This is a genomic window from Mycoplasma ovis str. Michigan (assembly GCF_000508245.1).
In the GTDB taxonomy this organism is placed as follows: Bacteria; Bacillota_I; Bacilli_A; order Mycoplasmatales; family Mycoplasmoidaceae; genus Eperythrozoon_A; species Eperythrozoon_A ovis.
The window spans coordinates 403,700-461,370 of the sequence record NC_023062.1 but is presented as its reverse complement, the minus strand read 5'-3'; the positions used below and the strand labels follow the sequence as shown (position 1 = coordinate 461,370).

Genomic DNA, 57,671 nt, shown 5'->3' with positions numbered 1-57,671 from the left:
AGATAAAACCACTTGAATGAAAAGATCTTGATATAAGGGTGAGGATTTTAAAAATGAAACTACCGATACATCTCTAGAGGCAAAGGAAGTTGAAATTCAAGTGCCTAAAAAATATTACTTCAAATCTTCTTCAGGGGATCAGAAATTTGAATTTTCCGAGGATGAAGTAAAAGGGATTGTGAAAGTTGAAAAAGGAGGTGAAGGAGGTGTTATTCTTGGAAAGAACAATTCGGGGGGGGCAGATAAGATTACTGTTGGAAAGGATGATTTGTCAGTTGCCTATTGGATAAGGAGGAGGAACATGAATATTGTAAGAAGAGTTATTAAAGAACTATTAATTCAAGAAAAATTGGAAGATTTGGAATTGGGTGAACAAGAATATTCTTATTCTGATCTCGAGAATATTGTGAAAAAGAAATTTATTCTTGATAAATTTAGAGAATTTGATACAAAGTGCAGTGGAAATTTAATAGATGATTGAATATCTTTTGATCTAAGTTCTAGTTCAGAAGATGAGGAAGAAGAGGCGGAAGGAGAGGAGGATGATAGTGATGATGAGGGAGGAGGTGATTTCGAATTTGAAGAAGAAAAGTTTTGCAACAAATGAGCATATCCAAAAGTAGAGGGGATCGAAGAATCCGAGCTTAAGCTTACTGAGTTGGTATGAGCAGATCTCAAACAAGAAGTGGAAAAAGAACTAGATAAATTACGAAAAATCTTGAAGGAAGAAATGAAGACTTACTTGAATTCAAGCGACAAGAAGGGATTAAACATGTCACCTGAACAAGTTGAACAAATTAATCAAATTTGCGGAAAAGATTTCGAAGCATGTGAAAAAAAACCTAAAACAACAAAAGTTACTGAGTACAAACTAAAACAAGAACAACGCAAATCAATCAAGGAACAATTAGTTTCTTTGCCAGATAAATTTGGAGTTGTTGATTCTTGAAATCAGGAAAACAAGTTCGCTTTCCCTAAAGACCCTCAAAATAAGAAGTTAGTTCCCATTGTTTGAACTATTCAAGGTTTTTCACAAGGACAAAATCAAAAACCTTGACATAAATCTTTGAATTCCAATGAAGACAAAAAAGAAATTCAGAAAGAACACAAATCAATAAAAATTACAAAGATAAAGGACTTGAGAGAGAGTAAGAAAGTTTAATCTAAAACTTTCATCTTTAATAATTTGTTAATAATTAATGCACTATTTTCTCGTAGTGTGAAAATCAGATCTTAAAAATTAATTTTTTTCTGAATTTTTTTGTTTTTTCTGCAGGTAATTGCTTTTCTTCGGAATTTATAAATTTTTATTATTTCTAGAAATATTCTCTTTGGTTTTTATAGATAAACAACAAATAATGGTTGTTTAATACATTGAAATACTAATAATTTAAAGGTATTTAGTTATTTAGCTTTTAAATACAAAAAACAAATTAGTACTTAGGTTGAAATTTTCGGGGGGGGCATTAACACAGGGAAAAATTGCTGGTGGGTGTATATTATTTCTTGGTTTTACAGCTGGAACAGGTTTAACTTTTGCAGAAATTCAGAAAAGTTTAGTATCTAGCGCCTTAGCAAAACTTGGAGGATGAGTTGTTGGAGTTTTTAATTGAAACGGGTCTCCTCCTCCGCCAACCCCTTCTCAACCTATAGATCCTGTTCCCGCAATAACTCAAGCCTGATCAACAGTATCCGATGCATCAACAACAGTTTTTGGTGCCGTATCATCAGGATATCAATGAATTGTAAAAAGTGAAAATTCATTGTTTTTGGCTACTTTTTTAAAAAACTTTTGAGACTTTAGTTTTGTAAAAGATGTAGTTTTTAATTTACATCTGACTATTAGAGCGTGGTTGGGAGTGCTATTTGACTCAAATGCTTTATCTAAATTTTCTGAGGCTTTTCAAACATTTAACGTTCTCGCTCAGTTTCTTAGTAAGGATGATACTTTGAAAAATGGAGATAAAGATATGATTAACTGACTTTATTTGAGATTGATGGTTAACCCTAGGAGAACTATTAATGTTTTGAAAAGAGGATCAAAGAATGGACAACTAAAAGGTGAGGATGATTTGAAGTGCAATGGTGCAAAAAAGAAGAAAAAGAAAGAAAGAGGAGAAAATCTTCCACTAGGAATCTGTTTTATTTGTCAAAGTAAGAATCAGTTAATAGACCAAATTAAGACTTTTTTAAAGGAAGGGAAGATGCCTGAAGAAACAAAAAAACAAGAAAAATAATTAATCTAATGTTTCAATTCATCCCTTTTGCATCTTTAACAACTTATTAATAATTAACTCATTAGATTTTTGTAGCTCAAAAATAGGTTTGCAAATTTGGTTGAACCTGGAGATCAATTCAATTTTTTTTGGAATTTTTACTTGCAAGGATTTAAATTTTCGCAAATTTAAACCTATTGTTGCAGTTGAATTATTTACACTTTTTCAACTTCATTTATTTCAAATATCTTTAACAAGAAAATAGGAATAATATAAATATTTACCTTCTTTGTAGTCTAAGTGTCAGAAGTGACTGCTAATGTACAAATCTATAAGATTTATTCCCAATTTCGCTATGGATTTTTTCCCAACTCCCATAGCTACCATAAGTAAGCTATAAGAAGAAATTATTTTGGCCTTACACTTTTCTGCTCCAGCAATAGTTAATTGTTCTTCAGAATTTGAGACAAATTTAAATCCAGATTCAGTTACATCTTTAACTTTGATCCAAGGAGTTCCTCCCTCTTTGCAAAAATATTTTTTTTCTAATTCTTGGCTATATTTAGGAGGTTTTGAGCCTCCAGATATGGAAAATAATTCTTTAACACTTTTAATAACATAGTCTTTCTTAAAAGAATTACTAAAGAAAATGTAGTAGTAATTTTCCATTCATTTCTCTAATAATTCATTAATTTTTTTCTTTACATTTATCAACTTTTCAACTGCTTGATATTTGTAAACTCTTTTTTCTTGAATTACTAATTCCGGAACAGAAATAGGAATTTTTAAAAATTTTTTCCAAGAAAGACTATCTCTTACTCCCCCTCCGGCCAGAAAAACTGCTTGCTTATCTATTCTTGAATTTTTAAAGTAAATCATTAAAAATTCACTATTAAGGCCAGAATTATTTACTTTGAATACTCTGTAGTAAGGGCTTACTAAAGCAGGACTTGAATCTATATATAGACCGACAGGTAGCTTTCCATCCCTTCCTACCTGCAATAAGCTGGTTATAAAATCCCCATTTCTTACCACTTGAAAATTACTTAAATTAGTATTTTGGTTGAAACTTAGAGAAGGAATTATTTCCTTCTTTACTGTAACTCCAACTAATTTAGTGGTTACTAAATTTTTATTTGTCTCTTTGCATAAAGTTATGTAATTACCTATCGGAGCAACAACTTTTTTGGGTTTTATTGTGGCATTCACCCATTTCTATTGACTTATTCGAAACTTACTGACTAAATCTATTTAAAAATTTTTTATTTTTCTGTAGTTAAGTGATTATTTTTGTGAAAATTGAGGTAAAAACGTAATTATGTTTATTTTTCTATAAAACCGTTGAATAAATAAAAATTCAAAAATAATTTTTTAAAAAACTTTTTAAGTTCTATTTGGATCTAGTTCTATCCGTAAATTTTGAGCTTTTATTTATTTAAATCCAATAAGGTTAATGAGGCGAAAATTCAAATGATTTTTGGCTGCATTTCTATCTTCTTTTTCTCCTGCTGTCTATGTCTCAGGAGATCTTATTGATTCAGAAGGAATACTCAGTATTACTACTGAAGATATTGAAGATTGAATTCAAGTATACAATGACAACTTAACTTGGCCCAATGATTATAAAAATGACAATTCTGGAGCTTTTCTAGTAAAAACAATTGGATTAACAAACAACCCAAAAGGGATTGTTGTCAATAAGGGAACGCAATATTTAAAAAATCGTCAACTGGGAATTCAGGTAATTGGTAAAATACATCGTAATCGATGGCTAGGCAGGAGAGACATAGGGTCTCATGTCTCGCCATATGAAGTTGTTTTAACTTCAGTCTCCGAGGATGGCAAAACTATAAAACACGAGCGTTTAGATAAATGAGCCCAAAATATTCATGTAATTGAATGGGAGGGAGTTGGAAATGGCTCAGAACCCGCTGGTTCTGACGGGAACGAAAATTACAAAGGAGTTATGGCTGTAAGTTTTCTGCCTGATAATGAATTAAAGCATTTTGTGGATCAATTTGATGAATGAGACTCTATAAATGTTCAGGATATTGATGTTAGAGACATTCTTAAGAAGACTGTTAAGTTGGATCATGATTTCGGGAATATGACAGTTTCCGATATATCTGGAGGGGGAGCCCCATTTATGTCTTCAAGTGCTTGATACAAAACATCTAATTCTTTTGGACAAGTAAGTAACTCGGGACAAGAAAAAACATTCGCTCAAGAAGTATTAAGCAATACTGATTGAATGAAAAGGCATTGATATAAGGGTGAAGAATTAAGTAATGAAACTACTGATGAATCTTGAGAAACAAAAGAAGTAGAAATTCAAGTCCCAGAAAAATATTATGTTCAATCTTCTGGTGGGGGGGGCCAACAAGTTGAATTTTCGGAGGACGAAGTCAAAGGGATTGTGAAGGTTGAATCCGAAAGCGATGGAAGTGTAATTCTGGGAAAAAATGGTTCAGGGGAAAAGATTACTGTCGGAAAGAATGATTTATCAGTTACTTATTGAATCAATAGAAGAAACATGAATATTGTTAGAAGAGTTATCAAAGAATTATTAAAACAAGAAAAATTGGAAGATTTGCAGTTGAATCAGAAAGACTATTCTTATTCAGATCTTGAGAATATTGTGAAAAAGAAATTTATTCTTGATAAATTTAGGAAACTTGATTCAAAATGTAGCGGAAATTTGATAGATACAGATGAGTGAATAACTGTAACTCTTGATTCTGATTTAGCAGATGAGGAAGACGAAGAAGACAGTGAGGAGAGTGACGAGGACGGGGGGGGAGGCGAGGAGGAAGAAGATTTATTTGCCGAAGAAAAGTTTTGCGACGAATGGGAATATCCTAAGGTTAAGGGAACTGAAGATCCAGAACTTCTGCTTACTGAGCTTGTGTGGCAAAACCTTAAGACAGAAGTTGAATCAGAATTAACTAAATTACGAAAAATTTTGAAGGAAGAAATGAAGACTTACTTGAATTCATGAAGCAAAGGAGAATTAAATATGCCTGCCGAAACAGTTGAAAAAATTCACCAAATTTGTGGTAAAAATCTAGATGCATGCGAAATAAAACCCAAAACAACAAAAGTTACTGAATATAAGTTAAGCTCTGAACAATCCAAGCCAGAACAAAGAAAATCGATAAAGGATAAATTAATTTCTTTGCCAGATAAATTTGGAGTTGTTAAATCATGAAATTATGACAAGCAGCTCGTTAATCCCTTGGGTGCCCAGAATGGTCAATTAGTGCCAATTGTTTGAACTATTCAAGGTTTCTCACAAGGCAAAGAACAAAAGCCTTGAAGTAAATCTTGGAATTCGAATGACGAAAAAGAACTAAAGAAGGAAGAACATAAAAAAATAAAGATTACCAAGATAAAAGAGTGGAGATAAAGTAAAAAAAGTTAATCTAACGTTTCAATTCAGCATTTTTGTAATCTCAAACACTTAGAAATTATTTGTTCATTATTTTTTTGTAATTCAAAAATTGGATTACAAATTTGGTTGAATTTATCGATTAATTGTTGGGGGGGGAGTTTAACCTTGAAGTTCTTGAATCTTTTCAGATCAAATGAAACTCTATCTGTTGAACTATTAATTAAATTTTTTAAATGTCAAACATTTTCTTTGATTAAAAAATAGGAAAAGGTTAAGGGAATTGGAAAATGTTTTCTTTGTGGATTATTTCATAAAGCTCAAAGAGTTGAATTGACTGTTAGAGAACAAAATTAATTTTTACTTTTCCTAATTGAGGGGCATTGACGCCCCCCCCAATGAATAATAGGGTATAGGACGGAATGATTTGTGTTTTGCTTTTTCGCATGCCCTCTTCAGTCAAATACTCTTCCACATATCCCACAAATTTAGTGTTATATCTATTGATATCACTAACTGTTAAAGAAGGAATTCCGCCTTTTTTACAGAAATAAAGCTTTTCCAAATATTTATTAGATCTTGTAGGTCTGCCCCCATCTTACGATTTGAAATAAATTTCCAAAAGTTTCATTTGAAAATTCTTCTAAATTGTCAAACATTAAATGGAATAGACATTGCATGAAATCTTCAAGTTTCTCGTTTATTTTTTTCTTTAGTTGAATAGTTTTATCTAGAGTTTCGTATTTATTAACTACCTTTTTTTGAACCTCCAGCGGAGGTACTGAAATGGGAAGTTTTATGAAATCTTTTCAAGATAATTCGCCCCGAACTCCTCCAAAGCACATGTAAAGTAGCTGTAGATCTGTTGACTCTTTTTTAAAAATCAACATCAAGTATTCACTCGAGAGATTAGGGTTGTTGACTTCAAAAACGTGATATTGGGAAGAAACGACAGCTAACTCTTTTCTCTTGTAAAGCCCTACTGCCAATTTTCTCGTTTCTTCAATATCCATCAATCTAACCACAAATTGGTTATTAGAAATTAACAGGCATCAAGTTAAATTGGTATTTTTTCCAGAATAAAGAGAAACTATGATCTCCTTATCTGAACTAACACCAATTAATTTGGTGCTTTCTAAATTCCTATTTTTTTTGGAGACTAAAGAAATATACTGCCCAAGAGGAGAAAACCTTTTCAGCGAATTAACAGCTTTATCCATCTGGATATTTAATTGATTTTTTGTGTTACGGAAATATTATTCCTACTTAATAATTTTTGTTGAACTCTAGAAGGATAAAAGGAGAATGGGTTACTACTTGTTTTTAAAAATTTTTAGTACCTCAGATACATTAAACTGTTTTCTTCTGTTTGCGGTTCCATTATCTTTACTGTATATACTTGTTTTTCCTCATCTCCAAAAACACCATTTAGAACCCCTCCTCCCCATTTCCCAGTTATCTCCGGTTCAACAAAACTCTTACTTGTAAATTTCGTTATAGAAAGATCTCAATCATCTACATCTTGCGGAGTTTCGATAGTAATTGTTTCAGCTTTTACATTAATTTTGTCCCCCTCTTTCAAATCATTTCCTTGATTTTGTAAAAAAATAGTTGGAATTCACAAGTCTCATCTTGCTGTTATGACATCGTCACCCTTGCCACCATTATCACAAGATAATGAAGTGTATTTAGAGGATTCAGATGATTTGGAAGTTACTTTATCTGTTCCTGATTGCACTACACAATTTCCCAATTCTTCTTGTTTAGGTCTAAGCTGTTGCCTCGCCTCTTGTTCCTACTTCGCCAGCATCTGTAGAGCCGGTGTTAAGTGGTTTGGAGGGGGTGGCAATTGTGTCACCCAGACCTTGAGTAGATGCATCAGAACTTTGTGAAGTGCCGTAAGGAGATGAGTGGAAAGCAGTAGGAAGATTTAAAAAAGGAAGAACGCAACTCCCTCCTCCCAAAAGGAGTAAGGAGCTTCCTTTTAAAAGAAGATTCATTTAATGAATACTTTTTTCTTAATTAAATAGTACAACGGAGAAATTTGTTGAGTTCGTTCGGATCTTAGACATTTCTTAAGAGTCCCGTTCAAAAATCTTTAAATAAGTCGAATGAAAGCCACTAAAGTTTTGAAGAGAATGATAACGAAAATTCAAACAGTTTGTCAATGAAAGTCACCCTTGTCATTTATTTGTAGATTTTTGTCTTTTGGGCCTTTCTCAAATATTTTGTCTTGTTCTAAAGACATCTGTATATCGCATATTTATTGCGCTACAAACTGAACGAGAAAAATGAATCTCTCTCTCTCTCTCTCTCTCTCTCTTCTCTCTCTCTCTCTCTCTCTCTCTCTTTTCGCTAAACAAAGATTGTGAAAAAACCCAATAAACCTTTTTCAGAGACTTTGTAATCATCATCTCGTTTTCTCTAGGGCGAGATAAATACTTAACTTCAAATTGATTTTCTTTTGTGCAGTAGCAATTAAACCAAAGTTTCAACGATACATTTTTGTAATCTCAAACATTTAGTAATTATTTGTTCATTATTTTTTTGTAGTTCAAAAATTGGACTACAAATTTGGTTGAATTTGTCGATTAGGTGCTGGGGCGGAAGTTTGACTTTAAAGCTTTTGTAGTTCAAAAATTGGACTACAAATTTGGTTGAATTTGTCGATTAGGTGCTGGGGCGGAAGTTTGACTTTAAAGCTGGAATTTTGAAAGATGTAAAGGAAACTATATCAGTCGAATTGTTCAATAATCTCTTTAATTTTGTGGCATTTTCCCTAATCAAAAAGTAAATATAAGAAATAGGCAAATTGTGTTTGCCCCCCCCTCAATGACCCACAAATTGGGAGAAATAATTAATGTCTTGAGTTGATTGATTAATAAACGTCCACCTTGACGACCAGCCGTTCCAACAAATATCAATCCATTTTCGGGAATTAATTTAGCTTTGCATCTTTTAAATCCGGCTTCAGTCAATTGTTCAGAAGTTGAATTTAAAAACTTGCATTCAAAAATGTCTTTTGTTCTTAAAAAAGGTATTCCCCCTCGCTTACAAAAGTAGAGTTTTTCTAAATAAAAATTGGATTTAGGGGGCTGAGAGCCTTTCAAAACTTGAAACAAATTACCTAGAATTTCACTGGTGAATTCTTCCAAATTATCAAACAAAATATGATAGTGAGCTTTCATCCACTTTTCCAACAATTCGTTAATTTTTCTTTTGTTTTGTATTAACTGCTCGATTGTTTGATATTTGTAAACTATCTTTTTTTGTTCTTCTAATGCAGGAACTACAATAGGAAGTTTGATGAAATTATCTCAAGATAAAGTTCCTCTAATTCCCTTATCTGATCAAAAAACAGATTTTTTATCCATTGTTGAGTTTTTGAAATATATCATCAAATATTCACTATGTAAGTCAGAATTATTAACTCTAAACACGTAGTAACTGAAACTCACTATAGATAATTCTGAATCTGAATATAAACCTATCGGTAACCTTTTATCCCTGCCCACCCGCATTAAGCAAGTCACAAAATCCCCTTTTTCAACGATTAAACAATCTTCTAATCTTTGTTTTCCAGAACAATCTTTATAAATAATTTCCTTTTCTACTGTAACTCCCACTAACTTAGTGGTTTCTAAATTCTTGTTTTTTCTCTTGCAAATAGTAATGTAATTTCCAATAGGAGCAATAATTTCACCAGATTGAGCCATATTTTTGAATTAAATGTATTTAGCTCTCAAAATTCCCAGAAATATTTTCTTTATTAAGAGATATCTCCGCCCTTTAAGGACATTTGTGAAAATTTAAAAAGCTATTTTTGACTAAAATAATGAAAATCCCGCCCTTTAGTTTTTAATACTTCCTTTAAAAAATTATTAATAATCCCCCATTAAAAAATAAACAACGTTTAGTGGTTGTTTATAAAACATAAAGGTATTTAACTAGCTTTTAAGTACAAAAAACCAATTAATACTTAGCTTGAGATTCTTGGGGGGGGCATTAACAAGGTGGAAAATTGCTGGTGGATGTATAGTACTTCTGGGTGGTACTACTTTTACAGGCTTAGTTTGTACAGAAATTTATAAAGATGGAGTATCTAGTGCTTTAGCAAAACTAGGAGGTTGGGTTGTTCAAGTTTTTAATTGAGTTGGTTCTGCTTCTCCTCCTTCCGCGCCCTCTACTCCCCTAGATCCCATAACCCCGATTACGCAAGCTTGAGACAAAGTATCTGGATGAGCAACAATGATTGCCGGAGCCTTTCCAGAGGGTTATAAGTGAGTCAAAGAGAGTGACAATGCACAGTTTCTAGCCACTTTCCTGAAAAGCTTTTGAAATCTCAGTTTTGCAAAAAATGTAGTTTTTAATCTACATTTAACTATTAGAGCATGATTAGGAGTACTATTCGATTCAGACGCTTTGTCTAAATTTCCCGATGCCTTTCAAACATTTAAAGTTCTTGCAAAATTTCTTAGCAAAAAAGAAGTTGCCAAGAATGGGAATAAAGATATGATTAACTGACTCTATTTGAGACTTATGGTCAATCCTAGAAGAACCATTAATGTTTTGAAAAGAGGCTCCAAGAATGGAAGTGTAAACGATGAGAATCAATTGAAATGTAATGGCGCAACAGGAAGAAGAAAGAAGAAAAAAGAAAACACTCTTCCTTTAGGTGTTTGCTTCATCTGCAGAGAAAAAGACGAATTAATAGAACATATGAAAAAGTTTTTAACGGAAGGGTCTATGCCTCCAGCAACACCGAAAGAAACAAAGTAAACAATTCAATTTGTCTTTTTTTCTTAAAGTTCTTCTTTAAATTAATTCACTGATAAGTGGTTTTTTATGAATCCTCAGAATGTAAATGACAAATGTTCCAGTTCGGATTTATTTTGAAAAAGGCATTCATAGGAGAAAAGCAAAGAGAAAAGGGCTTAAATTTTAATTAATTTGCCAAAAAGTAATTGCGATAGTTCTAGTTTCAGACAAAACACTAAAAGAGCGACAACGAAATATTAATAGAGCGGAAGAAGAAATAATTCCTAGAGAGGTTGCTAAATTAAAAAGATTCCTAGATAATTAACTAGTAAAAATTAGAGATAATCAAAACTTATGAGTAATTTGGTAATTCTGTTTTAAATACTGAACTCTTACAGCTTTTAAATAGATTTTCTAGGAAAAGAAAGGAATCATATATCTCTTTCTATTCCCTTTCCATCTTTTTTGGTGTTTTTTGTTTTAGTCAAAACTAAATGATCGCCACCATATTCTTTTAACATTTCACCAGTAATCTCTCTTTCCATTTCCTCTTCATCTGAAAAGTGATGGTGTTCTGTATCAACAACATGCAAGCTGCCACCAATTCTTCCCCTTATTCATCTTTCCAAAACTTTGTCTTTTCTATGGAATCACAAATTCTTGATCTTGTTTTCCTCGACATAAGACATAAACTCATATCCATCATCAGTAACTACGTAGAATCATTCCTTGTCGTCAATGCTTCCAGATTCATCTAATAATTTTTGGCCCTTTTCCTTTACACCTAAGCTTATATAAGATTTTTTCTTTCTTCTTTTACTTACTTTTTTGTTTTCCGCGGAATCCAAATCAATTAAAGGTATTTCCAAAGTTGAATTAAGCTCCAATTGTAGATTTTTCACTGCATGCGTTTCAACTTTAGAAACAGATGACAAACCAACTATTCTGTCCATCATATGATTAATGTCAAACAGTTTATGCTCTTTTTCTAGCACTGCAACATTTTCTGAAATATCTGGGGATTTCAGATGATTTATGTGAGAAAGAGAAACTAGTAGATTATCTTGGTTATCAAACAATACAGCTATTTCATATTGATGTAAATGTGTAAATTCAGAAGTTAAAAAGCTTAAATTGGCCGATCCTAATATTGCAGAAAATGGGTTTTCATCTTTCAAGAACATATACAACTTTCCATGATATTTAAATGGATATATTAGTCTAATTTCACCTATTCCAGATGTTTGTCATTTCTGGTTTATCTTAAGAACCAATTCATGTAGACTTTTTGGAAACCCATTAAAAAAATACATACCTAAGATTAGACACACTTTTTTAATCCCTGATTCTGTAATCAGTCTGTCTAATTCAGTTAATGAAGCTACGGAAGCAAATCCTACAGAGATTTGTAAATTATCAGATTGCTTTATCTGTTCCCTGAAAGACTCTTCAATTGTTTTTTGATCTTCCTCATCCGGTAATGGAAGAATGTGAGAAAAAAGGACTTGCTCTGTCACTTTAATGCATCAATAAAAAGTTTGGTATGTCTAATAGTATATTACTTTTATTCAGTCTGAATATTGTACTATTTTTCATTGCGTTTGGTTTAAAAATTTCAGTTGCCCTCGAATCCAACTTATAGAACTCTATTTTCTATTAAGTAATATAAAGAATTTTCTAATTACTAAATGTGAAAACTTCTTACTTTGATACTTGTTTTGTGTTTGTTCAATTCTTCACTGAACTTAATCAAGTTCTCTTTCCACTTGTTAACAAATGTTTTTCTACTTGTTGTTTGTAAGAAGAGTTTTGCTTTTCAGCGCCTAATATCAAGTCATATTTAGGGGTCTTAATTTCTCCTAAAATTGTTTCTTCAGCTCTAAGAGGAGTAAACAAAGAATATTCTCCTTCCATAGCTCTAACTCCTAGAAGATTTCCATTTTCGTCCACAACCATAGAACCAGAAGCACCAGCTCCTAACTTGGTTCCTTGTGTATAGTAGAAGTGACCAAATTCGTTATATTTTTTACCTCCTCAGTTAAATTTGTATTTGTCTTCTTGAAAATGCTTAGCTGAAAGAAATCCTCTTACCTTATCTCTTGGAGAAATTCCGTATTTATTTTTTTGATCATTTGATAATACATCCCCTCTTTTATTTTTTCAGCTTCAATTATCTTTCTTAAAAAATATTGATTCTGTTCTCTTATCTGGATAACCTAAGCTATAGAAACGAGATGTATTTTCCTTTGTTTTATTAGGGTCTAAAGGACTACCAAATACATCTATTGCATCTTCAAAAGATCCCTCTTTATATTTGTCAGCAAAGTTGTTAGTCATTTTTTTAGCAATTTCTTCACTGTCAAAAGTAACTTCTATTACAGCGAAATCTTTGAAGTTATTCTCTTGTATATCAAATTTGGATTCCTTGTTAAACAGATTCAAAGCTGTTCAGAATAATTTAGGTTTTTTTATTTTCGCCTGAGAAACAATTTCTGAGTGTGGTTTTGACTTATCTTTGTCATTAACTTTTACAATACTTAATTCAAAATTTTTTTGTTGTACATGTTTACAACTCTTAGGAAGTTCTTGATCATAGTTATTGTTTTTCTTTCCATCAAATTTTCATCTATTTACTACATGTGCCGCGGTTGCAATGTATCAAACTGTTGGATAATGATCTTTCTGAGGAATTTGATAGTCCAAAATTCAACCTGTTCCGTAATTACAAGGAGTAACAAGTTTGAGAGTATAGTGATCTAATTTACTTGAAACGGGATTTATATGACTACTTCTTTCGTCGTCTTGTAAACGAGACTCTTCTAATGAATCCTGTTGCTCTAGTGTTGAATCGTCAGAATGTGATGAATTAACTTGTTGGGGGGGGCCGGAAAGATCACTTTGTAATGAAGTTGTACTTTCAGAAGATGACTGTGTTACTTGTTGTACTCCAAAAATCAGCCCTGAAAAGACTGGAGCTGAAGAAATTCCTCACTTCCAAATTTGCATAGAAATATTACTTACTCTTTAAAAATTTTTCAATGAATTTTAAATCAATATTCAAAAACCGCATGAACTCCAAAAACTCTAAATCAACCATTAATTAAATACTTAAAGGAATTTTGTTGAAAAAAACAAGAAACCATTTAGAAGTCCTCGACTACATATAAATGATTTATTAAGTTCTTTTTCGTACATTAATAATCCCACTATTCTTTTTTCTTAGTTTCTGGCATCTTCCCCTCTTTCAAGAAATCTGCCACTTCCTGCTTTAACTTTTTCTTATCTTTGCAAATAAAACAAGATCCCAATAGCTCTTTTCCTTTCTTCCCACCCTTGCCCGCTCCATTACATTCAAGTTTGATCTCGTCCTCCTGTTTTGCTCTTTTTGCCCCTCTCTTCAAGATAGTAATCATTTTTCTTGGGTTAATAAAGAATCTCAAGTAAAGTCAATTAATCATTTTCTGTTCACCATTCTTCTGGTGATCGTCTTGACTGAGAGCGACTGCCAGTGCAGCGAAGATCTTAAGTGCATCAGGAACTTTTGACAAAACATTGGAATCAAATAGCACTCCCAATCATGCCCTAATAGTTAGATGTAAATTAAAAACTACACTTTTGACAAAACTAAATTCTCCAAAGTTTTTAAAAAAAGTGGCCAAAAACTGTGCATTATCTTTCTTTTCAATTCATTGATATCCTTTTGCTGCAGCACCCAAGACTGTTGTTGATGCACCTGATACTACTGATCAAGCTTCAGTTATTGCTGGGATAGGATCTATAGGTTGTGATGAAGATTGTGAAGAAGAAGTTCCATTTCAATTAAAAATTTCAACAACCCAACCTCCTAGTTTTGCTAAAGCACTAGATACTCCATTTTTATAAATTTCTGTACAAACTAAGCCTGTAAAAGTAGTACCACCCAGAAGTACTACACACCCACCAGCAATTTTCCCCTTCGTTAATGCCCCCCCCGAAAACTTCAACTTAATTATTAATTAATTTGTTTTTTCTTGTTGTGTCGGAAACTAATTAATGCCCTTAGACCATTAGTTTTTCCATATTTTGTAAAAAGCCATTAATTGTTGCTTATTTTTAAAAAAGTAATTATTAATAATTTTTTAAAGGAAGGTATAAGTATTCAAGGGCAGGATTTTCATTATTTTGGTCAAAAATAGCTTTTTAAAGAGGATGAATAAATTAGGAGGTTATATTGAAAGAGTTAAAGGGGTAGCGATTTATAACAAAAACATACCAATTAAGGGATTAAGTATTGAAAAATGTTTTGTGGAAAGTCGCATTGTAAATTTATCCAACATTAAGAATAAATTACAAATTGTCAAAAGAGATCAGTTTTGTTACAAACCATCTACAGCAAGGAATGGAGATAAACTCTCCATCGCTCTCAACAGTCAACTAGATGCTATTCAAATTTCTAATACTTATGTAGTTTTCTACATAAAACAACCAGATAAATTAATAAATCATTATCTGGAATTGTGAATTAAAAGAATTGCATTCGATAAGCTTGCTAGATATCTCTCTACGGGGGGGGTAAGAGAAGAATTGACCTATGAAAGATTTTGTTCTATACCGATTGTAGTTCCTGCATTAGAAGAACAAAAAAAGATAGTCTACAAATATCAAACAATCGAGAAGTTAATACAAAACAAAAGAAAAATTAACGAATTACTTGAAGGGTGGATGAAATCTTATTACCATATTTTGTTCGACAATTTAGAAGAATTCACCAGTGAAATTCTAGGTAATTTGTTTCAAGTTTTGAAAGGCTCTCAGCCCCCTAAATCCAATTTTTATTTAGAAAAACTCTACTTTTGTAAGCAAGGGGGAATACCTTTTTTAAGAACAAAAGACATTTTTGAATGCAAGTTTTTAAATTCAACTTCTGAACAATTGACTGAAGCCGGATTTAAAAGATGCAAAGCTAAATTAATTCCCGAAAATGGATTGATATTTGTTGGAACGGCTGGTCGTCAAGGTGGGCGTTTATTAATCAATCAACTCAAGACATTAATTATTTCTCCCAATTTGTGGGTCATTGAGTGGGGGGGGCAAAAACAATTTGCCTATTTCTTATATTTACTTTTTGATTAGGGAAAATGTCACAAAATTAAAGAGATTATTGAACAATTCGACTGATATAGTTTCCTTTAATCTTTTAAAATTCCAAAGCTTTAAAGTCAAACTTCCGCCCCAGCACCTAATCGACAAATTCAACCAAATTTGTAGTCCAATTTTTGAACTACAAAAAAATAATGAACAAATAATTTCTAAGTGTTTGAGATTACAAAAATGCCGAATAGAGGACTTAGAATAGATTTACTTTTAGAGTTTTTAATTTTCAAATAAATCTTTTATTTTTTGCATAAAAAATAATGAATGATATATAATCAATTTTGGCGCCCAGAATGGCGCCGCCTTTATATTTTTTGCCAGTGTTGAGTTCGCTGGAATTCCTTAAATTTAACTAAAGAATAGGTTTTTTAAAAGTTATTAGTATTTTTATTTATTGTTCTGTCTTTAAGACTTGAAAGATTAATTGCTTACTAGACAAAAACAAATAGTTTAGTAGAAAATAAGTTTTAAAAGAATTCCTATAAAAAGTGTGTGCACGAAGAACATTAACTTATAGGCCCGAAAGAAGAAGAAGGACCAATCAGTCCTTTTAAGACTAACTTTCCCCTTTCTCCTAGTTACTCACAGCTAAAAAAATAACCAGATAAAAGTGGCTTTAAAGCCACTTTTTGACCTTAAATGCCCACTAAAAATTTCGAAGTTTATAACGATGTGATTTCACCCTTCCATGAGTTGACAACGTAATCTATCTTCCCCAGACATAGGAGTTATTACTTTACAAACATCCTGTGTATAAACATTATGAAAATATCTTCAACTACTAGGCCCTTCTTCCAAAGAAATCTTTGCCTTATTTGTATCTCCTAAAAGATCTAATTCAAGATATGCATTATTCTTTAATAGTCGAATCTGGGCTTGCCATCAATTTAAAGGGAGCAAAAGCTCCAGCCCCTTTGGCAATTACTCCAACTAAAACTTTTAATCAGAGAAACATGGTTTGTTGGATTTTAGACTACTAGGCACTAACCTACTTGAGAGTTAAAAATTAACTTCTTTCTGATAACTTAAGTTATATTTTTCGAGAAGTATAAATTACAAACTTGATTCAGTCATTCTTCTAAAACAATCCACTAGTTCTTCAACAATCACAACATCTGTGTTATCAAATGTTTCATTTGAAATATAAAAGTTGTATTTATCTATTAGGTTATATATATCCATTTTTAACTGAGATAATAAAGTGAATCTTTTGATTGGATCTCCTCATCCCTTTCTTTCATTTCAAAGTTCATTTAGATCTCTTGTGAAATCTAACAATTGTTTCTCTTCTAGTCCAAAACCAAAATTTTCATTAAATTCTTTCAGTTGATCAAAGAAGACTTGCTCTTCCTGAGTTCATCCTTTAATTTCATGCTCTTTCATTTTTCTGTAACCCTCATCAACTAACTCATCTCTTTTTTCATCAAGAGCTTTAAGTCTTTCTTCTAAATTAAATTCCTGCATAGCTTTTTTTCTTTCTTCCTCATCTTCAATAGCTTCTAACCTACCTTGAGCCTCATACAGAGATTCATATTCATCTTGCAATTTAGCCAATCTTTCTAAAAAGTTTCTCCCAAAACTTTTATGTATTTTCGCAAGAGCTTCTCCTAATTTTTTAGCTTTTCTTTGTTTGTCATCTCTGGTAACTTCTTTATTTTTATATTCTTGCTCGGAGGGGAAAGAAACATTTAAATAACCAAAAGAATGCTGGGACATTTCCCCAGAAAAAAATATGTTTTGCATATGTTCTGATATTTCTTGTTTAGTTTTTTCTGACATAGGAGTCCAGCTTTTTTTAATATGTCTTGATCAGTATTTGTAAATTAGCTTATAGAAAGCCCTTTCTTGACCTAATTCCTTACTTAATTCAACACTAGATCAACTGTCATATCAGTGAATGAATTCGAAATATAATTCACTAAATTTGTCTTGAAACTGTTTACCTTTTTCCCTTATGTAACTAACTACCATACCTGATTGATCATTTTCGTTGTGGATGCTTAAAAATGTTTTTCTATCAAAATCGTGAAACAGTTTATTCAACAACTCCAATTTATCTTTAGTTGCAGAGATGACTTCCTCCAAGGTACATCCACCTCTTTGACTACCCCCTACTTTGTTAATAGCATCTTTTCAGTATTTTTCAATAGGCCAATAAGAAACAACTAAACCATAGTTTTTTCTTAGATATTTCCTATTAACTCTGGATACAGCCTGAATAAGCGTTTTATCTTGAAATATTCTGTCTAGGTACATAGTGTCTAAACAAGGAGCATCAAATCCAGTTAATCACTTATCACTAACAATTGCTATCTTGAAATCAGAATCTTCCTTTTTGAACTCTCTAGCTAATTTTTTTTGGTACTCATCATTACCTATTAATTGGTACATTTCTTCCCCATCACTTTTGGCTCTTGTCATAACCAATTGAACCTTTGACATTCCCGCTTCATTTTCTTTAATTGTTCATTCTGGCCTTATTTCCCTGATCCTTCTTCAAACTTTATATCCAATATCTCTACCAACAGTAACTATCATTGCTTTTCCGCAAACAGTTTCACCAGAGTTAACTCTGGCTTCATAATGTTCAACAATATCATCAGTTATTTTTTCTATTCTGCTTTGAACATTACAAATAGCCTTTAGTTTTGTTCTTATTCTTTGATCCTCTTCAATGCATTCCTCACTAGTTCCCGTTTCCCTCGCTTCTCTGTATTTTTCTATAATTTTTAGCGCGATCTCATCTTGAAGCTTTAATCATCCTTTTTTAACTTCCAATTTAAGTTTCACAGTGAATCCATCACTGATGGATTCGTCCATCGTATATCGGTCAACTATTTCTCCGAATACATCCATAGTTTGATCTATGGGTGTAGCGGTGAAACCTACATAAGTTGCATTAGGTAAAGACTCGTGAAGTCTTTTAGCAAATGGACAAGTTTCTCCTCCCCCTTCTTTCAGCTCAACATCAAAATTATGGTTTGATCTATGAGCTTCATCGGAAATGCAAATAATATTGTTTCTTTCAGAAAGTATCTCACAACTTTCTTCAAATTTCTGTAGATTAGTTAAGAATACTCCCCCCTGTACTAATTTCTTTAAAGATGAAGTCAATTTTTGTCTAGAAGAAATATCTTCAATATTCTTGTCTCCAAGATAATTAGTAGAACTTTGAAATAATTTACATAATTGCTCACTAATCTCTACTCTGTCAGAGATTATGAGAATTGAAGGTGTGTTTAGAGACTCCGAATTAAGGAGTAGCCTAGAAAGGAATAACATAGTGTAGCTTTTACCACACCCTGTAGTTCCAAAATATATTCCTCCCTTTCCAGATCCTTTAGGTTTCAAGTTTTTCAAAATACTTGCAAACATCTTTGTAGCTCCAAAGAATTGAGGGTATCTACCAATAATCTTTTCTTTGGGATCGCTGTCTTTGAATCAAATAAAGTTCTCAATGTACTTAATAATTCTTTCTTTCGCAAAAAGTCCTTGTATTAAGACATCTAGTCTATCTTTTCCCTCCGAACTAACCTCATCTGAGATCTTTTTTCATTCCATGAAGTTTTCAAGAGATTCTCAGTTAACTCCATATTTGACATGATGAATTCCATCACATAGCACTGAGAAGGCATTGTATTTGAAAAGATCTGGTATTTCTTTTTGATAAAGCTGGAGCTGTTGATGGGCTGTAACTAATCCAACATGCCCATCACTAGGAGATTTAAGTTCTCAGACAACTAATGGAATCCCATTAATATAGACTACTAAGTCTACTCTTCTAGGGTTTTTTCCTTCAACTGCAAATTGATTAACAATTCTGAAAATATTATTTTCTGGATTTTGAAAATCTATTAATGAAATGGGGAGTTTCTCTCCATCTCTTTCCCTAGTGTAGATTATTTCATCACTTAATTTTTTAAAGAAGTCTCTATTGAATTCATAGAAGTTTTTATCGTCTCTATGCAGATCATCAGCAATGTGTCTGATATCTGAATAGATTTCAAAGTATGTATCTAACTTTGGATATCTAGGTTTTAAAAAGTTAGTGAGATCTTCTATTAGTAAAACTTCATAATAATTCTCTCTCTTGATATCACTACCTTTAGAGTGAAAGTATCCTTGAGACTCAAATAAAGATATTATGTAGCTTTCTAATTCTTCTTCAGTTACTGGCTTAGATTTATTAATTTCTATCTCTTCAGATAGTTCTATTAGATCTTGGTAATCCATTAACTAAATGCTGAGAGACAAACCATTACTTTAGAAAAATACTCCAAGGTTCAAATGATTTCAAATATTTAATTCATTTGTTTCAGGTAAATCAAATATTTGAAATTAAATGTTTCTCATATATAATCTAAGTAAGTTTAATTAGTTACCTTTTTAGACTATGATGTTACCTTTGAAATATTTCATGCCTATGATAGGTATATTTTTTGGCGGATTTACAGCGGCTAACCAATGGTCAGCTCGTGAAGGCGGTAGTCGAACTTTGGATAAGTCTTTTGTTGCAGATAGTAGTACTATCCGTCCTATTACTGAATTACCATTTCCAGGATACAAAGGCTCAGGTAAGTAAAAGTAGATTAAAACCTTAGATAAGTTTTATAAGTTAATTAAAGTAGTTAATTGGTTTTGATATATAAAATAAAATCGGTAAATTTAACTTGCTTAATTAACTTATTCACAAAAAAATTAATTTAAATATAAAATCTTTTAGGGTTTAAAAATTATTTCTTTAGTCTATGATGCTGTCTGTTAAATATTTCTTGCCTATGATAGTTGCTGGGGGAGGTGGATTAATGGTAGCTTCCAATTTACGTAATGATTCTTTTAAGCCAGAAATTAATTTGTCTAATTTGGAAGTTGTTAATGGGGAGTCAGGTCAAACATTGAGTAGTAGTGGATGATGATTAGTGAAGAGAAAAGGTTAGTTATTTTTAAGAATTTTTATAAGTAGGGAAGTATAGTATTAAATAAAAGACACATAGATTCATAAGTTTCAATTTTTTAACTAAATAAAAAACTAAGTTTTAAATATTTACCATAAATAAGTAACAAAACAAATTAATCTCTTAGTTTTGTAAAAACTCATAATTTAGAACTTCTCGAGGCTCAATTTAACTCTATTTCTTCTCTATTAGGAAGAATAGGAGAATCAGGGCTAATCTGAAAAAGAGGAGGTATAGTCTCCATAATATCAGGAATCTTTATGGGTCGGGAATATTGTCTCCTTCAATCTTCTATCAATTCATCTTCTAAAGATTGAAAGGTAATAATTAACAACTTTCCCCCAACTTCTAGAATGTCTTTGACTTTTTCCAATGAATGTTTTAAATTGTCTAATTCATTATTTGCTTCTATTCTTAGGGCTTGGAATAATAGCTTAATTTGATTTTTGTTGTATCTAGTTCTTTGAAAAATCCTATATTTTTCAATTATTGACTTTAATTGCTCAGTGTTGTTAATAGGTGCTTTTTTCCTTTCTCTAATTATGGCTAGAGCCAAATCTTTAGATTCCTTTATATTTCCATAATTTTTAAAGATTCAACTGAGCTTATGTTCAGTGTATTCATTGAGAATCTCATAAACACTTGTTCCATCCAATCCATATCTCAGTTCTAGAGCAGAAGAGTTGGAATTGTAACTAAAAGACCTGCTTGGATCTTTTAGTTGTGCAGTAGAAAAACCTAGATCAAACAGGATTCCAGAGGCTTTTGGCAGTTTATTTTTAATTCAATAATTATGCAATGAACTGTAATTTATATTTTCAAAATGAAATCTCGAGTCTTTCCGGGATAATTCCAGACCAACAGATGAGCAATCAGGATCAATGTCAATTCCCAGAAGAGAAGCTTCTGATTCAAGTAACTCTAAAAGAGCTTGCGAGTGCCCCCCTTGGCCAAAAGTACAGTCGATATAGAATCCTTTTTTAGAAGTTATTCAATGTTCACAAACTTGGTCTTTAAGTACTGGATAGTGAACACAATCTTCCAATTTTCTAATTTAATCTGGTCCAATCCTACTCCCGTTGGAGTAGGAAATAATGACTAAATTAAAGTTCTTCGTGTTTCATATCTTTTGGCATTTGTTTTGATCTCCAACTTTCAAATAAACTTTTAGATCAAATTTCCACGTAATCGCCAGCTCCTACAAAATAAAGAGCGCCATCTTGATGTGCCAAACTGGACAATAAATCATGTGGTAGAGTTACTCTAGCCTTTGGATCAACATATAGAGTTGTAGCGCTACCAATAAACATTCTTCTAACAATATTCTTTTCTTGTTCGCTTGAACAAGCATCCATTCTTGAATAAGCGAATCATTGGAAAAATCCTGGAGTTCAAACAGTTAAACAACCAACTTCATTTTTAGTGATAATCAACTTGTCTTTGAAAATATGTCTCCAAGTGAGAGGGATAAAAACTCTATTTTTTCCATCTACTCTTTCTATATAAGTCCCTGAAAAGAAATATCTGTAAACAGTACTTTTAACTGGGAATGCTGTTTCGTCTTTTTTTGTTTTATTAAATACTGACACTATGAAAGTTTCTTAACTTCAGTAACTTCTAATAAAGTATGTTTTGCCCTAAAGCCCATTCTCTTTCTGTGTCTTTTTTGAGAAATTAAGTGTAAGATATGTAACTTTTTATGCTTCAATTGCTTAATTACCTTACACTTAACTTCTAAATTAGGGATATAAGGCCTACCTACTTCTTCTTTGTATAGCAATACATTGGAAAATTTAAGTTCATCTCCCAAATTAACATTATTCAAAAAATCAGATATTATTCTATCCCCAACATTACAAAGATATTGCTTGTTTCTAATTTCAAAACATAATTCCATTTTCTTATTACTCATTAATTGTTTTTATTCTGGATAATCAATTTGCAAAGTCTCAAAAGATTGATTATCGTATTCATTTAATTTCTTTAAAGTTTCTAAATCCTGTTCATCTAATTTAACCCCCTTAGCTTTAATTAATTCTCCTATTTCTTCTTCAGAGCTAGGAACAACAATAGGAACAATTTCAAGATTTACTAAATAAGCCGCCAATAAAGTCTTAAGGGATACATTGTATTTTTTGGCCATATCCAGTAAAACAGGATTTTGCTCATTTTTGGCATAGTTACCAAAAACAGTATGACCTTGTATCTCTATGTTATTTTGCTTACAATATGAGATTCTGTCTCATCTCATATTATTGACAGAACATTCATATTGCACAACATCTGGCATCACTCCAGTTAATTTATGAAATCAATTAATTAAGTCCTTATCGAAATTACATAAACCTATTCTTTTAGTTAAGGAATTATTTTTACAAGATATTAATTGTTTGTAAGCAGATAAGTTCAATTCCATATTGCTAGAAGGTCTATGCAAGAAATATGTATGTATTACAGTATCCGCACCTATCTTGCTTAGGGAAAACTTAAGAGATTTGACAATTCCGCCAGAAAATTGAGAAGGTCAAACTTTGGATTGAAAATATGGAGTAAATTCAAAATTTTGTTCCGATCTTTTTAGACTCCTAAGTGCTAATCCAATAATAGCTTCATTTCCATATTTTCAGCTACAATCCACGAAATCATAATTATTTGAATTAGCCGATTTTAAATAAGGAGAAAGAATTTCAATAATTCTTAAAGACTCAGTTCCAAAACCAATTTTTGGAACATATGTTGATTCCTTGGACACTATCTCTTGGTAAATTGAGGAGATCTTCTGGCTTTGTATTTTCCAATTTTCTTTCTTTCTTTAACTCTATGATCTTGAGTTAATAATTTTGCTTTTTTTAGAGGAACTCTTATCTCAGGATAGTATTCCAGAAGAGCCCTAGCAATAGCTAACATAATTGCTTGAGCTTGCGCACTAACCCCACCCCCTTTAGTATATGCCTTTACAGAATATCTTTCTCCCAAGACTCTTGCGGGGAGAAAGGAAAAAGGACTTAAGAGAACAGGCATAAGGTATTCATCTTTAAAGTATTCCAAGGGACTAACTACCTTATACTCTCCATCCTTTTTAACATAAATAAGTAACTCATGTTTTGACTTTTCATCAGAAACTTCTGTTTTTGGAAGTTGGGTTAGAATAATATTCACCCTGCTCTTTTTTCTTTTTGAAAAAGCTCTAATTTCAGTAGACACCTATTTAACTTATTGCCAAAATTCTAAAAGACAAATTAATTAATTCAAAACTTTTATAAATTGAATACACCCAGTCCCTTAATTGCAAGAACTAATATATAAGGGAGAAATAACAATTAATTTAAATTTTATTTCCTAGAATCTTTAGTCTGAGGAATTACTCAGTAAGTCTTCTAAATTTAATTTAGCAATCAAAGACTTAATCTGCTAAAATGAACTTTGAAATATTTTCCATCCACTAATTCAATTGGGTTAGCCATGGCTGAAAAATTGAATCTACCAGCATTGCATAGCTCTTTACCTTTATTAGTTGCTAGAAATATGGTTGTGTTCCCGCACTCCAAAAACATTATTGAAGTTGGTAGAGATTGTTCTCTAGCTTCCATTAAGTGTTCTCTCGCATCATTTGATGGAGAGATAATAATTATTGCTCAAAAAGATTATGACGTAGACTTCCCCTTGCCAGTAGATCTGTATAAGATCGGAACACTTTCAAAAGTAAGTGTTCTTAAACAGCATAAAGATGGATCATTAACAGTTAAGGTTGAGGGTCTACAGAGAGTAAAGATAGAAAACCCAAAGATAATGAAATATGCTGGCTTGGAGAATGTGGGTTCTATGTGATTCTCTAATTTTGAATTGTTAAAAGAAAAGAATGCCTCTTTTCTGAAAAACAAATCTGATCTAGAACAATTGTTTAAGTATTTCGAAGAGCTCTTCGAAATGAAGGGAGAAAGATACGAAAAAATCAAAAAAATGTTTAACCAAGAAAGTCAAAACCCAACTAAAGATTCTTGTTCAGAATTACTAGATCAGTTGTGTAACATCTGACCGCAGAGCGACAGAGATGGAGTTGATATGAAGCAAAAATGGTTGGAAGAGTTAAACGTATCAAAAAGAATTACTCTTATGTTGGATTACGAATATTTAACTGAGGCAGAAAAAGATGAGATCAATAGTTCCATTGCAAAGAAGGTAAATAAGAATATCTCTAAACAACAAAGAGAGTTTTATCTTAGAGAAAGAATGAAAGTAATTAAAGAAGAGTTAGGGGAAGGAGCTTCTAAAGATGTAGAATTACAAAAATTTAAAGATTGGTTAAAAAAGGAAAAAGCTCCTGAATATATTAGAGACAGAGTTAGAGAAGAATTAAAGAAATTAGAGTATTCAAGTTACATGTCCAATAGTGAAGGCTTGATTACTCACAACTATCTAAACTGACTAATTTCTTTACCTTGGGGTAAAAGTTCCAAAGATCAACAGGCCATTGCCAAAGTGAAAAAGGAATTGGATGCAAATCACTTTGGATTGGATAAAGCTAAGGAAAGAATTTTGGAATTTGTTGCTGTACAAAAGAAGACAAAGAATTTGCAGGGAACAATTATTTGTCTTTCTGGCCCTCCAGGAGTTGGAAAAACTTCTTTAGCGCAGTCAATTGCTAAAGGACTTAAAAGAGAGTGTGTAAAGATATCTTTGGGTGGCTTAAATGACGAGGCTGAAATAAGAGGACACAGAAAAACTTATGTAGGATCTATGCCGGGAAGAATTATCAAGGGACTGAAGCAAGCTAAGGTTAATAATCCAGTTATGATACTAGACGAGATAGACAAGATGGTTAGCAACAGTCACGGAGACCCATTATCAGCTTTATTGGAGGTTTTAGATCCTAAACAAAACCACCAATTTATAGATAACTACATAGAGGAAGAGGTTGACTTGTCAAAAGTTATGTTTATAGCTACAGCTAACTATGAAGACAATATTCCCGAAGCCCTTCTGGATAGATTGGAAATAATTAGGTTAACTTCATACACAGAAAAGGAAAAATTAGCTATTGCTAAAAATAGCTTAGTTTCTGAAGTTCTACAAGAACATGGTTTAAAAAGTGATGAGCTAATCTTTTCTGATGAAGCCATCACATATATTATTCAAAGGTACACTAGGGAAGCTGGTGTTAGAAGTTTAAGACAGTCTCTTTCACAAATAGCTAGAAAATTCATCCAAAGACAAGAACTAGATAAAGAATTGAAATCTTTAACAGTTAATGTAGAGATTGTTAAAGAATATCTTTCAAAAGAAAAGTTTGAACATACAGTTAAAGATGAACTTTCAATTCCAGGTGTTGTTAATGGAATGGCATATACAGAGTATGGAGGAGATCTTCTTCCAGTAGAAATAAATTACTACTCAGGAAAAGGTAATTTAATTCTTACTGGAAATCTCAGAGACACTATGAAGGAATCTGCAAATGTTGCGCTTTCCTACATAAAAGCCAATGAAAGTGAATTTAAGTTAAGCGATACTAAATGATCAGATATAGATATCAACCTGCACGTTCCTACTGGGGGAGTTCCAAAAGACGGACCTTCAGCTGGAATTACTATAACTACAGCTATATTGTCAGCTTTTAGAAAAGTTCCTATTCCTAGCAACATTGCTATGACTGGAGAGATGACTCTTAGAGGTAAAGTGTTACCTATTGGGGGATTGAAAGAAAAAGTTATTTCTGCTGTGAGGGGAGGAGTGGATACTATTTTCTATCCCAAGGAAAGTGAAAGATATCTAGAAGATATCCCTTCAGAAATATTAAATAAGATTCAATTAAAACCTATAAAACACTATTCAGAGCTTTATAATGAATTGTTTTCTAACAAATAGTTAAGTCACTTTAAATTTCTTGTTTAAAATAACTTAATCTTATGTCTCTAATTTCTAGATTAGGTTATGTTGCGATTTTAGGCGCTGGTAGTGGAGGATCTGTTTATTTAACACTTCATGATAAGTTATCTGAACCTCATGAAAATCAATGAGTTAATTTTTCGCACCCAGTTTTAAGTTGCAAGAGCTCGAGAAATACTTATGATCTTTTCATAGGTTTCAGGGATAAGGAAGATTCTACTGAGAAAGAACTTTATTTAAAAGGGGTTTATCATTATAGCGAAAAAGAGATTGATTTGGAAGAAAGCATTGTTACTGGTGATAATAAATCTGAAAAAGTATGAAGATTAACAATCTTTCCTTCTGGAACAGCTAGGTTAGGAAGTTTAGATGGCCGAAAAGATGGTAGTTATGGTGATGATGGTGACTTTACATGTACAGGAAATGTATTCAAAGTCGTTAATTGGAATATGTTGCCAAATACCGAAAATAAGTTTTGAGAAAAAGAGGCCTCTTCGATTAAATTTAAACTGGAAGATTGTGTGGAAAAGGGCGGAAGAAAGGAATGTTCAATTAAAGTCTCTGATTCTGTTGGCTTAAAATGGACAGATACTTTTAATCCAAAGGCAATTTTTAGAATACCTTCTACCGACAGCAAACCAAAATAAATTTAGTTAAGTCTGAATAAAATTTAGGTGGTTAGTCACAATTATTATGTTTAGAAACACAAATACCAGTTCAGAAAAAATTAGTTTATAAGGAATGTCTTTTTTGACAAAAATCTTACAAGGATTTGCAGGTGCAGGAGTTATTGCAACAATTCCCTTCACTTTAGCTAGCGACCCTAAAGAGCAAGAGATTAATATATTTCTTTCTGGTGGGGGCGAAGGCGCATTAAAGATATAGAAGTTACTAGAGGAAAAGGGAGAAACAGGTTATCAGGGTTGTGTTTCTTTAGAGGGAAGATCTAGTACTGTTTTATTTGTTTGCGCTAAAAAAGATGCTTTAAATAAGCCAATTTTCTATTACTACGATTGGAGGAGTAGTGATCCAAAAGAAAAACTAAATAGAATCAAGAGCTTAACTCGAAAATATTCTTTAATTTCAACAATGAAGTTTGACAATAATAAAACCAAAGATTTATGAAATTCACCTGTATGACTTCATAAATGAGGCAAAGCAGAATTTATTTCTGAAGAGCACTGCGAAATTACTAAAAAAGATCAAGATACAAATTACAAATTAATTTGCAAAGTGCCAAATAATGGAACACCAGATAAACAATGATCTCAGAATATTTAAAGAATTTTTTTCCAGTAAATAGTTAGGGCACTTTAGAGTTAAGTAAAACAATAAGCCATGTTCTGTTTTTATCTGTAAATCAGATAAAAGTAGGTAATTAATCTAATCAAATTCGATCCCTAAGCTTCGTTCATTTCCTCAGCTTAAGTTCCCTCACCAATATTTAGGTTTCTTACTTGCGGGGTTTGCCTCGTTTCACTCTCTATATTTCTATAAAGCTCGTCTCTGTGGCACTTTACAGAGAATTACTCATGTAAGCCTTTGGCTTATTTAGAAAGGTTCTCCGCCATCAACTAGTAGAACTAGCCGTTGAGTTTTATTTCTTATATACTCACACAATCACTATAGTCATCTCAGACTATGTAAGCATGGACTTTCCTCTCACTCAACTAAACTACAATAAGATAGTTAGCCGAGAAGCTACCTACCATTCCACTCAATTATCTAAAGAGGGTTAAAATCTAACCCTCAGCACCCTATTTATATATGTTAAAGTAAGTTTTAAGGGAGTTTTTAAGGCTTTTATGAGAGTAAGAAAGTATCACTCAATAAAGTCAAATCAAGTAGAACAGCTTTCTCAAAAATTAAAGTCTGCGTATTCTTTTGCAAGCCTTAATTACAGTGAATTAGGAGCAAAGTCTTCTAGATGACTAAGAATGGAAGTAAAGAAATTTGATGGAGAAATTAAGTTTATTTCCAATAACGTACTAAGGAGAGCATTTAAAAATGTTTTTGACACCCCTGTTAATATAAGTGGTCAAAATTTGATTTTGATCGTTAATTCAGAGAAGATTGCTCCTCTGAAATTATTTGGAGATTTGGTCAACAAATATAAGTTGCTTAAACTGGGAGTTGTTTGTTGCGGTAATCAATTATTAAATGAAGAACAAAAAGGATATCTTGCTTCTTGAACAGAGAAGGAAGATGCCTATGCAAAGCTAGTATATTTGCTAATGACTCCTATAATTTCCCTAATATTTTTGCTGAAAAGTATTTCAGAAAAACAATAAACTTAATTTCTAGTATTAATATTGATTTCCTCTATGTCTGAAGATAACAAAAATAACTTAACAGAAAAAACTCAAAACTTAATAAATCAAATTAAGGGGTTTACTGTACTAGAACTAAATGAATTGGTTAGAGGATTAGAGAGTGAGTTTAAAGTAAGTGCGGCAAACTTTTCTGCTGGAGCTTCCTCTGCAAAAGCAGAAGAATCAACTGAAAAAAAGGCTGATGTAAATAAAGATCTTCACTTAACTTCCGCTGGGGGAAATAAGATTGGGGTTATTAAGTTAGTAAGAGAGTTGACTTCTCTGGGATTAATGGAAGCCAAAAAGATTGTTGATAGCGCTCCTTCTTTGGTGAAAGCTGATATTCCCGCTTCACAATTCGAAGAACTGAAGTCTAAATTTGAAGCTATAGGGGCTTCTGTTGAGTTTAAACTTCCTTCTTAGTCCTTCTTTAATTAACTCTAGGGTAAGTTTTGTTGAATATTATCGTGGTGCCGAATAAGTGAATCGAACACTTCTCAGCTCATTACCATTGAGCCGTTTTACCACTAAACTAATCCGGCTTAGTTTCTAATTTCAATAATATAACTTTGTTTTAGTTTGTTATGTCTACAACTCTAAAGATTAAGTTAATTTCTTTTGATTACAGACTATTAGATCAATGGGTAAAAAAAATAGTTGAGTTGGCTTTGAAGCACAGCTCAACTATTAAAGGTCCTATTCCATTACCCACTAAGACTAAGTTGTATACAGTCTTAAAGTCTCCGCATGTAAATAAGCCTTCAATGGAACAATTTCAAAAGAAGGAACACAGAAGACTTATTTTTATTTCACAATACGATAGTAGATTATTTTCTTATTTTCAAAAAATGAGTCTACCGGCTTCTTTGGATTTGAGACTTTCTTTAGTTAATTAGTTGATTAGAAAATGTACAGGGAAGTTATTTGCCAAAAGATTGGGATGAGTAGTATATTTAGTGAGTCCGGAGGACATTTACCTGTAACTTTTTTAAAGCCTTTAACATTACAGGTTTTAGAGGTAAAAACCAAAGATAAGTTTGGATACAACTCTTTAGTTGTTGGCGTAGGAGAAGAATGTCCAGCGAGAAAGGTAATTAAACCTGTCCAAGGCCAGTTTAGCAAGAATTCTTTGCCTTTAAGAAGAAAAATTACTGAACTTAAGTGAGACGGAGAAAGGGAATATAAATTAGGGGAATTTGTTGAATTTCAATCTTTGTTTCAAGAGGGAGAAAAGATCAAAGTGCAAGGCATATCTAGAGGTATGGGATTTACGGGTGCCATTAAAAGATGAAATTTTGCAACCAGCCCGAAGACACATGGTGCTGGTTATCCGCACAGATTTCAAGGCTCTCTAGAAACAGGTAGAGGAGGTAGATCTCCCCAAAAAGTCTGGAAGGGAAAGAAAATGTCTGGTCATATGGGTAATGAGACTTGTACCATAAGAAATCTAAAGATTCTCTCTATTGATGCTGAGAAATCTTTAATAGTAATCAAGGGTTCAATACCAGGAAGAAAAAAATCTTTAGTTAGAGTGAGATCTTTGCATAAGGCAAAACCTATAGTTCCTGAGAATTTATTTGTTAACAACTCTAATCAATAAGTTTTTTTATGTCTAACTCACCTTCCATAGATGTATATCTTTTGGATGGACAGCTAGAGCAAAAATTGTTGATTTCTGATCTTTCATCTGCATGAAGTCCAGAATTTTATTATCCTGATGCAATCTTTCAAACAGTTGTTAGTGAAGCTCAATCAAGTAGATTGTCTAGACCACATACAAAAACTAAGGGAGAAGTTTCTGGAGGTGGAAAAAAGCCTTATAGACAAAAACATACTGGTAGAGCGAGACAAGGTTCTCGAAGAAACCCGCAATTTGTGGGAGGCGGTATTGCTTTTGGTCCTAGAAAAAACGTAAACCACCACAAAAAGGTAAATAAAAGAGTTAGAGCTCTGGCAGTTAGATCTTGTTGAACAGATGCATTTAACAAAAGTAAGGTAATAGCGATTTCCGAAAAGAAATTAGATAACCATCCAGAGAATAAAACAAAGATTGTTTATTCTTTCTTCTCTTTAGTGGGGTCTAATAAGAAATTAGAAAAATTTAGTTCTAAAAATTTATTGCTATTAGTTAAAGACAAGACAGAACAGTTGGCATTAGGGGCTAGAAATATTAATAATTTAGAAGTTGAGAGAATATCTTCTTTATCAGTTAGACAATTGATGAAGGCAGATTTAATTGCCTTCAGTAGTCTTGGTTTTCAATCTTTTAGAGAAGGTTATCTGTCCAAATGGAGTTAATAGATGTAATTAGAGAATCCTACTTTAATAAAAAGAGTGCTTCTACTTCTACTAGTAAATTTGTATTAACCTTTGTAGTAGACAAAAGGGCAAATAAGATCATGATAAAAAAAGCTTTTCACTCCTTGTTTGGAGTGAGAGCTTTAGCAGTTAATACAGTAACTAAACACCCTAAACCTGCAAGAAAAACTTTAAAGAGCAGAAAGAATTTTACTAAGTCTAAAAAGATAGCCTATGTTTCACTTTTAAGAGAAGATTTTCTCGCTCTTAAAAGAGCTCTAGAGGGGGATTCAGATTTAATAGAAAAAGAATTAGAAGCTGTTGAAACATCCACAAGTTCCGAGGTTAAAGTTCAAGCTGAGCCTGAAAGTGTGGATGTTAAGAAAGAGGGGGTAAAAAGCACAAAGGCAGTTAAAGCAAAAAAGAAAGATAAGTCTAAAGAAGAAGTTAAAGATGTTCCTAAGGAACAAGCCAAGGAAGAAAAAGTTTAGTTAAAAGGGTAGCATGTCCCCCCCACGTTACTGAAAAAGATATTGACTTCATTAACAATGGGTAGTTCAATAGGTACTGTGCCTTATTTTGTAGCAACTCAATTACCCAATTCAGGCGTTGTAAAGGCTCCAGATGAAGATGTAGGTTTTGGAAAAAGATGTTTGCTAGATCAAGAGATCTGTGATTTTATGGCTGAAACATCATTTAAGCAGGACTCAGAAGGGAAAAAAGAAGAGAATAAATACATTACACCTACCTTACAAAGCAAATTGGATGAAGATTGAACAAAATTCATAGCAAAAAGAGATGATGATTTCTGTGGTTTTGGCTTTTTTGAAACTAGAGGCCAAAAAAGAAATGTAAATAATTTGGAGAAGTGTTATGAATTTTTAATTAAACAACAAAAAGAAAAGGCTAAGAAGAAGTAAAAGATGTTACCAAAGAGTGACTTTAAAGTTAGTGAAATAACCCAGAGATGTTATTAAAAAAGATACTTACTTCAATATTTGTTGGTAGTTCAATAGGTACTGGGCCTTATTTAATTGCCACTCAACTTCCTAATTCGGAAGTTGTAAAAGCCCCAGATGAAGATGTAGGTTTTGGAAAAAGATGTTTGCTAGATCAAGAGATCTGTGATTTTATGGAACAAACAGAATTTAAGCAAGATGGAGAAGGTTCACCAGAGGAAAATCCTTATATCACAGAACCATTAAAACAAAAGTTGAATTCAGATTGAGAAAAATTTATAAAAACTAGAGAGGATGATTTTTGCGGTTTTGGTTTTTATGGCAAAAAAGATGTTAATACCTTGGAGAAATGCTACCAATTTTTAATTGAACAACACAAGAAAAAGAAGAAAAAATAAAAATAAGTTAGTTTCAAGTTATTATGCCAATAAAACAAACAGTACCTAGGAGCTCAGGAAGAAGAGTTATCTTAAATATTGACTATAAGAAGTGTTTAACACCTAATTACAAGCCTTATAAGCCTCTCCTAACCCCACTAAAAAAACACGCAGGTAGAAATAATACAGGAAAGATCACTGTAAGACATAGGGGAGGAGAAAATAAGAGAAAATACAGAATCATAGATCTTAAGAGAGATAAGTTGGATATATTGGGAAAAGTAGTTACAGTTGAGTATGATCCCAATAGAACTTGTTTTATTTCTCTAGTCAGCTACGCTGACGGAGAAAAAAGATACATACTAGCTCCGGAGGGGATAAAAGAAGGAGATAGAGTTTTGTCAAGCAATAGCAGAACTAGTTTAAAAATAGGTGATTGCATGCCTATTGGTATAATTCCAGAAGGTATGATGGTACATAATATTGAGATAAAACCTAATGAAGGGGGAAAGATGGTGAGATCTGCAGGTGCTCAAGCACAAATATTGGGAAAAGACTTAACTGGAAAATATACCATCATTAAGTTACCTTCTAAAGAAATCAGAAAAGTGATTAATGAAGCTAGGGCAACTTTGGGACAACTTTCAGCAGTTGACCACAATTTAGTTAGATTGGGAAAGGCCGGAACTAACAGAAAACTAGGTGTCAGACCCACTGTTAGGGGTGTAGCTATGAACCCTAATGATCACATCCACGGGGGAGGTGAAGGTAGATGTTCTATTGGTAGAGATGCCCCAAGAACTCCTTGGGGTAAAAGACACTTAGGAGTTAAAACTAGATCTCGAAAGAGATATTCCAATAGATTTATTGTTCAATCTAGAAATGCTAAGAAATAATGGGTAGAAGCGTTAAGAAAGGTTTATATGTTTCTCCCAGTTTACTTAAGAAAGCTATAAAAATGCAACAACAAGAGAAAAAGAAGGCAATTAAGACTTGATCTAGAAACAGTGCTATTTATCCTGAGTTCTTGTCATTAACTTTCCTAGTTCACAACGGAAGAAACTTTATACCCGTACAATGTAACGAGTACATGTTAGGGCATAAGTTAGGAGAGTTTGCTCCAACAAGAGTATTCAAACAACATACTTTAGCTAAAACAGCTAAAAAGAAATAATATTTAGTGTTGGAGTTATGAAACAACAAGTTAGAGTAAAACATCGAAATCTTAGAATTTCTCCAACCAAAGCAGTACATGTTTGTAGATTAATTCACAAGAAGCCTTTATCAACAGCTTATAAGATACTTCATTCTATTGATAAGAAAAAGATTGTAAAAATGCTTTTTAAATTATTATTAGAGGCTTCTGCAAACGCAGTTAATAATTTTGCTATGAGCGGAGACAATTTAAGAGTTGAGGAGTGTACTGCCACAAAGGGCACTAGATTAAAGAGAGGTTTTTACAGAGCAAAGGGAAGAACAGATCTAAGAACACATAGGTTAACTAATCTTTCAGTAACTTTAGTTGAAGAGGCGAAGGCAAAAGATTCAAAAAAGTTGAAAACGCCTTCAACTAAATCCAAGATTCAAGAGGGAGCAGAGCTAAGTACTAAAAAAATAGAGGAGTACATTAAGGAGGAAGAAAAAGCTGGTATTTAGATATGGGTCAAAAGTGTAATCCAAATTCAGTAAGACTAGGTTTCAATAAGAATTGAAACTCTAGATGGAATGCTCCAGATAGAAAGAGTGCAGCTAGTTGGATACTAGAAGATGAGAAGATTAGAAAGCTAATTGAGAAAGAGTGCAGAGATGGTGTTTTAGCCCAAGTTGAAATAGATAGATTTGTAGACTTTAAGGGAATTTGAACTATTAGAGTTACAGCTCATTTGATTGAAATAGGTGTATACAACCTACCAGAGGAAAAGGAAAGATTAACTAGATTACTAAGAAAATTAACTTATAGAAAATGAGAGATTGAGTTAATTTTCTTGGAATTAAAAAATCCTGGGGTTAGCGCTATTGTCATAGCCAATGAAGTTGTAGAGCAACTAGAAGATAGAGCTCCTATTAGATTGGCTATGAAAAGAACTATCAAGAAAGCTATGTTTTCTGGGGCTAGGGGAATCAGAATCAAAGTTTCTGGAAGAATTAATGGAGCAGAAATGGCTAGATCTGAGAGTTGTACAGAAGGAGAAATTCCTTGTTCCACTTTAAGAGCGAATATAGAGTATTCCTATAAGATAGCTAGAACTACATATGGAGTCCTAGGAGTAAAAGTTTGAATTAATAGGGGTCTTTATTTCGGAAATTACTTTTCTCCAATGCCAGACAAAGTTAGAGTCTATAAAGATGAAACAGGGAGATACCTGATTGCTCAGGGGAATTAGTTTGTTGAAACTATGCACCCAAAGAAAACTAAGTGAAGAAAGCCCCACAAAATTAGTTATGAAGGGCAAGCAAAGGGGAATAAATATCTTTCATTCGGTTCGGCAGGATTGAGGGCCCTAGAGGGAGCTTGAATTACTGAAAGACAGTTAGAATCTGCCAGAATAGCAATATCTAAAAGACTTGGTAAATCGGGAAAGATGTGAATAAGAGTTTTTCCTCATCTTTCTTTAACTAAAAAGCCACTAGAAGTTCGTATGGGATCTGGAAAAGGAGCACCAGACCACTGAGTAGCAACGGTTAAGATAGGTACCATATTGTTTGAAGTTGAAGGTTTAAACAAAGAAGATGTTGCCACTACCTTTTATAAGGCAGGGGCAAAACTTCCTATAAAAACAGAAGTAGTGTATAGAGAAATTAGTAAATAATGCTTACAGAACTAAGGGCTTTAGAGACTGAAAAATTAAAAGAGATGTTATTCAAATTAAAAATCAAACTAGTTGAATACAGATTTCAATTAGCCCAAGGGGCTCTTAAGAATACTAGCTTAATAAGAGTGACAAAAAGAACAATTGCGCAATTGTTAACAATACTTAATGAGAGAAAAGAAAGATTTAGTAATAAAGATTTATCACACTATATTGCTTTAGAAGATGCTAAGGAGAAACAATCCAAGTCAACTTCAGCAGATTCTAAATAATGGAACAAAAGAAAGTAGTCAAGGGAAAAGTTTTGGTTGGTCAAGTGGTTGCAACAAGACCAAAAACTTTAATAGTTAGAGTGAGAAGACTTTACAGAATACCAAAGTATGGTATTTTGAAAATTAGATATAAGAAGATGCATGTTCATGTTGAAAATGAATCTGTTAAATTGGGAGAAACAGTAAGTATAGTTAGTTCTAGAGCGTATTCCGCTCTAAAGAGATGAGTATTGTTGTCTGAAGCCGAGTCAAAGATAGTTAATTAATATGATTCAAACTTTATCCAAGTTAAATGTGGCTGATAACACCGGAGCTAAGAAAGTTGGCGTTATTAAGGTTTATGGAGGAAGCAAAAGAAGGTATGCAGAAATTGGGGATGTTGTTTTGGTGTCAGTTAAAAAACTATCTACTTTTTCTGGCGTTAAAAAGGGAGATATGTTTAAAGCTTTGATTGTTAGAACTAAATCAAAGCTTAGAAGAAAGTCAGGAGCTACTATCTCTTTTGATGAGAATGCCTGCGTTTTACTAAAGAATGATGGTTCTTTATTGGGATCTAGAGTTTTTGGTCCTTTAACTAGAGAGTTAAAGGAAAAAGGGTATAACAAATTAGTTTCAATTGCTGAATTTGTAATTTAATGAACAGAATAAGAAAGGGAGATTTAGTTAGAGTTACTAGAGGATCTCTAAAAGGTAAAGAGGGAAAGATCAAGGAAGTTATTGTGAGCAAAAGCAGAGCTTTAGTTGAGGGGGTAGGAAAATATAAGAGATATCAAAAAGGTAAGGGAACAATTGAAAAAGAAAGAGCTATTCACGTCTCCAACTTGGCATTAATAACTAATGACAAAAAGAAAAAAGCATATAAAGCTTCTTTTGTTATTAAAGAAGATGGAAAAAAAGAAAGAGTACCTAGATCTTCTAAATCTGATAAGAGTTAGAGATGAGTAATTTCAGCTGAGCTCTCAAGGAAAAATATAAAAAGGAAATAGTGGCTAGTCTGATGAAGGAATTTAAATTTAGTTCTCCAATGCAAGTACCTAGACTTCAAAAAATAGTTATTAATGTAGGTTGCGGAGATGGAGCTAAGGAAAAACAATTTATTGAATCTTCAGCTAAGGAATTAGAGTTAATTACTGCACAGAAGCCTTTAATTACTTATTCAAAGGCTTCTATTGCAGAATTTAAGCTTAGAGAGGGTCAACCAATAGGATTAAAGTTAACTCTTAGAAATGATCGAATGTGATCTTTTGTTGAGAAATTATTCAAAGTTGCACTCCCTAGATCTAGAGACTTTAAAGGAATCAAGCTAAAGTCTGTAGACCATAGAGGTAACTTAAATATAGGTATTAAAGAACAAATAATTTTTACGGAATTAAACTATGATAAGGTCAAGAAGTTGAGGGGAATGAATATTAGCTTAGTTAATTCTTCTGACAATAGAGAAGCTTCTATAGCTTTGTTTAAGGCTTTAGGTTGTCCATTTGCAAAGAATTAATGGCTAGAAAAGCATTAATTCTTAAGCAACAAAAAGCACCAAAGTTTGCGACCAGAGCTTACACAAGATGCGGTCGTTGCGGCAGAGCCAGAGCTGTTTTCAGAGACTATATGCTTTGTAGGTTGTGTTTTAGAGAATTAGCGAGCTGGGGTTATATCCCTGGAGTTATGAAAGCTTCATGGTAACTGATTTAATAGCAAATGGTTTAAACCAAATAAAATTAGGGGCTAAGGCTAAAAAAAAGGAAGTTAGTTTTTGGTCTTCTAAGTTATTGGAGGAAATACTTAGAGTAATGGAGGAAGAGGGTTATATTAGGGGTTTTGTGACCAAAATTGAAAATAATAAGAGAAGAAGTACTGTTTTTTTGAAATATAAAGGAGGTGTTTCTTCTTTTGAAGGAATTAAGAAAATAACTGTACCAAGTAGAATGGTAAGCTCTTCTCACAAGAAATTACCTATTTTGTTATCCGGACTTGGTACAGTTATTCTTACAACTTCTCAAGGAGTAATGGGAGAGAAAGAGGCTAGAGAAAAAGGATTAGGAGGAATTATTTTGGCTCACATTTGGTAGTTAAATTTAATGTCTCGAGTAGGAAATAGAAAGTTAAATCTTCCTCCCGAGGTTAAGTTTGAAGTAACTGATAGTGCATTAATTTTTTCTAAGGGAGAAAAGATAAGAAAAATTAATTATGACCCTATGGTTGTAAAAGTGAAATTAGAAAATTCAATACTCTCATTTGAGAGGGCAAATAGTTCTAAATTTTCTAATATGATGCAGGGAACTTTAAACTCCCTATCACAGGGAGCTATTACAGGATTAGTTAAAGGATTTGAAAAAAAATTAATTATTGATGGTGCTGGTTATAAAGTAACTAAGAAGGATAGTATCTTGGTATTATCCTTAGGGTATTCAAAAGATATTAATCTTAGGATTCCTAAGGATATTGAAATGGAAATAAGTTCTAGCGGTAAAGATGTGACTTTAAAGTCACACAATAAAGAGGTTTTAGGGGAGTTTGCAGCTTTAATAAAAAAACAAAGACCTGTTGAACCATATAAACTAAAGGGAGTGAGAATAGAGGGAGATATAGTTATTAGAAAAGCAGGTAAGAGTGCTGAAAAATCTAAGAAGTAAAAACCACAATTTCTAGAGATAGTCTTTCAGAATTACAAAAGAGACGGGCTCGTAGAGCCAAGAGAGTTTTCTCAAGATCAAAAGAGGGAAGAAAGCACATTCTTAGAGTCAAAAAGACTAATTTACATCTCTATCTTTTAGTTAGAGATTGAGAGAGTGGAAGAATGTTGTTTTCTTGCTCTTCTCTTCAATTAGGAATTAAGAAGGGAGGGGAAGAAAATCTAACTAAGATAATTAATTCTTTGTTGGAAAAGTTAAAAGAAAAGAATATTTCTGCTCTCAGTTTAGATAGAGGTTATCATTCTTACACTGGGACTTTAGCTAAAGTAAGAGAAAAGCTGATAGAGGGAGGAGTTCGAATATAAGATGAGTTATCCTTCAGATGAACAGCCATTAGGTTTTTATTACGAATATAAAAAATTTAGTAAGTTTACTGGACCAAAGCCTGCTGGTCAAGATGAACAGGGAAAAAAGAAAGAAGATAAAAAGTTTAGTTCCTACTTAAATGAATTCGAAGAAAAATTAATTAAAGTAAAGAGAGTTTCGAAGACTACTAGAGGGGGAAGGCAAAGCAGAGTTTGAGTTTTAGTAGCTGTGGGAAATAAGAGGGGGAAAGTGGGTTTTGCAATTGGAAAATCAAAGGAATATTCAGTTGCCTTTAGTAAGGCATCCAGAAAGGCTATTAAAACAGCTGTTCAAATTCCAATGAATAGTAGAGGAACTATTTATCATGAATTCCTCGGAAAACACAATGCATCCAAAGTTTTATTAAAGCCAGCTAAAGAAGGTACTGGAATAATAGCTGGAGGTTCTATTAAAAAACTATTACTTTTAGCTGGTTACAAAGATCTATATTCCAAGAATCTTGGAGCTAACAATCCAATTAATATGTTGAGAGCTACTATGCATGCACTACTGTCTCAAAGATCTCCTAGAACTGTAGCAAAATTGAGAGATAAAACTTTTGAGGAATTGTTTAGATTGCCCCCAAAATCACCAGAAGAACTTTTGGAGGGAGAAGAATTATTGGAACAATAGAAAGTGGAACTTTCTAATCTTCATTACACTTATGGCTCTAGAGGCCAGAGAAAAAAGATAGTAGGTAGAGGATTTGGAAGCGGAATTGGAGGCAGATCTACCAGAGGTACTAAAGGGCAAAATTCTAGAAAATCTGGTACAGTTAGATTAGGTTTTGAAGGGGGCCAAATGCCCCTTTTCAGAAAAATAGGTAAATATGGATTTAATAACAGAGCTTTCAGAGAAGAAGTAAAGATTATTTCTTTAAAAAGATTTGAGTTTTTTCCTGACATTAAAGAGTTTTATTTCATTCAGATGAGAAAATTAAGACTCCTTAAGCCTAGAGACAGAAAAATAAAAATTATTGGGGATAATTGTTCACTTTCTGGAATTAAAATATCTGCACATTCTTTTTCTAAGGGAGTTTTGAAGTGAGCAAAGCAAAGTGGAAGTACCTTAATAACTTTGGAAAAAGATCACTTCGTGGAGTGCTAATTTACTCTCCTATCAACTAGAAGGAGTTCTCAGGAATGGGGCTTATCCCCACCCATTCCTTTTTCTATAAGAATAGGGGAACTATTATTTCCCTTCTTGCAACTTGTTCAATCCTATTTTTGTTTCAAGTAGGATCTCACATAACGGCACCATTAATTAATCCACATAGAGTCAATTCTTTTTCAGGACTAGCACAACTACTTAACTTATTCGGAGGAGGAGGATTTAAAAGAGCAAGTATTTTTTCTGTAGGGATTTCTCCCTACATTACTGCTCAAATCATTATTCAGATAATGTCTAATGACTTAGTTAAGAAGTTAACTGAATTAAGAAAAGCTGGTGAACTAGGAAGAGCAAAAATAGAGCTCTACACAAGACTCTTAACATTACCCTTTGCAGTCATAACTTCTATAGGTACTCTTTATCTTCTCAATAATGAAGGAGTTAGCTTCCTTCATTTATGAGAGCCTCCGAAAGCAGATACATTAAAAAAAGTTGATGAATCTGCTAATTACGGCGGAAGATTTGTAACTTTTAGTCAACTCTATATTTTTCAAAGAGTCTTGATGGTTCTAATTTTTGTAGCCGGAACTTATGTTTCTCTATTCTTTTCAGACCTTATTTCAAAAAAAGGTTTGGGAAATGGAATTTCTCTTTTGATAGTTTCAGGTATTATTTCTTCAATACCTGAAAACTTTTATGCTTCCTACAACTATCTATCGAATCTAGAAGGAGGGTCTGGAAATGTTAGATTATTAGTTAATGTCTTTAAATTCATCATTTATCTATTTTTCTATGTAATGGTAATTGCATTAATGGTATTCATTACTGGTTCTGTGAGGAAGATACCTATTCAACAAACAGGTGCAGGATTAATTCTTGATAAGAGAAAGTTGGGATATCTTCCTATCAAGATTATGCCTGTAGGTATTATGCCTGTAGTATTTGCAGGTTCTATGATGATATTTCCTGTAGGTATAGCAGAACTAACTAAATCCTCGTCCCCAGGATTTAATGCATTTATTCAGAACTATATATCTTTTGGTAGCCCTACAGGATTAATGATTTATTTTTTATTAATTGTGCTGTTCTCTTTTCTTTATTGCCAAGTTCAATTGAATACAGATGAGATGTGTAGGTCATTTCAAAAGTCTTCTCAATTTATACCTGGAATTATGATAGGTCAGGAGACTCACAACTATTTGAGAATGGTTTTGAATAAGATTAACTGACTTGGTGCCCCTTTTTTGGGCCTAGTAACTATTATGCCAAACTTACTTAATATGTGAACTGGAATGCCTTCTCAGGTTGCTTTTGGTGGAACAGGTATTCTCTTGTTAGTCTCTACGGCATTGAATCTATATGAGGAATTAACCTCAACTAGAATCATTACTAAATATAAGGCTGAACAACAACATGAGCTTAGCTCACTAGAAGCTAGACTTCACAAAACAGAAAGACAACACTCACCTTATTTACTGTGATAAATTCAATAAAGTGAGCAAAAAGGTTGTTTTAATAATCTTTTTAGCTCCTCCGGGCTCGGGGAAGGGAACTCTTTCAGAATTGTTAAATGAGAGAGATAATGTTCACATATTATGTGCGGGCAAACTCTTAAGAGCCTTGTTTGCAAAGAAAGCAGAACAAGGCAAGGAAACAGAATCTTTAGAGGGAGTTCATAAAGGTAAATACTTAAGTGATGAAATAGTTAATAATTGTGTAACTGAAGAATTAGATCGGATTTTCAAGGAATCTAAAGAAGAAAAGTTTTTTATCTCTTTAGATGGTTATCCTAGAACTATAGGACAAGCAGAAAGATTAATAGAGTGAGCTAAAGATCACGAGTTATTAATAGTTAAGATGGAAGGGTTGAGTGCAGATGAGATCTGAGCCAGATTAAGTAAGAGATATCTTTGTCAGGCAGAAGAACATGTGTTTAATGCTTCTTTTGGATTGCCAGAAAATTTAATTTGCCCAAAAGATGGTTCTAAATTAATTAGGAGAGAAGATGACGCTTCTATTGAATTAGTGAAAAAAAGATTATTGCAACATGATTCTCTCACTTCCCCAGTTTGAGAATACTTTCAATCCAAAGGTCACAAAACCTTTGTGATAGATAGTAGATTAAAGATAGAAGATCTTTATAAATCTTTTAAAGAAAAGATTTGTTTCTAATGAAACTTAATTTAAGCGGCAAGAAGGTTAATACTAAGACAGAGGAGGAAATTAAGTTTATGAGAATTGGTGGATTAATTTGACAATCCATTAAAGATTACTTAGTTGATCAGGTGAAAATTGGAATGTCACTATCAGAAGTAGAAAAAATGACTAAAAAACAATTCGAAAAGTATGGAGTTCAGGAATCTTTCAATCAGTATCACGACTTTCCTTCAATAATTTGCTTATCTCTGAATGAGTGCGTGGTACACGGACCTGCAGATGACAAAGTTTTTATTGCAGGGGGAGATAAATTAACTATTGATTTAGGGTTTACATATAAGGGGCTCAATATAGACGGAGCCTTTAACCTATATTTTGATCCAGAACCAATAGAGGGGCAAGACCCAGCGGAATTCCAAAAGCTAGAAAGAAAGATATCTGAACACAGATATCTTCAACAACTAACAATGGCTTTGTTTTATGAGTCTATTCAAGGATTAAAGGAGGGAGAATTAACTGGAAGTATTACAGAAAGAATGGAATCTTTCTTTAACAAATACTTTCCAAAGAAATACAAGTTTTTGGATAAATTCACTGGACATGCAATTGGATACGAATTACATGAACACCCAAGAATACATAATTTTGGGTTAAACAAAGATGAAGGGGAAGTTCTTCCCCTACACTCAACTATTTGTATAGAACCAATGATTATAGAGCAAGAGGATGGTTCTTGAACATTGGGAGATGATGAATTTGGTGTCTATATTAAAAATAAAGGAGGATTAACAATACACTATGAACACACTATATTGATAAGAGAAAATGATGTTGAAGTTTTGACTGCTAGTATTTGGGAAATGCAAGAGATGAAATCTTCTTGAGAGTTATTAAAGAGAACTTAGTCTGTTGATGGAAAAAGAAGATAAGTTCTCTTTAGAGGGGAAAATAGTTAAGATGGTTACTGCTGAAAATGTAAAAGTTGAACTAGTTAATAAGAAAATAGTTGAGTGTCATTTAGCCAAAAGGCTAAAGAGATATAGTTCTTATTTTTTGGAAGGAGATAGAGTCATAGTGGAGATGAATCTCTATGACTTAAATAAGGGTAAGATAATAGAGAGAATAAAGAAAACGCAAACCATCTAACAAATGAAAGTAAGAGCTTCTGTTAAAAAAATATGTGATCACTGTAAGATTATTAGGAGAAAAAACAGAATAAGAGTTATCTGCAAGATTGCTAAACATAAACAAAGACAGGGTTAATTGGTAATAAACTTAAAAGGAGGACTTATTAACAAATAACAATAGTTAGTTGGCCAGAATATTAGGAGTTGTACTTCCAGATAAAAAAGAACTATTTATTGCTCTCACTAGGATATACGGAATAGGAATCACTACATCTGAAAAGATTATTCAGTTTTGAAGTCTTAATAAAGTAGTTCCAGTCTCTAAATTAACAGATTCAGAGAGAAAGTTATTTGAAGAAACTAAAAGAAAAAGAGTCTATAAGTTGTCTGCGGAGGAGATAGCTTCACTCTCTCAGTCAATATTGAAATTACAGTCTTCTAGAGATGAACAGTCTAGTGAAAAAATATTAAGGGAAAGACTGTTGTTAGAGGGGGATTTGAGAAAGAAAGTTGGCGATGACATCACTAACTTAAAGGAAATAGCTTCTTATGTCGGATTAAGGCATAGAAGAAATTTACCTGTTCACGGTCAAAGAACAAAGACTAACAGTAGAACTAGAAAGGGACCTAGAAAGACTGTGGCCAATAAGAAGATAGAAGGTAAGAAGTAGTCTAGAAATGGCAGTTAAGAATAAAGCAAAAGCCAAACCCAAGAAAAAGAAAATAAACGTTTCTAGTGGTATTATGCACATTCATACTTCCATAAATAACACAATCATTTCCTTCTCAGATCTTGATGGAAATGTATTGTTGCAAGAAAGCGCAGGGACTATAGGTTACAAGGGAACTAAGAAGGCTACACCTTATGTTGCGAACTTAGTTGCCACTAAAATAGGAAAAGAGGCTAAAGAATTAGGAGTTAATACTTTGTCAATACACTTAAAGGGAATTGGAAGAGGAAAGGAGATAGCTTTAAGATCTATTATTGGATTGGGTTTTGAAATTGTTGAATTAGCTGATAAGACTCCTTTGCCACATGGAGGTTGCACTCCTAGCAAGAAACCTAGGTAGTTTTTAGCATGAGTCTAAGTAAATTTACTTCATTTCAAATGGATGCAGAATTAGTTAATTCAAGCGATTATTCTGCTACTGTAACTTTTTTTCCATTAGAAAGGGGATTAGGGAACACTATAGGAAATACATTAAGACGAATACTTTTAAGTTCTATTCCTTCACCGGCTGTTTTTGCCATTAAGATCGCTTCACTTCCTCATGAATTCTCTGCAGTTAAAGGAGTTGCAGAAGATGCAACTCAAGTAATAATTGCTGTAAAGAAGTTAGTATTAAAAGCTGATGAAAACATTGTCAACTTTGAAGAATTGAAGAATTTTCCTATTGAAAAGTGACCTTACTTGAAAGTTAGAAAAAATACAGTAGGTCCTGTTTACGCTAGAGATATTGAGTGCTTTCCGGGTATTGAAGTTGTAAATCCGGAATTAAAACTTTGTGAAATTACAGAAGAGGGAACCAATCTTGAGTTAGATCTTTTCTGCACTATAGACAGAGGTTATAGAAGTGCTAGCGAGAACAGGGAGTTATTGAATACTTTGTCTTTAATTCCTATTGACACTCTTTTCTCTCCTGTATTATTGGTTGACTGAAGAGTGATAGAAGAAAAGACAACCAAATATGGTTTAAGTGATAAGTTGAAGTTGAGTGTTGCAACAAATGGTTCTATTAAGGCTTTAGATGCTATTTGATATTCTTCAAAAATACTGGTAAGTATGTTTGAGAAAATATCTCAAAAACCAGTAAAGTTGTTTAGAATTGATGAGTCAGAAGGTAAGTCACCACAACCTTCTGTTTCTATGAGTGCTGGATCAATAGGCAAACCAGCTTCAATTTCTGCATCTACAATCGAAAACTTGGATCTTTCCCAAAGAACTTATAACATTCTCAAGAATCAAGGAATTAATACTATTGCAGAATTAATTTCTTACAATGTTGATCAGTTATCAGAATTTAGAAGTTTAGGTAAGAAAGCATTAGTAGAAATTCAAAATAAAGTGGAATTAGCTGGGTTTAAATTCAAAGAAGAAAAAGACAACTAGGTTAAAGTAGGTTTTTAGAAGGAGTTATTTAGTTTAGTCCCGCAAGGAAGAAAAACAGGATTTTAATTAGTAATTTTTTTAAGTCTTAATAAAATATCGTTAAATTAATTTATTTTTGAAAATTAATTTACCACTGTGACTAATAGACTGAAATTTTCTCTTGCAGGATTATTTTTTTTAGCTCTTAACGGAGTTACTCTCTTCACAATAGAAAACCAATTTAATATTTTTGACTTTTTAAGAGATATACCTGTTCGAGGGGGGGCGTTTGCTCGCCCAATTAGATTCTTTTAATAAAGATAGTTCTACAAACAAACTAAAACTGAGTCATGACAAGGGAGAATCCACAGGAGTTCAGCTTGATGATTCTAAGACACAATTACCTGATAAAAAATTGGATCTACAAACACAAGATTAAATCTAGGTTTTTCAGCATTAGATATATCTGCAAAGGATAAGATTTCAGGAGTTTATTCAGAAATTCAAAAAGAAAGCAATATAGAGTCTATTGAAGGCAAAATTTCTTCCGAGTATCTTAGCTTAAGAGATAAACACTTATCTGCCGTTTCTGCAGATCAAATTAAACACTTAGAAGAATTTAATAAAACAAAATCTCAGGTAGAGTCATGATCAAAGTCTAGGGATAAATTTGCTTCCGCAACGGCCTTAACTAAATCACAAAGAACGAGTTTGCAAAAAGTTTACGAATTCTATGATGCTTTAAAGATTGAGAGAGACAAACTAAAGGATGAGTTAAAAAAACATAGTGATTTACCAGAAGAAGTGCTAAAAGCTCAAAAATCAGGTGTTCCTTCAGCTGAAACTATTAAAGATTCTCTTAATAAGATGGATTGACAAAAGGACAAGATAAAAGTTCAAAAGAATCATCAATCAACTCATTTTTTCGATTCTAGGGGTTGAGGGAATTGAAATAGCAATCCTTATAAGCTATTTTATGGCAAAGAGTCAAATTGAAGGTCTGATATTCACAAATTAAATCTAAATGGTATGGAATTGCATAGATTGAATAGTATGGGCCTAGTCACCAAAGGACCAAGAGCTCAAAAACACATTAAAGAAGAAACAGAAAAAGCAGAAAAGTTGAAGTCCAAGATGTATTCACATATTGAATTACAAGTTGCTCATCAATTATTAAGATATATGAATTCCCCTAAAGCTTAATTAGTTTTTAGTATTTTGTAAAAAGTTATATTTTTATTTATCTCAAAAAGGTGAATTTATAGCCTTAAGACTAAAAAAAGATATTTTTATTATTTAGAAAATTTATTAGTTAGACTAGATAACACTTAAAAAATATTTTTATTTTTTAATTGCAAATAAAAAGATAGTATAAAATTATTTTTGGCGCCGGGAATGGCGCCACCTTTATTTTTTTAATTGGCGATAAGTTTGCCGAAATTCTCTGAATTTAATAAAAACAATTAGTTTATTTCTGTTAGTAGGGTCACTTAATTTTTAGTTTTTATTTAAGTTTTTAAATAACTGTAAAGGTTAATAACTAGAAAAATAAAAAACTTTATCTCTTAATTTGTTTTGACTTTCAAAAAAAACTCTTTAGATAAATTTCTTAGTTATTTATTAAGTTTCTAGAATTTATAACTTATGAGTTCAGTTACCTCTCTTGCTTAATCAAGTTTCTACTCCCTTTTTACTTGTAATATATTTCTCTATTTGTTGTTTGTAAGAAGATTTTTGATTATGAGTTCCAAGTATTAAGTCATATTTAGGAGTTTTAAAATGACCTTCATACTTCAACTCTTCAGATCTTAGAGGAATAAATCAAGAATGTTTTGCCCCTCTACCAATTTCTGATATAGTTCTAACACCTATTAAATTACCCTTACTATCTATAGTCATAGAACCAGAAGAACCTCTACCCATAGCAGTTCCTTTCATCACATAGTAATGACCCATTCTGTTGTATCCCTTTCCTTTTCAATTGAATCTCAAACTAGAAAAAGATTGGGTATTTGCATGCCCTCTTATTTTTTCTACTTTTTTTGAACCAACAAATGAAACACTTCTGTTATCTTCTCCCAATCTATCTGCAACTAAAGTTCTTTCATTCCAACTTTTAGCATATTTGAAAATGTCATTCTTGTTGGATGGATATCCTATGCTATAAAAGTTTTCATTATTATCTTTTGCCTCAGAAGCTTTTATAGGCTGAGCAAAAACATCTATTGCATTATTAGAACCTAATTTATATTTATCTGCAAAATTTCTAGTAATTTCTCTAGCTGATTGTTCGTTAGTGAATTCAATTTCTACCACAGCAAAGTCTTTGAAGTTATTATCACTTACATCCAAAGAAGTATCTTTCTTAAAGAAATCAACAGCTACTCAGAACAATCTAGGAGGTTTTATTTTGTTTTGGAAAATAGCTCCCTTATCAGAACCTTTAGCTAGTCCATCACTTTGTTTGGATAGGTTGAAGTCAAATAATCCATATCTATTAGACAAATTACAGCTGTCAGCTGTTCCCAATGAAGTTTTAGTTACTTGACCTGCATAATATGATTTTTTATCTCATTGACCCTTTCTATTTGTAGGAAGTATTTGTTTATAAGGATTAGATGAATCAAACAATCATTTTTGCACTACGTGTGCGTTTGTGGCAATATATCAAATTAATGGATAACTTCCATTTTTAGGTAATTGATAGTCTAGTATTCACCCAGTTCCGCCATTACATGAAGCAAATAGTTTAAACGTGTAATCGTCTAATTTCTCAAAAATTGGATTAGCTTCTGACTTAACTCCTTGTGTTTCTTGACTTACAAGAGAACTTTCAACTTGGGATACTTCTTGTTCTGAATCCGAATAGTTGTCAGATGAATCTTCTTCTTGATCACTATCCCCTCTATCTGAAGGATCTACTTCCATAAGGTCATCCCATTCTGGGGGGGGCAGTTCTTCTGAGGACTGAATAAATTGCTGAGCACCAATAGCAAGCCCAGAAATTGCGGGAACACCTACTAATCCTCACTTTCAAATAGCCATAATAAATCTCTAAGTTGAACTTTAGAGAAATTTTACTAAAATGACCTCGGTAAAAGGTTAATTCAAAGTTGTTTTCTTATAAGTTATAAATAGTCTTTTTACAAGGAAAATAATAGTATAAAAATAAAAGCTTAGAGTTTTTGAGTAGATAAATCTAACAACCGGATTTAAAACAATATGATTTTTCCCCTTAAAGCTCTTTTGGGAATTGGAGTTGTAGGAATTCCTGCAATGGTTTCTTCTGCATTATTGAGAGTAAATCTAAATTCTTTAAATTCAGCAAATACCAAAATTTTTAAAATTTCTCCAGAACAAGAAGATAATTGTAAGCCTATAAAACTTTCATCTTCTGCTGAATCACAACATTTAAAGTTGTGAGTTTGCGAGGATGAAACGAAAAAGGGAATTCCTGCCTTCTATTACTTTGACAATAACGGCAATCATTCCAAATTAATAGAAGAGCCTTTTGTTGCCAATAAAGTAGAAAAGATAGAATTAAAGGTTTCCACAACTTCTCATGAGTTAGGTAAATATGATCTGAATGTCTTTTTATTTAATGGCAATGAATCATGGACCAAGCTATATCCTAAAACATATAATAATTCGGATTTGGATGAATTAGAAGAGGAAGAAGAAGTCGAAAATGACACATTCGACGAGAAGCAAGTATTCTTATTAAAGAATTCCCTTAATTTTCTAAAAACAGACAGTGGTAGTTTAGAGACAAAAGAGAATAGTTCAAGTCTTGATACTTTAATATGCAATAGTCAAGAATTCTCTTTGACGGATAATGGCAATCAAATATTCTTCTTCTAATTTCTAGTAGATAAAAGATATTTAAGATTAAGAAACTTTTAAAGAGACCTACAAAGAAAGATAAACAGAATAAGGCTTCTTGTTTGATTCAGAAGTTTCAATAGGGATAACTGTCTTTTTATTTCCACCTCTTAAATCTGGTTTTTTAATTTCTGTCTCACTCCATTGACCATGTATTTCAGACTTAAAATCGTCACTCTTTAGAGTTGTCTTAATCTCTGACTGACCTGTAGTAGTTTGAAAGTTTATGTTCAATGATTGTCCTAGAGTAAATGCCTTACTATCTTTAAATAGTGATGACAAAAGAGAAGCTGTTCAATCTTCCGAACCCACTAAACCATAACCTTTGCAAGACACTGAAATGTAGTCTCTTTAAACTCCCTTATGCCCTGTAATAACATCTTTTATTTCCTGTGGCATCGCAATCACTGAACATCGGTCATTTAACTCAATTTCTTGATCTTCCATTTTTGATTCTCCAGAATAAGATTCGGATACCAACTCACCATCACTCTGTGTAGAGATTACAGCACTTTGTGTGTAACACAAAAGCGGAATGCCACCACAACCACCTCCTAGGGTAGCAACTGCAACTAAAGCTCTTAAGCTAACAGACATAGAATCTATTCACTGATTTTACAGACACTTTAGAAAGAGGAAGAACAAATACTAAAAAACTCTATAGTTAGTGTTTTTCTTTATCTGCTTTATTCTCGGGAAGGACAAGATAAATTTCTTTAGGTGTTTGATTATTTTCTTCTAAAGAAAAAACAATAGATCTATTGTCGGAATCTGTTTCTTCCAATATATCTTCCAATTCTCCTTTAATGGTGGATTTATTTGTTCCTTTAAGGATAATCACAACACGACTTCGAATTCCCTCTTCCTGAGCAATTTCAATATCCATTAAGAAGCTCGATCCAACTTTAGGAGAAAATAATTCATCTAAAGGTTTCTTGGGAAATAAACCCGTTCAATCTTTAGGCATCGGCATATAGCTTCCCTTAACAAAAGTATCTTTGCAAGAAACAGAATAATAAAGACTTTCATCCCCCTTCCGTTGTTTAAGAAAGTTCCGTAAATCTGCAGAAAGATCAGAAATGTTGCATTTTCCTTTAGCTACGGTTTGTGGCTCACTATTTTGTGGTGTTTTTACATCTATTTTTTACTTCGCTCTTGATTTATCAGAAGTAGATTGTGCTTTTTCAGAATAGGTTGTTGTGGCACCTTTATTTGCTTGTCAAAGATATAAGGGAGCCCCGCCCATGAAACCTCCGCCAAGGGTTGCAATAGCAACAAGAGTCTTAGTGTTCAAAGCCATAATACTTCAAATTTAAAGGATGGATGTTATTGATACCTAAACGCTTAGTTTCTAAAGTTTTTATTTAGTTAATTTTTTTTAACTTTTCATTTAGTAAGTAAGTACTTTGTAAAAGAAAAGTTAATGTGAATGCAGCCGGGAAATGCTGTTTTCAAATATTCTAGGTAGCTAGAATTTTTTAAGTTATCAACTCGGGAGTTAAATAAATCTATTTGAAAAAAATTATTTAGTCTAAATTTCAATTTTTCTCACCACAAAATAATAGATTTATATCTACTTTTAGAAATACAGATTAAATTGGTTTGATTGCTCATCAAGCAACAATTTTTCAAAAACTCTGTTATATTGACAAAATAAATACTTCTTTCTAATAAGTTTTCCTTTAAATCATTCTTTTTATTTTGTGAAATATCTTTAGTCAAAAATTTAAGGGAACTTAGACATTTTTGATAAAGAAATTGATCTTTGGGCCCAGTGATTCAAATTACTGCATATTTTTGTAATTCTGTTTTTATCTCGAAAATATTTTTTATTAAGCAAATTAATGAAACTCAATATCTAATTCGAGAAATAAATATTTCTTTTACACCTGATTCGATGTATCGAATCAAGATCTCAATTCGACAATAATCTTTGTATGTAACTACATCAGAGTAATAAGAATCAGAAAAATAAATGTAATTCTTTATAAATCCCAATAATTTATTGGGATTAAAAATATTCTCTAAAAATGAATCTAAGTTGATTTCACTTCATTTCTTTCCATACCATTTATTAATGGCACCATATCAAATTTCTTTATAGTCACTAGTTATACAAAATAACAGATACTTAAATAACTCAGGAATATCTCGAGAATATTTTTTAATTTGTAATTTCGCTTTAGGCATTAATGCTCCCATTTGGTCAATTCAAACTCCTCTATAACCCCTAACTCTATAGGACTTTAGAATAGATTTCAATTCAAAGATCACTATTGACACTCCATTAATGAAGACCAAAAAATCAGGAATTCTATTATTTTTAGGACCATAAATCTTTAATTGATTGATGGCTCTAAAAATATTCTTATTTGGTTCTTCAAAATTTATTATTGGCTCATCTAAGGGAGTTAATTGATGAATCAGATCAAAGATAGTTAAGTTATAATTCTCACTAAGTTCATGTAGTTGATTAGATACTTTTCTGAAAAGATAATTATTTCCTAAATATCTTTTCAAATCCTAAAGAATTAAAAATTCTTTTTTACTTCTCCTGACTATCTTTTGACCACGTGCATATTCATAACCTAATCGTCTTAGGGTTTTAACAACTCGAAACTCTATCCTAGATTCCTTAAGTTTTGCCATAGAAAACTATGGCAAAATAGTTAATTTGAGGAAAAATAAATTTCTTTTCAATTCTTAAGAATTAATAGTTTTTCTACAAAATTATTAAGCAATATCTTTGTATTTTTGTGAAATAGAAAGAATGGTTGAAAGATCTTTGTAAGTGTTATTTTCCCTACAGATATTAGTCTGGACTAGATTTTTAAATAATTTTTAAATAACCTAAAGAAAAGTAGGAGATTTAAGAGATTATTTTTGGACTAAATAACAAATGAGTGGGTTTATTCACTCTATCGGGAATTCTGTCTCCAATAATTACTCTTTCCACAATTCAGACTTCCAATTGAACTTTTTCTTCTTCAAATGGTCTATATACCAGGGTCAGATTGTTTATTAATGGAGCAGAGGCAATTTCGCAAACAGGAATTTCTAATTTTTTAGAAACTGGCCAAAAACTGAGAGGTCAGTACAACATTCAACAAATTTCTCAGTTAATAAGTTCCGCCTCGTCAACAAATAATCCAGCTTTAATTGTTGAGGTTCCACTTGCAAAACTTGGTTCTTTCAAAAACTACAAATATTGCATTCCTGAAACTTCTCCACTAATTAAGGGTGGAACTCAATCAACAGTATCTTCAGGCCAGAAAGCTACAGTTTGTAAATTAAATTATTTGCATTACCATACAGAAAAATATCCAATAGAAGAGGTAACCTTCTTATTGGATTTAATTACTAAATTTATTGAGTTGCAACATGCAGCGAACATATTAATGTTCTATGATGATTCAACTAACTATAGACCTTCTGTTGCACACAATGGCGGAAAAGGGACCGAATATATGGAATCCATCAAACAAGCCTGTGGTCTAAGGGATATTTCTCCAAAGAAACTTATCAAAGATTTATTTTTTGAACCAAAAACCTCAATTAAGAATTGTTTTCTCTCGCCCTCTACAGCGAAGATTCATCTGGATATTTCAAAAACTTCCAGTTCCCATAGTAGTTCTACTGAGACATCAAATCTTACAATTGAGAGATTAAAACAAGGAAAGTTAAAAGGTTCTTTGAGATATGGAATATTTGAATATTCCAAAAAATTAAAGAAAATCGAAACTCAAAATGGAACTTCAACTCAAAAATATTTGATTTTTGATGTAAATTGACCCTTAACTTTCTATAAACAACCAGATCAACAGAACAACTGTTCTGTTAATTCTCTCTTTAATAAGGTTCGAAAAAGAGAATTAACTTACGAGGAATTAAAGAAAAAATGTATTTAGATTTATTGACATATAGGTTCAATAAATTTTGTTAATTCCTTAAGTTATTACAAATGCTTCATTCTTAGGCAGTTAAACTCTGAATAAATTAGTTAATTTCAAAGATTCTGCTTTGATATTCAGTTCCAAGAGTCTATTAACTGTACCTGGAATATCTGGGTTAGTGGATGTTCCTGTCGGTTTAACTACAATTTTTCCTTTCCAAAGTGCACAAGAAGTCTACGATATGGAAGAATTAAAGAAATATTGTCCAGATCCTCAGCCAATGACTAACTATGGTTCAGTAGTGTATTCGACGGAACCATCTAACGGCGGAGGGGGGGGCGGCGATGTACTATTTGTAACCTGCTTGTTAAAAAAATAATCAAGTTTCTGAATTTAGAAAATGTTCCCACTTGGTGTTAAGAATTTACTTACTGTTGTTGGGTTAACTGGAGTAATTGCTATTCCTTTGGGCTTAACTTCGAAATTTTCTTTTTATAGCAATCAACCAAAGGTTGATCTTAAAGAACTACAAAAGTATTGTCCAAATCCTAAATTTATGAGTAACCCTTATCCTATGGTTACTTATAGTATTGAGAATCATCAATCTAGTAATAGTTTGGACGCAGAAGTTACTTTTGTTGATTGCACTCAATTACCTTTTTAACTAAACTAGAACCAAGAAAAGTAATTGAATAGTACTTTTCAATTTTGGAAGTATTATCTTTCATAGAGACTTTATTCAAGTGATTTCAATACTTAAAGCCTTGGAATAATAAAAATATTTTTTTCAGTCACTAGAAAACAGTCTGGCAAAAAACCAAATTCCTTAAAAATAAAAAATAAATACTAAAAACTTCGTAAATTAAATGCTCTGGAAGAAGATTCTTTTAGAGCTGGTTGTAGCAAGTGGTTTCGGGGGGGGCATTGGTGGTTGATTTGGACTCAATAATCAAGGTGTTTTAGTTGATTCAGAAGAAGAAACTTCATATTTAAGGGAAGAAGAGGGCTTAAAGATAAGACAGGAAGTTAAGAGTAATGTAAGTGAAGGATGAGGAAAAATATTTGAGTTAAATCACACAGTTCTAGGATCTTGAAAATGACAAAGTGAGGGTGTTGGTGAAGATTTACTTTTTATTAGATTAGGGGATGAGATTGGGCGGGACCACATAAAAGAATATCTAGTGAAAGACATTCTCAGGCAGAAAGAGATCTTTGAGGAGGCAGGAATATTAGTGTTGGAAATACTTGATTTGGACCTAGACAATTGTCTAGAGCAATTGCAGATATGGAAAAAGTTAATAAGGAGAAATTAAATAAGAAGGAATTACAAAGCTACTGGCCAAAGATACAAAAAGTCGGCTCAATATATAACTCAAGAAGATATTGATGGAATTCAAAGATTTTGACAAAACAGGAGTAGAGAACTAGAAGAAGATATTTTTGGCTTATATCATGGTTGAAACTGATGAGCCGAGAAATTCGGAAAAAAGAAAGGTAAAGATCAAGTAGATCTTGAATTTGATTTCTCTAAGATAACACAAATGTTGAGTAAAAGTGAAAAAGAATTGAGGGAACAAAAATGAACTTTTGGACAAATATTTCAAAATCCTAAATTATCCTTGGTTAGGGCATTTGGAGATGTCGAGGCAACTGCCTTTAATTACTTCAAACATGTTGCTTGACCAGACGAAGGAGAAGTCAAAACATTGAAGGAAAAAAAGATAGCCATCGCTATATTGGCTTTAATGTCGGGAGAGGAAATAGGATTTGATTGCGACGAGGGGAAGCAAAAATACAAGAGCAAATTCTTTGGGGAATGCACTGCCAATGCAGGCGATGCAGTTAAATTAAAGAGGGTTTTAAAAAGTACTTGAAAGCATTATGGGAGTTTTTATGCTCCAAAAAAAGGTGCAGAACAACAATGGCATAAACAAAACAAGTTGAATTCTACCGAATCTAGAGAACTTGTCAAAATGGATGATATAAAGAATACTTCATTATTAGATGAAAAGTGCGAAGATCCTGCTGGTTTGTTAGATTTTTTGCTCGCAGGAGAAAAAGAAATTAGAAGGGAAATTTGTGACCAAATAATAAGACCTTGATTTGGAGACTGGGTTCCTGACAAAAGATTATGTTTATTTGAAGTTAAGGACTTTAGCAATTATTTAAGACTTAATACATATTTACAAGTACTTGAAATTCCTTTATGAAATAATAGAAATACTTTTTGAACAAAATGTTCTAACTACGGAATCTAGGTATTTTAGGTAAATAAAACCGGAAATATCAAGAGATAATTGTTTCAGAAAATTGAAATAAACATATTATTTTATATTCGGCATAATCCCCCCCCAATTCATATATTCAATATTTCAAAAAATTCTTGAAAAATAGAGCTCTTTTTGCAGACATTTTGAGAAGAGAGAAAGAGAAATAAAAAGTTAAGTAAATTAATTAAGAAATCTAATAGAAGTTTCTTGTGAATTTCTTATTAAACCATTGAAAAGAATTTTCTGCATTGGGAGCAATATTCCTTTCCTCGGTTGGAATATTTATGTCTTCCTCTAAATCTATTGAATGAACTAAACCTTTTGGTTTTTACACTCAAACAAGACTATTTATTGAAGAAAATGGTTCTTTAACAGGACAACAAAACGGCAAAGTTGTTGATTTGTTAGCAGAGTTTCCATTGAAATATTTAGATAAAGAAAATTGATGAAAATATTGTCTACCCAAGGGTTCCAAACTCAATAATCTCGAAAAAACAGTATCTACTTCTAGCAACGATAATTATTGCCAACTAGATTGATATTCAAGCTCTCACAAACATAAAAATTCTGAAAGTATTTCTTACCTCTTAAGACTGATTCTTAAATTCCTTAAATTACAGAATCAGCTTAACTTAATATTTCTCTTTTATTCAGAGAAATCTACCCAACGACCACAAGTAACACACACAGGCACAAATGGTAATGGTCAAAGTTGACTTGACAAAATAAGGAGTAAATGTCAAATTTCTAGGCAATTCAATAAAGATTCTTTTTTAAAGAATATGTTCACTTCCTCAGCTCCAATATCCAAAAATTGTTTAATAACTCCTGTCAAAGTAGATGTGACTCTTTCTTTGAATGGCACAAGCCATCAAGTAACACGACAAACAAATACTTATTCCTTGGAGAAACTAAAGAAGGGAACTATAACAGGAGAAGTTCAATACAGTTTGACTGATTATTCAGGGAATTTACATAATTTTGAATTTGAAGATAAAAAACAGTCTTCAGCTTTATTTTCAGTTTTCCCCTCAGGAACTTACAAATTTAAAGTTAATGGAAATAATGGAAATTTGGATTTTGACAAACTATTTGAAAAATATCAAAGCAGAGAACTAGATTTAAGTGACTTTAATCTAAAAGCAAAAAAGTAAAAATTTTGTTAATTAACTTAAAGACCAACTAACTAACAGATTTAAGAATTATTTATTACTTTACTTTTTTGTACTAAGAGAATTTTCTTGAAAAATTCTTTGTGGTAGATTTTGAATTTTTTCAAAAACTTCCTCGATTAATTGTTTATTGGACTTAATCATGTCTTCATTTATTTTTTGAATTTTTTGAGTTTGTTCTTCAAATTTTGAAGTTAATTTTTTTTGATAATTTTCAAATTGACTTTTTGCACCAGAAACAAAAGCTTGTACTTCTTCATTTAAAGATTTATTGACTGCCTCTCCTTCATCTTTGAGTTTCTGAACTACCTGTTCACTATTTGCTTTGTAACTATTTTGGCTCTTCTCAACTTCCTTTCCAGCTTTTTCTCTTTTACTTGATTTATCATTAGTTTCCGTTGCTTTTTTCTTTATTAAAGAATTTCTTCCTTTACTACTGGTTCCCTCTTTAGTTAATCTTTCCTCTTCCTTCTTTAATGATTGTTCATAGTTGGAATTAGAATCATTAATCTTCTGCGTCGCAGAAGATAAGTTATTTTCTTTAGGAATAATGCCCCCCCCGAAAGCGATTCCATTTGCACCTATGGTTAGTCCTCCAATAGTAGCAAAAAGATATTTAGAGAAAACCACCTTATTATCCTACCAGTAATTTAATAGATACTGGAAGATAAATTCCCTTAATTTTTACATAGGATTTAAAGATTGAGAATAGGTAAATAACTCCTAGAACACCAAATACTCCTAACATTAATCCATTACTTGCAATTAATGGTAGGAGTATAGATTGACTATTAAACAATATACTTACATATTTTTCTAACACAGCCGGAACTATCAAAGATCCTGCAAGTGAAGACAAGAATAGTAAGAACAATAGGTAGAAGATTATTGGAGTACTATTTTCTTTAGCACCAAATCCTATTAGTTTCATAGTCACAAATACATTTTCTAGATCTTTAATTAACAGATAAACAATTGTTATCAAGCTGACTAGTAATAATGGGAAGATAACAAAGATTATTAGATAGGAGATGTTATCTGTTAAGTTACTTAGGTTATTGAAGATAACATCTCCTACTATACTGTGGTTCATTAGACCCTTTAGAGCTGTACCCATAGGGTTAGGATATTCACTAAAGGCTTGAGATACTCTGGAAACTAGTTTTTGCGCTTCTCCTTCAATAAAAGATTCTCTTTGAGATTTAGGTTTTCCTTCAGCTGATGATGATGATGATGATGATGATGATGAACCAGAAGATCCATTACCGTTACCTGCAGTCTTTAAGTATTCATCGTAACCTATTGAAGATTTACCTATTGTATTCTCAAGAATCTTGTAGTTATAGTGTTTGTTATAGTCCTCATCTGACATCTTCTTAATCTCTTCTTCTTTTCTTTGTTTATTAGCTTCTTTAAATGGTGCAGGATTTCTTAGTAAATTAATAAAGGCCGCATTACCAAGTTTTTGTTGTATATTTGTGTAAATTCCTGATACGGAGTAAGAAGAAAGAGAAATACTTAGCTGTTCAGGATATCTTCCTTCTCTTTTAGGTGCAAAGATTCCGTTGAAACCTTTA

Annotated in this window: 75 protein-coding genes, 1 tRNA gene and 1 other RNA gene (2 of these 77 running past the window's edge); 52 read left to right on the top strand and 25 right to left on the bottom strand. The window is 32.3% G+C overall.

Annotated elements, in window-relative coordinates; translation table 4 throughout:
• Both MR07_RS02570 and MR07_RS02565 read left to right on the top strand, forming a co-directional pair.
• Positions 1-1,162 carry the 3' portion of a hypothetical protein gene (locus MR07_RS02570; RefSeq protein ID WP_024071338.1) on the top strand. It extends 782 nt beyond the left edge of the window, so the window shows 1,162 of its 1,944 coding nt (coding positions 783-1,944); the start codon falls outside the window, past its left edge; its stop codon occupies positions 1,160-1,162.
• A gap of 283 nt (positions 1,163-1,445) precedes the next feature.
• On the top strand, positions 1,446-2,237 hold the full coding sequence (locus MR07_RS02565; protein WP_024071337.1) for a hypothetical protein: 792 nt from the start codon (positions 1,446-1,448) through the stop codon (positions 2,235-2,237).
• On the opposite strand, the gene MR07_RS04245 is transcribed toward MR07_RS02565, so the two are convergent.
• Positions 2,238-3,425 carry a restriction endonuclease subunit S gene (locus MR07_RS04245; RefSeq protein WP_024071336.1) on the bottom strand — a complete coding sequence of 396 codons (1,188 nt, stop codon included), beginning with the start codon at positions 3,423-3,425 and terminating at the stop codon, positions 2,238-2,240. It abuts the gene before it with no gap.
• Between the two features lie 244 nt (positions 3,426-3,669).
• On the opposite strand from MR07_RS04245, the gene MR07_RS02555 reads away from it, so the two are divergent.
• Complete coding sequence (locus tag MR07_RS02555; protein ID WP_024071335.1) at positions 3,670-5,622, top strand: hypothetical protein; 1,953 nt, start codon at positions 3,670-3,672, stop codon at positions 5,620-5,622.
• A gap of 322 nt (positions 5,623-5,944) precedes the next feature.
• On the opposite strand, the gene MR07_RS02550 is transcribed toward MR07_RS02555, so the two are convergent.
• The 5 genes from MR07_RS02550 to MR07_RS02525 all read right to left on the bottom strand — a co-directional run bounded on the left by MR07_RS02550 (position 5,945) and on the right by MR07_RS02525 (position 9,320).
• Positions 5,945-6,169 (bottom strand): restriction endonuclease subunit S domain-containing protein, encoded by a 225-nt coding sequence (locus MR07_RS02550; protein ID WP_043901196.1) that lies wholly within the window; start codon positions 6,167-6,169, stop codon positions 5,945-5,947.
• A 7-nt stretch (positions 6,170-6,176) separates the two neighbouring features.
• Positions 6,177-6,824: a restriction endonuclease subunit S gene (locus MR07_RS02545; RefSeq protein ID WP_043901195.1), complete on the bottom strand. Its 648-nt coding sequence runs from the start codon at positions 6,822-6,824 to the stop codon at positions 6,177-6,179.
• A gap of 113 nt (positions 6,825-6,937) precedes the next feature.
• Positions 6,938-7,342: a hypothetical protein gene (locus tag MR07_RS02540; RefSeq protein ID WP_144079562.1), complete on the bottom strand. Its 405-nt coding sequence runs from the start codon at positions 7,340-7,342 to the stop codon at positions 6,938-6,940.
• Between the two features lie 31 nt (positions 7,343-7,373).
• Positions 7,374-7,604, bottom strand: a complete 231-nt coding sequence (locus MR07_RS02535) for a hypothetical protein (RefSeq protein WP_024071333.1) — start codon at positions 7,602-7,604, stop codon at positions 7,374-7,376.
• Between the two features lie 759 nt (positions 7,605-8,363).
• Positions 8,364-9,320 (bottom strand): restriction endonuclease subunit S, encoded by a 957-nt coding sequence (locus MR07_RS02525; RefSeq protein ID WP_024071331.1) that lies wholly within the window; start codon positions 9,318-9,320, stop codon positions 8,364-8,366.
• Between the two features lie 268 nt (positions 9,321-9,588).
• On the opposite strand from MR07_RS02525, the gene MR07_RS02520 reads away from it, so the two are divergent.
• Entirely contained in the window at positions 9,589-10,383 is a 795-nt protein-coding gene (locus MR07_RS02520) for a hypothetical protein (protein ID WP_024071330.1), read from the top strand.
• 380 nt (positions 10,384-10,763) lie between these two features.
• On the opposite strand, the gene MR07_RS02515 is transcribed toward MR07_RS02520, so the two are convergent.
• The 3 genes from MR07_RS02515 to MR07_RS02505 all read right to left on the bottom strand — a co-directional run bounded on the left by MR07_RS02515 (position 10,764) and on the right by MR07_RS02505 (position 14,345).
• Positions 10,764-11,879 carry a restriction endonuclease PLD domain-containing protein gene (locus tag MR07_RS02515; protein WP_024071328.1) on the bottom strand — a complete coding sequence of 372 codons (1,116 nt, stop codon included), beginning with the start codon at positions 11,877-11,879 and terminating at the stop codon, positions 10,764-10,766.
• Positions 11,880-12,063: 184 nt separating this feature from the next.
• Complete coding sequence (locus tag MR07_RS02510) at positions 12,064-13,368, bottom strand: MIP family Ig-specific serine endopeptidase (protein ID WP_024071327.1); 1,305 nt, start codon at positions 13,366-13,368, stop codon at positions 12,064-12,066.
• A gap of 200 nt (positions 13,369-13,568) precedes the next feature.
• On the bottom strand, positions 13,569-14,345 hold the full coding sequence (locus tag MR07_RS02505) for a hypothetical protein (protein WP_024071325.1): 777 nt from the start codon (positions 14,343-14,345) through the stop codon (positions 13,569-13,571).
• Positions 14,346-14,550: 205 nt separating this feature from the next.
• Between MR07_RS02505 and MR07_RS04165 the strand changes: the two genes are divergently transcribed.
• Positions 14,551-15,474 carry a restriction endonuclease subunit S gene (locus tag MR07_RS04165; protein ID WP_024071323.1) on the top strand — a complete coding sequence of 308 codons (924 nt, stop codon included), beginning with the start codon at positions 14,551-14,553 and terminating at the stop codon, positions 15,472-15,474.
• A gap of 1,074 nt (positions 15,475-16,548) precedes the next feature.
• On the opposite strand, the gene MR07_RS02490 is transcribed toward MR07_RS04165, so the two are convergent.
• A complete protein-coding gene (locus MR07_RS02490; protein ID WP_024071320.1) occupies positions 16,549-19,728 on the bottom strand; it encodes a type I restriction endonuclease subunit R in 3,180 nt (1,059 codons plus the stop codon).
• Between the two features lie 184 nt (positions 19,729-19,912).
• Here MR07_RS02490 and MR07_RS04410 point away from each other — a divergent pair, with 184 nt between their 5' ends.
• Complete coding sequence (locus MR07_RS04410; protein WP_158432925.1) at positions 19,913-20,077, top strand: hypothetical protein; 165 nt, start codon at positions 19,913-19,915, stop codon at positions 20,075-20,077.
• A gap of 166 nt (positions 20,078-20,243) precedes the next feature.
• Complete coding sequence (locus tag MR07_RS04280) at positions 20,244-20,432, top strand: hypothetical protein (protein ID WP_144079561.1); 189 nt, start codon at positions 20,244-20,246, stop codon at positions 20,430-20,432.
• 133 nt (positions 20,433-20,565) lie between these two features.
• On the opposite strand, the gene rsmH is transcribed toward MR07_RS04280, so the two are convergent.
• From rsmH to rpsI, 5 genes are read right to left on the bottom strand one after another with little or no spacing between them, the layout of a single operon-like run.
• On the bottom strand, positions 20,566-21,495 hold the full coding sequence (rsmH, locus tag MR07_RS02480; RefSeq protein WP_024071317.1) for a 16S rRNA (cytosine(1402)-N(4))-methyltransferase RsmH: 930 nt from the start codon (positions 21,493-21,495) through the stop codon (positions 20,566-20,568).
• Positions 21,496-21,553: 58 nt separating this feature from the next.
• Positions 21,554-22,039, bottom strand: coding sequence for a division/cell wall cluster transcriptional repressor MraZ (locus MR07_RS02475; RefSeq protein WP_024071316.1), 486 nt, complete (start codon positions 22,037-22,039; stop codon positions 21,554-21,556).
• A complete protein-coding gene (gene rplU, locus MR07_RS02470) occupies positions 22,039-22,362 on the bottom strand; it encodes a 50S ribosomal protein L21 (protein WP_043901193.1) in 324 nt (107 codons plus the stop codon). The genes MR07_RS02475 and rplU overlap by 1 nt, the downstream gene beginning before the upstream one ends.
• A 9-nt stretch (positions 22,363-22,371) precedes the next feature.
• Positions 22,372-23,202: an aldo/keto reductase gene (locus MR07_RS02465; protein ID WP_024071314.1), complete on the bottom strand. Its 831-nt coding sequence runs from the start codon at positions 23,200-23,202 to the stop codon at positions 22,372-22,374.
• A complete protein-coding gene (rpsI, locus tag MR07_RS02460; RefSeq protein WP_024071313.1) occupies positions 23,202-23,654 on the bottom strand; it encodes a 30S ribosomal protein S9 in 453 nt (150 codons plus the stop codon). Before rpsI ends, MR07_RS02465 begins: the two co-directional genes overlap by 1 nt.
• 258 nt (positions 23,655-23,912) lie before the next feature.
• Here rpsI and lon point away from each other — a divergent pair, with 258 nt between their 5' ends.
• The 4 genes from lon to MR07_RS02445 all read left to right on the top strand — a co-directional run bounded on the left by lon (position 23,913) and on the right by MR07_RS02445 (position 27,614).
• Positions 23,913-26,312: an endopeptidase La gene (gene lon, locus MR07_RS02455; protein WP_024071312.1), complete on the top strand. Its 2,400-nt coding sequence runs from the start codon at positions 23,913-23,915 to the stop codon at positions 26,310-26,312.
• A 41-nt stretch (positions 26,313-26,353) separates the two neighbouring features.
• A complete protein-coding gene (locus MR07_RS02450) occupies positions 26,354-26,980 on the top strand; it encodes a hypothetical protein (protein ID WP_024071311.1) in 627 nt (208 codons plus the stop codon).
• A 94-nt stretch (positions 26,981-27,074) separates the two neighbouring features.
• Positions 27,075-27,218 (top strand): hypothetical protein, encoded by a 144-nt coding sequence (locus MR07_RS04405; RefSeq protein WP_024071310.1) that lies wholly within the window; start codon positions 27,075-27,077, stop codon positions 27,216-27,218.
• 204 nt (positions 27,219-27,422) lie between these two features.
• On the top strand, positions 27,423-27,614 hold the full coding sequence (locus MR07_RS02445) for an FHA domain-containing protein (protein ID WP_024071309.1): 192 nt from the start codon (positions 27,423-27,425) through the stop codon (positions 27,612-27,614).
• Between the two features lie 46 nt (positions 27,615-27,660).
• On the opposite strand, the gene rnpB is transcribed toward MR07_RS02445, so the two are convergent.
• Positions 27,661-28,046: RNase P RNA component class B (gene rnpB / locus MR07_RS04160), an RNA gene on the bottom strand.
• Between the two features lie 92 nt (positions 28,047-28,138).
• Between rnpB and rplJ the strand changes: the two genes are divergently transcribed.
• A complete protein-coding gene (gene rplJ / locus MR07_RS02440; RefSeq protein ID WP_024071308.1) occupies positions 28,139-28,624 on the top strand; it encodes a 50S ribosomal protein L10 in 486 nt (161 codons plus the stop codon).
• Between the two features lie 33 nt (positions 28,625-28,657).
• Positions 28,658-29,068 carry a 50S ribosomal protein L7/L12 gene (gene rplL, locus MR07_RS02435; protein ID WP_043901276.1) on the top strand — a complete coding sequence of 137 codons (411 nt, stop codon included), beginning with the start codon at positions 28,658-28,660 and terminating at the stop codon, positions 29,066-29,068.
• 45 nt (positions 29,069-29,113) lie between these two features.
• On the opposite strand, the gene MR07_RS02430 is transcribed toward rplL, so the two are convergent.
• Positions 29,114-29,187 (bottom strand) — tRNA-Thr (locus MR07_RS02430).
• A gap of 42 nt (positions 29,188-29,229) precedes the next feature.
• On the opposite strand from MR07_RS02430, the gene rpsJ reads away from it, so the two are divergent.
• The 32 genes from rpsJ (at position 29,230) to MR07_RS02280 (ending at position 46,080) form a co-directional block, all read left to right on the top strand.
• Positions 29,230-29,541, top strand: a complete 312-nt coding sequence (rpsJ, locus tag MR07_RS02425; protein WP_024071306.1) for a 30S ribosomal protein S10 — start codon at positions 29,230-29,232, stop codon at positions 29,539-29,541.
• A gap of 11 nt (positions 29,542-29,552) precedes the next feature.
• Positions 29,553-30,245 (top strand): 50S ribosomal protein L3, encoded by a 693-nt coding sequence (gene rplC / locus MR07_RS02420; protein ID WP_024071305.1) that lies wholly within the window; start codon positions 29,553-29,555, stop codon positions 30,243-30,245.
• A gap of 8 nt (positions 30,246-30,253) precedes the next feature.
• Positions 30,254-30,943, top strand: a complete 690-nt coding sequence (rplD, locus tag MR07_RS02415) for a 50S ribosomal protein L4 (RefSeq protein ID WP_024071304.1) — start codon at positions 30,254-30,256, stop codon at positions 30,941-30,943.
• Positions 30,934-31,434: a 50S ribosomal protein L23 gene (gene rplW / locus MR07_RS02410; RefSeq protein WP_024071303.1), complete on the top strand. Its 501-nt coding sequence runs from the start codon at positions 30,934-30,936 to the stop codon at positions 31,432-31,434. The genes rplD and rplW overlap by 10 nt, the downstream gene beginning before the upstream one ends.
• A 42-nt stretch (positions 31,435-31,476) precedes the next feature.
• Entirely contained in the window at positions 31,477-31,863 is a 387-nt protein-coding gene (locus tag MR07_RS02405; RefSeq protein ID WP_043901192.1) for a hypothetical protein, read from the top strand.
• Positions 31,864-31,910: 47 nt separating this feature from the next.
• Entirely contained in the window at positions 31,911-32,300 is a 390-nt protein-coding gene (locus MR07_RS02400) for a hypothetical protein (RefSeq protein ID WP_024071301.1), read from the top strand.
• Between the two features lie 23 nt (positions 32,301-32,323).
• Entirely contained in the window at positions 32,324-33,175 is an 852-nt protein-coding gene (gene rplB, locus MR07_RS02395; RefSeq protein WP_024071300.1) for a 50S ribosomal protein L2, read from the top strand.
• On the top strand, positions 33,175-33,453 hold the full coding sequence (gene rpsS, locus MR07_RS02390) for a 30S ribosomal protein S19 (protein WP_024071299.1): 279 nt from the start codon (positions 33,175-33,177) through the stop codon (positions 33,451-33,453). The genes rplB and rpsS overlap by 1 nt, the downstream gene beginning before the upstream one ends.
• Before the next feature lie 17 nt (positions 33,454-33,470).
• Complete coding sequence (locus tag MR07_RS02385; RefSeq protein WP_024071298.1) at positions 33,471-33,935, top strand: uL22m family ribosomal protein; 465 nt, start codon at positions 33,471-33,473, stop codon at positions 33,933-33,935.
• A gap of 2 nt (positions 33,936-33,937) precedes the next feature.
• Complete coding sequence (gene rpsC, locus MR07_RS02380) at positions 33,938-34,663, top strand: 30S ribosomal protein S3 (RefSeq protein WP_024071297.1); 726 nt, start codon at positions 33,938-33,940, stop codon at positions 34,661-34,663.
• A gap of 12 nt (positions 34,664-34,675) precedes the next feature.
• On the top strand, positions 34,676-35,089 hold the full coding sequence (gene rplP / locus MR07_RS02375) for a 50S ribosomal protein L16 (protein ID WP_024071296.1): 414 nt from the start codon (positions 34,676-34,678) through the stop codon (positions 35,087-35,089).
• Positions 35,089-35,361 (top strand): 50S ribosomal protein L29, encoded by a 273-nt coding sequence (gene rpmC, locus MR07_RS02370; RefSeq protein WP_024071295.1) that lies wholly within the window; start codon positions 35,089-35,091, stop codon positions 35,359-35,361. The genes rplP and rpmC overlap by 1 nt, the downstream gene beginning before the upstream one ends.
• On the top strand, positions 35,361-35,627 hold the full coding sequence (locus tag MR07_RS02365; RefSeq protein ID WP_024071294.1) for an uS17 family ribosomal protein: 267 nt from the start codon (positions 35,361-35,363) through the stop codon (positions 35,625-35,627). Before rpmC ends, MR07_RS02365 begins: the two co-directional genes overlap by 1 nt.
• A 1-nt stretch (position 35,628) precedes the next feature.
• Complete coding sequence (rplN, locus tag MR07_RS02360) at positions 35,629-35,997, top strand: 50S ribosomal protein L14 (RefSeq protein WP_024071293.1); 369 nt, start codon at positions 35,629-35,631, stop codon at positions 35,995-35,997.
• The gene (gene rplX, locus MR07_RS02355) at positions 35,997-36,296 is read left to right on the top strand and encodes a 50S ribosomal protein L24 (protein ID WP_024071292.1); all 300 of its coding nucleotides are present in this window, start codon (positions 35,997-35,999) and stop codon (positions 36,294-36,296) included. Before rplN ends, rplX begins: the two co-directional genes overlap by 1 nt.
• Positions 36,297-36,298: 2 nt before the next feature.
• Positions 36,299-36,853 carry a 50S ribosomal protein L5 gene (gene rplE / locus MR07_RS02350; protein WP_024071291.1) on the top strand — a complete coding sequence of 185 codons (555 nt, stop codon included), beginning with the start codon at positions 36,299-36,301 and terminating at the stop codon, positions 36,851-36,853.
• The gene (locus MR07_RS02345) at positions 36,832-37,038 is read left to right on the top strand and encodes a type Z 30S ribosomal protein S14 (protein WP_456093669.1); all 207 of its coding nucleotides are present in this window, start codon (positions 36,832-36,834) and stop codon (positions 37,036-37,038) included. Before rplE ends, MR07_RS02345 begins: the two co-directional genes overlap by 22 nt.
• On the top strand, positions 37,032-37,424 hold the full coding sequence (locus MR07_RS02340; RefSeq protein ID WP_024071289.1) for a 30S ribosomal protein S8: 393 nt from the start codon (positions 37,032-37,034) through the stop codon (positions 37,422-37,424). Before MR07_RS02345 ends, MR07_RS02340 begins: the two co-directional genes overlap by 7 nt.
• 9 nt (positions 37,425-37,433) lie before the next feature.
• The gene (locus tag MR07_RS02335) at positions 37,434-37,988 is read left to right on the top strand and encodes a 50S ribosomal protein L6 (protein WP_024071288.1); all 555 of its coding nucleotides are present in this window, start codon (positions 37,434-37,436) and stop codon (positions 37,986-37,988) included.
• Positions 37,989-37,996: 8 nt separating this feature from the next.
• On the top strand, positions 37,997-38,353 hold the full coding sequence (locus MR07_RS04500) for a 50S ribosomal protein L18 (RefSeq protein WP_075047540.1): 357 nt from the start codon (positions 37,997-37,999) through the stop codon (positions 38,351-38,353).
• A 1-nt stretch (position 38,354) separates the two neighbouring features.
• Positions 38,355-39,026 carry a 30S ribosomal protein S5 gene (gene rpsE / locus MR07_RS02325; RefSeq protein WP_024071286.1) on the top strand — a complete coding sequence of 224 codons (672 nt, stop codon included), beginning with the start codon at positions 38,355-38,357 and terminating at the stop codon, positions 39,024-39,026.
• A 3-nt stretch (positions 39,027-39,029) separates the two neighbouring features.
• The gene (gene rplO, locus MR07_RS02320; protein ID WP_024071285.1) at positions 39,030-39,500 is read left to right on the top strand and encodes a 50S ribosomal protein L15; all 471 of its coding nucleotides are present in this window, start codon (positions 39,030-39,032) and stop codon (positions 39,498-39,500) included.
• Positions 39,501-39,535: 35 nt separating this feature from the next.
• The gene (secY, locus tag MR07_RS02315) at positions 39,536-40,987 is read left to right on the top strand and encodes a preprotein translocase subunit SecY (RefSeq protein ID WP_024071284.1); all 1,452 of its coding nucleotides are present in this window, start codon (positions 39,536-39,538) and stop codon (positions 40,985-40,987) included.
• Positions 40,988-40,997: 10 nt separating this feature from the next.
• Positions 40,998-41,675, top strand: coding sequence for an adenylate kinase family protein (locus MR07_RS02310; protein WP_024071283.1), 678 nt, complete (start codon positions 40,998-41,000; stop codon positions 41,673-41,675).
• The gene (locus tag MR07_RS02305) at positions 41,675-42,565 is read left to right on the top strand and encodes a M24 family metallopeptidase (RefSeq protein ID WP_024071282.1); all 891 of its coding nucleotides are present in this window, start codon (positions 41,675-41,677) and stop codon (positions 42,563-42,565) included. Before MR07_RS02310 ends, MR07_RS02305 begins: the two co-directional genes overlap by 1 nt.
• A gap of 7 nt (positions 42,566-42,572) precedes the next feature.
• Complete coding sequence (locus tag MR07_RS02300) at positions 42,573-42,806, top strand: translation initiation factor IF-1 (RefSeq protein WP_043901190.1); 234 nt, start codon at positions 42,573-42,575, stop codon at positions 42,804-42,806.
• Positions 42,807-42,809: 3 nt separating this feature from the next.
• Positions 42,810-42,923: a 50S ribosomal protein L36 gene (rpmJ, locus tag MR07_RS04155; RefSeq protein ID WP_014858614.1), complete on the top strand. Its 114-nt coding sequence runs from the start codon at positions 42,810-42,812 to the stop codon at positions 42,921-42,923.
• A gap of 49 nt (positions 42,924-42,972) precedes the next feature.
• Positions 42,973-43,458 (top strand): 30S ribosomal protein S13, encoded by a 486-nt coding sequence (rpsM, locus tag MR07_RS02295; RefSeq protein WP_024071280.1) that lies wholly within the window; start codon positions 42,973-42,975, stop codon positions 43,456-43,458.
• A 7-nt stretch (positions 43,459-43,465) separates the two neighbouring features.
• Entirely contained in the window at positions 43,466-43,858 is a 393-nt protein-coding gene (gene rpsK, locus MR07_RS02290; RefSeq protein WP_024071279.1) for a 30S ribosomal protein S11, read from the top strand.
• A gap of 8 nt (positions 43,859-43,866) precedes the next feature.
• Positions 43,867-44,898, top strand: a complete 1,032-nt coding sequence (rpoA, locus tag MR07_RS02285; protein WP_024071278.1) for a DNA-directed RNA polymerase subunit alpha — start codon at positions 43,867-43,869, stop codon at positions 44,896-44,898.
• A 268-nt stretch (positions 44,899-45,166) separates the two neighbouring features.
• Entirely contained in the window at positions 45,167-45,316 is a 150-nt protein-coding gene (locus tag MR07_RS04400; protein WP_024071277.1) for a hypothetical protein, read from the top strand.
• A 272-nt stretch (positions 45,317-45,588) separates the two neighbouring features.
• Positions 45,589-46,080 carry a hypothetical protein gene (locus tag MR07_RS02280; RefSeq protein ID WP_024071276.1) on the top strand — a complete coding sequence of 164 codons (492 nt, stop codon included), beginning with the start codon at positions 45,589-45,591 and terminating at the stop codon, positions 46,078-46,080.
• Positions 46,081-46,512: 432 nt separating this feature from the next.
• Here the strand turns inward: MR07_RS02280 and MR07_RS02275 are convergent, their stop codons facing one another.
• Positions 46,513-47,922, bottom strand: a complete 1,410-nt coding sequence (locus tag MR07_RS02275) for an MIP family Ig-specific serine endopeptidase (protein ID WP_024071275.1) — start codon at positions 47,920-47,922, stop codon at positions 46,513-46,515.
• Positions 47,923-48,099: 177 nt separating this feature from the next.
• Here MR07_RS02275 and MR07_RS02270 point away from each other — a divergent pair, with 177 nt between their 5' ends.
• Entirely contained in the window at positions 48,100-48,738 is a 639-nt protein-coding gene (locus MR07_RS02270; RefSeq protein ID WP_024071274.1) for a hypothetical protein, read from the top strand.
• 48 nt (positions 48,739-48,786) lie between these two features.
• Here MR07_RS02270 and MR07_RS02265 read toward each other — a convergent pair whose 3' ends face one another.
• The 5 genes from MR07_RS02265 to MR07_RS02250 all read right to left on the bottom strand — a co-directional run bounded on the left by MR07_RS02265 (position 48,787) and on the right by MR07_RS02250 (position 51,279).
• Positions 48,787-49,095, bottom strand: a complete 309-nt coding sequence (locus MR07_RS02265; protein ID WP_024071273.1) for a hypothetical protein — start codon at positions 49,093-49,095, stop codon at positions 48,787-48,789.
• 15 nt (positions 49,096-49,110) lie between these two features.
• Positions 49,111-49,356, bottom strand: a complete 246-nt coding sequence (locus tag MR07_RS02260; protein ID WP_024071272.1) for a hypothetical protein — start codon at positions 49,354-49,356, stop codon at positions 49,111-49,113.
• Positions 49,357-49,423: 67 nt separating this feature from the next.
• Positions 49,424-49,726 carry a hypothetical protein gene (locus MR07_RS02255; RefSeq protein WP_024071271.1) on the bottom strand — a complete coding sequence of 101 codons (303 nt, stop codon included), beginning with the start codon at positions 49,724-49,726 and terminating at the stop codon, positions 49,424-49,426.
• Between the two features lie 177 nt (positions 49,727-49,903).
• On the bottom strand, positions 49,904-50,059 hold the full coding sequence (locus MR07_RS04395; protein ID WP_024071270.1) for a hypothetical protein: 156 nt from the start codon (positions 50,057-50,059) through the stop codon (positions 49,904-49,906).
• A gap of 68 nt (positions 50,060-50,127) precedes the next feature.
• Complete coding sequence (locus MR07_RS02250) at positions 50,128-51,279, bottom strand: type I restriction endonuclease (protein ID WP_024071269.1); 1,152 nt, start codon at positions 51,277-51,279, stop codon at positions 50,128-50,130.
• 383 nt (positions 51,280-51,662) lie between these two features.
• Between MR07_RS02250 and MR07_RS02245 the strand changes: the two genes are divergently transcribed.
• From MR07_RS02245 to MR07_RS02215, 6 genes are all read left to right on the top strand, one after another.
• Entirely contained in the window at positions 51,663-52,667 is a 1,005-nt protein-coding gene (locus MR07_RS02245; protein WP_024071267.1) for a hypothetical protein, read from the top strand.
• A gap of 112 nt (positions 52,668-52,779) precedes the next feature.
• On the top strand, positions 52,780-53,031 hold the full coding sequence (locus MR07_RS02240; RefSeq protein WP_024071266.1) for a hypothetical protein: 252 nt from the start codon (positions 52,780-52,782) through the stop codon (positions 53,029-53,031).
• Between the two features lie 21 nt (positions 53,032-53,052).
• A complete protein-coding gene (locus tag MR07_RS02235; protein ID WP_024071265.1) occupies positions 53,053-53,316 on the top strand; it encodes a hypothetical protein in 264 nt (87 codons plus the stop codon).
• 202 nt (positions 53,317-53,518) lie between these two features.
• A complete protein-coding gene (locus tag MR07_RS04615) occupies positions 53,519-53,965 on the top strand; it encodes a hypothetical protein (RefSeq protein ID WP_043901189.1) in 447 nt (148 codons plus the stop codon).
• A 228-nt stretch (positions 53,966-54,193) separates the two neighbouring features.
• The gene (locus tag MR07_RS04610; protein WP_043901188.1) at positions 54,194-54,910 is read left to right on the top strand and encodes a hypothetical protein; all 717 of its coding nucleotides are present in this window, start codon (positions 54,194-54,196) and stop codon (positions 54,908-54,910) included.
• Between the two features lie 221 nt (positions 54,911-55,131).
• A complete protein-coding gene (locus MR07_RS02215) occupies positions 55,132-56,076 on the top strand; it encodes a hypothetical protein (protein ID WP_024071263.1) in 945 nt (314 codons plus the stop codon).
• 60 nt (positions 56,077-56,136) lie between these two features.
• On the opposite strand, the gene MR07_RS02210 is transcribed toward MR07_RS02215, so the two are convergent.
• Both MR07_RS02210 and MR07_RS02205 read right to left on the bottom strand, forming a co-directional pair.
• The gene (locus MR07_RS02210) at positions 56,137-56,724 is read right to left on the bottom strand and encodes a hypothetical protein (protein ID WP_024071262.1); all 588 of its coding nucleotides are present in this window, start codon (positions 56,722-56,724) and stop codon (positions 56,137-56,139) included.
• Between the two features lie 4 nt (positions 56,725-56,728).
• On the bottom strand, positions 56,729-57,671 hold the final stretch of the coding sequence (locus MR07_RS02205; protein ID WP_024071261.1) for an ABC transporter permease. The gene runs 5,081 nt beyond the window's last position; 943 of the gene's 6,024 nt are visible here — the last part of the coding sequence; its start codon lies beyond the right edge, outside the window; its stop codon occupies positions 56,729-56,731.